The organism is Haloferax sp. ATCC BAA-644 (assembly GCF_000336975.1).
In the GTDB taxonomy this organism is placed as follows: domain Archaea; phylum Halobacteriota; class Halobacteria; order Halobacteriales; family Haloferacaceae; genus Haloferax; species Haloferax volcanii.
Genome location: NZ_AOLF01000002.1, coordinates 230687 through 287966, shown reverse-complemented (window position 1 = coordinate 287966; position 57280 = coordinate 230687). Strand labels below are relative to the sequence as shown.

At 66.5% G+C, this 57280-nt stretch carries 49 protein-coding genes (2 of these 49 cut by a window edge); 23 read left to right on the top strand and 26 right to left on the bottom strand.

Features of this window, described 5'->3' with window-relative positions:
* The 10 genes from C458_RS02735 to C458_RS02690 form a co-directional block, all read right to left on the bottom strand.
* Window positions 1-577, bottom strand: partial view of a molybdenum ABC transporter permease gene (locus tag C458_RS02735; RefSeq protein WP_008572995.1) — the 5' portion only. It extends 233 nt beyond the left edge of the window; 577 of the gene's 810 nt are visible here — the first part of the coding sequence; the start codon lies at window positions 575-577; its stop codon lies off the left edge, out of view.
* Entirely contained in the window at window positions 558-1475 is a 918-nt protein-coding gene (locus C458_RS02730; protein WP_008572994.1) for an extracellular solute-binding protein, read from the bottom strand. Before C458_RS02730 ends, C458_RS02735 begins: the two co-directional genes overlap by 20 nt.
* A 16-nt stretch (window positions 1476-1491) precedes the next feature.
* Window positions 1492-2244 carry a molybdenum cofactor guanylyltransferase gene (locus C458_RS02725; RefSeq protein WP_008572993.1) on the bottom strand — a complete coding sequence of 251 codons (753 nt, stop codon included), beginning with the start codon at window positions 2242-2244 and terminating at the stop codon, window positions 1492-1494.
* Window positions 2245-2248: 4 nt separating this feature from the next.
* Window positions 2249-2722, bottom strand: a complete 474-nt coding sequence (locus tag C458_RS02720) for a molybdopterin-dependent oxidoreductase (protein WP_008572992.1) — start codon at window positions 2720-2722, stop codon at window positions 2249-2251.
* A gap of 151 nt (window positions 2723-2873) precedes the next feature.
* Window positions 2874-3467, bottom strand: coding sequence for a molecular chaperone (locus C458_RS02715; RefSeq protein WP_008572991.1), 594 nt, complete (start codon window positions 3465-3467; stop codon window positions 2874-2876).
* Window positions 3464-4777, bottom strand: coding sequence for an NrfD/PsrC family molybdoenzyme membrane anchor subunit (gene nrfD, locus C458_RS02710; RefSeq protein WP_008572990.1), 1314 nt, complete (start codon window positions 4775-4777; stop codon window positions 3464-3466). The genes C458_RS02715 and nrfD overlap by 4 nt, the downstream gene beginning before the upstream one ends.
* Entirely contained in the window at window positions 4777-5598 is an 822-nt protein-coding gene (gene dsrO / locus C458_RS02705; protein WP_008572989.1) for a sulfate reduction electron transfer complex DsrMKJOP subunit DsrO, read from the bottom strand. The genes nrfD and dsrO overlap by 1 nt, the downstream gene beginning before the upstream one ends.
* Before the next feature lie 2 nt (window positions 5599-5600).
* Window positions 5601-8132 carry a molybdopterin-dependent oxidoreductase gene (locus C458_RS02700; RefSeq protein WP_008572988.1) on the bottom strand — a complete coding sequence of 844 codons (2532 nt, stop codon included), beginning with the start codon at window positions 8130-8132 and terminating at the stop codon, window positions 5601-5603.
* Window positions 8125-8364: a 4Fe-4S ferredoxin N-terminal domain-containing protein gene (locus tag C458_RS02695; protein ID WP_004041173.1), complete on the bottom strand. Its 240-nt coding sequence runs from the start codon at window positions 8362-8364 to the stop codon at window positions 8125-8127. Before C458_RS02695 ends, C458_RS02700 begins: the two co-directional genes overlap by 8 nt.
* A 132-nt stretch (window positions 8365-8496) precedes the next feature.
* Window positions 8497-9138 (bottom strand): helix-turn-helix domain-containing protein, encoded by a 642-nt coding sequence (locus C458_RS02690; protein WP_008572987.1) that lies wholly within the window; start codon window positions 9136-9138, stop codon window positions 8497-8499.
* Window positions 9139-9296: 158 nt separating this feature from the next.
* Between C458_RS02690 and C458_RS02685 the strand changes: the two genes are divergently transcribed.
* The 7 genes from C458_RS02685 to C458_RS02655 all read left to right on the top strand — a co-directional run bounded on the left by C458_RS02685 (window position 9297) and on the right by C458_RS02655 (window position 18857).
* Window positions 9297-10559 (top strand): glycosyltransferase family 2 protein, encoded by a 1263-nt coding sequence (locus tag C458_RS02685; RefSeq protein WP_008572986.1) that lies wholly within the window; start codon window positions 9297-9299, stop codon window positions 10557-10559.
* A 259-nt stretch (window positions 10560-10818) separates the two neighbouring features.
* Entirely contained in the window at window positions 10819-11985 is a 1167-nt protein-coding gene (locus C458_RS02680; RefSeq protein WP_008572985.1) for a hypothetical protein, read from the top strand.
* A gap of 164 nt (window positions 11986-12149) precedes the next feature.
* Complete coding sequence (locus C458_RS02675; protein WP_008572984.1) at window positions 12150-12875, top strand: hypothetical protein; 726 nt, start codon at window positions 12150-12152, stop codon at window positions 12873-12875.
* 69 nt (window positions 12876-12944) lie between these two features.
* Window positions 12945-14771 carry a spermidine synthase gene (locus C458_RS02670; RefSeq protein WP_008572983.1) on the top strand — a complete coding sequence of 609 codons (1827 nt, stop codon included), beginning with the start codon at window positions 12945-12947 and terminating at the stop codon, window positions 14769-14771.
* A 6-nt stretch (window positions 14772-14777) separates the two neighbouring features.
* Window positions 14778-15302 carry a hypothetical protein gene (locus C458_RS02665; protein ID WP_008572982.1) on the top strand — a complete coding sequence of 175 codons (525 nt, stop codon included), beginning with the start codon at window positions 14778-14780 and terminating at the stop codon, window positions 15300-15302.
* A gap of 42 nt (window positions 15303-15344) precedes the next feature.
* Window positions 15345-16316 carry a hypothetical protein gene (locus C458_RS02660; protein ID WP_008572981.1) on the top strand — a complete coding sequence of 324 codons (972 nt, stop codon included), beginning with the start codon at window positions 15345-15347 and terminating at the stop codon, window positions 16314-16316.
* Window positions 16317-16553: 237 nt separating this feature from the next.
* Window positions 16554-18857, top strand: coding sequence for a pentapeptide repeat-containing protein (locus tag C458_RS02655; RefSeq protein WP_008572979.1), 2304 nt, complete (start codon window positions 16554-16556; stop codon window positions 18855-18857).
* Window positions 18858-18878: 21 nt separating this feature from the next.
* Here C458_RS02655 and C458_RS02650 read toward each other — a convergent pair whose 3' ends face one another.
* Complete coding sequence (locus tag C458_RS02650) at window positions 18879-19703, bottom strand: carbon-nitrogen hydrolase family protein (RefSeq protein ID WP_008572977.1); 825 nt, start codon at window positions 19701-19703, stop codon at window positions 18879-18881.
* A gap of 36 nt (window positions 19704-19739) precedes the next feature.
* The gene (locus C458_RS02645) at window positions 19740-20099 is read right to left on the bottom strand and encodes a hypothetical protein (RefSeq protein WP_008572976.1); all 360 of its coding nucleotides are present in this window, start codon (window positions 20097-20099) and stop codon (window positions 19740-19742) included.
* A gap of 251 nt (window positions 20100-20350) precedes the next feature.
* Here C458_RS02645 and C458_RS02640 point away from each other — a divergent pair, with 251 nt between their 5' ends.
* Window positions 20351-20776, top strand: a complete 426-nt coding sequence (locus tag C458_RS02640) for a DUF5518 domain-containing protein (protein ID WP_008572973.1) — start codon at window positions 20351-20353, stop codon at window positions 20774-20776.
* 199 nt (window positions 20777-20975) lie between these two features.
* Here C458_RS02640 and C458_RS02635 read toward each other — a convergent pair whose 3' ends face one another.
* From C458_RS02635 to C458_RS02625, 3 genes are all read right to left on the bottom strand, one after another.
* Window positions 20976-21698, bottom strand: coding sequence for a ThuA domain-containing protein (locus C458_RS02635; protein WP_008572971.1), 723 nt, complete (start codon window positions 21696-21698; stop codon window positions 20976-20978).
* Window positions 21699-22191: 493 nt separating this feature from the next.
* On the bottom strand, window positions 22192-24141 hold the full coding sequence (locus tag C458_RS02630) for a hypothetical protein (protein ID WP_008572969.1): 1950 nt from the start codon (window positions 24139-24141) through the stop codon (window positions 22192-22194).
* 214 nt (window positions 24142-24355) lie between these two features.
* Window positions 24356-25294, bottom strand: coding sequence for a dihydrodipicolinate synthase family protein (locus C458_RS02625; protein ID WP_049897145.1), 939 nt, complete (start codon window positions 25292-25294; stop codon window positions 24356-24358).
* Window positions 25295-25408: 114 nt separating this feature from the next.
* On the opposite strand from C458_RS02625, the gene C458_RS02620 reads away from it, so the two are divergent.
* The 5 genes from C458_RS02620 to C458_RS02600 all read left to right on the top strand — a co-directional run bounded on the left by C458_RS02620 (window position 25409) and on the right by C458_RS02600 (window position 31101).
* Window positions 25409-26461, top strand: a complete 1053-nt coding sequence (locus C458_RS02620; protein ID WP_008572966.1) for a Gfo/Idh/MocA family protein — start codon at window positions 25409-25411, stop codon at window positions 26459-26461.
* Between the two features lie 93 nt (window positions 26462-26554).
* Window positions 26555-27796, top strand: coding sequence for a mandelate racemase/muconate lactonizing enzyme family protein (locus C458_RS02615; RefSeq protein ID WP_008572964.1), 1242 nt, complete (start codon window positions 26555-26557; stop codon window positions 27794-27796).
* Between the two features lie 98 nt (window positions 27797-27894).
* Window positions 27895-29031 (top strand): mandelate racemase/muconate lactonizing enzyme family protein, encoded by a 1137-nt coding sequence (locus tag C458_RS02610; RefSeq protein WP_008572962.1) that lies wholly within the window; start codon window positions 27895-27897, stop codon window positions 29029-29031.
* A 123-nt stretch (window positions 29032-29154) separates the two neighbouring features.
* Window positions 29155-29604 carry a universal stress protein gene (locus C458_RS02605; protein WP_004041197.1) on the top strand — a complete coding sequence of 150 codons (450 nt, stop codon included), beginning with the start codon at window positions 29155-29157 and terminating at the stop codon, window positions 29602-29604.
* 63 nt (window positions 29605-29667) lie between these two features.
* Entirely contained in the window at window positions 29668-31101 is a 1434-nt protein-coding gene (locus tag C458_RS02600; protein WP_008572959.1) for a hydrolytic enzyme lplD, read from the top strand.
* A gap of 111 nt (window positions 31102-31212) precedes the next feature.
* On the opposite strand, the gene C458_RS02595 is transcribed toward C458_RS02600, so the two are convergent.
* The 3 genes from C458_RS02595 to C458_RS02585 all read right to left on the bottom strand — a co-directional run bounded on the left by C458_RS02595 (window position 31213) and on the right by C458_RS02585 (window position 32957).
* On the bottom strand, window positions 31213-31458 hold the full coding sequence (locus tag C458_RS02595; RefSeq protein WP_008572958.1) for a hypothetical protein: 246 nt from the start codon (window positions 31456-31458) through the stop codon (window positions 31213-31215).
* A gap of 70 nt (window positions 31459-31528) precedes the next feature.
* Window positions 31529-32182, bottom strand: coding sequence for a ThuA domain-containing protein (locus C458_RS02590; RefSeq protein WP_008572956.1), 654 nt, complete (start codon window positions 32180-32182; stop codon window positions 31529-31531).
* A 91-nt stretch (window positions 32183-32273) separates the two neighbouring features.
* Window positions 32274-32957, bottom strand: coding sequence for a carbohydrate-binding family 9-like protein (locus C458_RS02585; RefSeq protein WP_008572953.1), 684 nt, complete (start codon window positions 32955-32957; stop codon window positions 32274-32276).
* 154 nt (window positions 32958-33111) lie between these two features.
* Here C458_RS02585 and C458_RS02580 point away from each other — a divergent pair, with 154 nt between their 5' ends.
* The 3 genes from C458_RS02580 to C458_RS02570 all read left to right on the top strand — a co-directional run bounded on the left by C458_RS02580 (window position 33112) and on the right by C458_RS02570 (window position 36669).
* On the top strand, window positions 33112-34296 hold the full coding sequence (locus C458_RS02580) for an MFS transporter (RefSeq protein ID WP_333782704.1): 1185 nt from the start codon (window positions 33112-33114) through the stop codon (window positions 34294-34296).
* 138 nt (window positions 34297-34434) lie between these two features.
* Window positions 34435-35469 carry a Gfo/Idh/MocA family protein gene (locus C458_RS02575; RefSeq protein ID WP_008572949.1) on the top strand — a complete coding sequence of 345 codons (1035 nt, stop codon included), beginning with the start codon at window positions 34435-34437 and terminating at the stop codon, window positions 35467-35469.
* A 78-nt stretch (window positions 35470-35547) separates the two neighbouring features.
* Complete coding sequence (locus C458_RS02570) at window positions 35548-36669, top strand: Gfo/Idh/MocA family protein (RefSeq protein WP_008572947.1); 1122 nt, start codon at window positions 35548-35550, stop codon at window positions 36667-36669.
* A 132-nt stretch (window positions 36670-36801) separates the two neighbouring features.
* Here the strand turns inward: C458_RS02570 and C458_RS02565 are convergent, their stop codons facing one another.
* Window positions 36802-37917: an ABC transporter ATP-binding protein gene (locus C458_RS02565; RefSeq protein ID WP_008572946.1), complete on the bottom strand. Its 1116-nt coding sequence runs from the start codon at window positions 37915-37917 to the stop codon at window positions 36802-36804.
* Window positions 37914-38975, bottom strand: a complete 1062-nt coding sequence (locus C458_RS02560; protein ID WP_008572944.1) for an ABC transporter ATP-binding protein — start codon at window positions 38973-38975, stop codon at window positions 37914-37916. Before C458_RS02560 ends, C458_RS02565 begins: the two co-directional genes overlap by 4 nt.
* A gap of 215 nt (window positions 38976-39190) precedes the next feature.
* Here C458_RS02560 and C458_RS02555 point away from each other — a divergent pair, with 215 nt between their 5' ends.
* Window positions 39191-39409 (top strand): hypothetical protein, encoded by a 219-nt coding sequence (locus C458_RS02555; protein ID WP_008572942.1) that lies wholly within the window; start codon window positions 39191-39193, stop codon window positions 39407-39409.
* A gap of 233 nt (window positions 39410-39642) precedes the next feature.
* On the opposite strand, the gene C458_RS02550 is transcribed toward C458_RS02555, so the two are convergent.
* Both C458_RS02550 and C458_RS02545 read right to left on the bottom strand, forming a co-directional pair.
* On the bottom strand, window positions 39643-41781 hold the full coding sequence (locus C458_RS02550; protein ID WP_008572940.1) for an ABC transporter permease subunit: 2139 nt from the start codon (window positions 41779-41781) through the stop codon (window positions 39643-39645).
* A gap of 206 nt (window positions 41782-41987) precedes the next feature.
* The gene (locus C458_RS02545; RefSeq protein ID WP_008572938.1) at window positions 41988-44081 is read right to left on the bottom strand and encodes an ABC transporter substrate-binding protein; all 2094 of its coding nucleotides are present in this window, start codon (window positions 44079-44081) and stop codon (window positions 41988-41990) included.
* Window positions 44082-44243: 162 nt separating this feature from the next.
* Between C458_RS02545 and C458_RS02540 the strand changes: the two genes are divergently transcribed.
* The 3 genes from C458_RS02540 to C458_RS02530 all read left to right on the top strand — a co-directional run bounded on the left by C458_RS02540 (window position 44244) and on the right by C458_RS02530 (window position 47765).
* The gene (locus C458_RS02540) at window positions 44244-44486 is read left to right on the top strand and encodes a hypothetical protein (protein WP_239638812.1); all 243 of its coding nucleotides are present in this window, start codon (window positions 44244-44246) and stop codon (window positions 44484-44486) included.
* A 567-nt stretch (window positions 44487-45053) separates the two neighbouring features.
* On the top strand, window positions 45054-46118 hold the full coding sequence (locus C458_RS02535; protein ID WP_008572934.1) for a S9 family peptidase: 1065 nt from the start codon (window positions 45054-45056) through the stop codon (window positions 46116-46118).
* A gap of 96 nt (window positions 46119-46214) precedes the next feature.
* Window positions 46215-47765 carry a glycoside hydrolase family 28 protein gene (locus C458_RS02530; protein WP_008572932.1) on the top strand — a complete coding sequence of 517 codons (1551 nt, stop codon included), beginning with the start codon at window positions 46215-46217 and terminating at the stop codon, window positions 47763-47765.
* Between the two features lie 46 nt (window positions 47766-47811).
* Here the strand turns inward: C458_RS02530 and C458_RS02525 are convergent, their stop codons facing one another.
* Window positions 47812-49188, bottom strand: coding sequence for a DUF362 domain-containing protein (locus tag C458_RS02525; protein ID WP_008572929.1), 1377 nt, complete (start codon window positions 49186-49188; stop codon window positions 47812-47814).
* Window positions 49189-49211: 23 nt separating this feature from the next.
* Window positions 49212-50360 carry a Gfo/Idh/MocA family protein gene (locus C458_RS02520; protein ID WP_008572927.1) on the bottom strand — a complete coding sequence of 383 codons (1149 nt, stop codon included), beginning with the start codon at window positions 50358-50360 and terminating at the stop codon, window positions 49212-49214.
* Window positions 50361-50737: 377 nt separating this feature from the next.
* On the opposite strand from C458_RS02520, the gene C458_RS02515 reads away from it, so the two are divergent.
* From C458_RS02515 to C458_RS02505, 3 genes are all read left to right on the top strand, one after another.
* On the top strand, window positions 50738-52852 hold the full coding sequence (locus tag C458_RS02515; protein ID WP_192815223.1) for a pectate lyase: 2115 nt from the start codon (window positions 50738-50740) through the stop codon (window positions 52850-52852).
* 84 nt (window positions 52853-52936) lie between these two features.
* A complete protein-coding gene (locus C458_RS02510; RefSeq protein ID WP_008572923.1) occupies window positions 52937-54043 on the top strand; it encodes a Gfo/Idh/MocA family protein in 1107 nt (368 codons plus the stop codon).
* 109 nt (window positions 54044-54152) lie between these two features.
* Window positions 54153-54920 carry an IclR family transcriptional regulator gene (locus tag C458_RS02505; RefSeq protein ID WP_004041222.1) on the top strand — a complete coding sequence of 256 codons (768 nt, stop codon included), beginning with the start codon at window positions 54153-54155 and terminating at the stop codon, window positions 54918-54920.
* Window positions 54921-55296: 376 nt separating this feature from the next.
* On the opposite strand, the gene C458_RS02500 is transcribed toward C458_RS02505, so the two are convergent.
* Both C458_RS02500 and C458_RS02495 read right to left on the bottom strand, forming a co-directional pair.
* Window positions 55297-56091 carry an IclR family transcriptional regulator gene (locus C458_RS02500; RefSeq protein ID WP_008572921.1) on the bottom strand — a complete coding sequence of 265 codons (795 nt, stop codon included), beginning with the start codon at window positions 56089-56091 and terminating at the stop codon, window positions 55297-55299.
* Between the two features lie 321 nt (window positions 56092-56412).
* Window positions 56413-57280, bottom strand: the 3' portion of a protein-coding gene (locus C458_RS02495) for a BMP family ABC transporter substrate-binding protein (protein ID WP_008572919.1). It continues 299 nt past the right edge of the window; the window shows 868 of its 1167 coding nt (coding positions 300-1167); the start codon falls outside the window, past its right edge; its stop codon occupies window positions 56413-56415.

The window sequence follows — 57280 nt, the reverse complement described above, 5'->3', positions numbered from 1 at the left end:
GCGGGAGCGTCACGCGCCGGACGCTCCCGACGCGGTCCTCACCGAGCGAGCGGGCCGCCGCTTCGAGTTGCCTGTCCACGCCGTCGAAGGCCGTCTTCGCGGTCACGACGAGAAACGGCGAGGCGACGTAGGTCTGGGCGAGGACGACGCCGAAAAGCGAGCGCGTCAGCGGGACGCTCGTCAGTTGGCCGAGGCCGGCGGGGCCGACGAGTCTGAGCAGTAACATCCCGCTGACGACCGGCGGGAGGACGAGCGGGAGCATCACCAGCGCCAGAATCACGTCGCGGCCGCGGAACGACGTGCGCGAGAGCCAGTAGGCCAAGGGGACGCCGAAGGCGACGGCGACCAGCGTGCTGAGCGTCGCCGCGACGACGGAGTTGGTGGCGGCGGTCAGGACGACCTCGTTCGTCACGTCGGTGGCCAGCGACGCCGGCGATTGCGCGAGGACGAGCGCGCCGATTGGAAGCAGGTAGTAGAGGAGAAGCACCCCCGCGAGAAGCAGCGTCAGGCCTCGCCACGTCTCGGGCAGGAGTCGCGTGACGCCGCGCTCGCGGCGGTTAGGCTGTCGGTGGGACATCTCCGAAGTAGTGTGGGTGGCTCGCGCGCACGGTGAACCCGGAGGGTTCGAGGAAGTCGCCGGCGGTCCCAACGAGCGCCTCGAACACTGACTTCGCCGCCGCCGTGTCGGTGCGGCGCGTCGCGGCGTACCGAATCGGGCCGCCGCGGACGGTGACGCCGTCCGGGAGCGTGTAGGTGACTGTCGCGTACGCCGACGCGTGGTCGGGGTCGCTCAGGTTGATTGCCGCCGGGAGTTCGAGGGACGGGTAGTCGCGCTCGACGGCCATGCTCCGGTAGACGAACGCCGCGTCCACGCCGCCGGCGTCGAACTGCGCGAGCAGTTGCGTCTCGGGGTATATCTGGTCGCGGCGGAGCAGGTCCTCCGTGAGCGCCGGCCGGTCGTAGTAGTCGGCGGCGAGCGCGAGCGCGAACCGCGTCCGGTAGCCCAGCGGGTCGAGGTCGGGGTCGGTCCGGCCGATGCTGACCGCGTCGTCGAGGAGGGCGTCGGGCCACGACGCGGCCTCGGCGACCCGCGCCCCGCCGTCGGTCTGCGGGTTGTACGCGACGACGAGCGCGTTGTTGGCGAACGTCGCGTACCACGGGACCGAAAGCGGCGCGTCGAACAGCGACGGGTCCGCGAGCGCGACGATGTCGGGGTCGCGCTGGCCGTCGGCGACCATCCGGGCCACGCGCGCGGAGCCGTGTGCCTCGACCTCGACGCGGGTTCCCTCCGGCGGTTCGAACTCGGTGGTGAGCGCCCGCTGGAGGCTTCCGGCGGCGAGAATCGACACGGTCGGTGTTGCCCCCGCCCGACCGAGACAGCCCGCTGTCGCGGTGAGGCCGCCGGCCGCGACTCCGCCGACGGCCGCGAGGAACGCCCGCCTGCTCGACCGGTCCGTGGATACGTCGCGACTCATCGCCGCACCTCGCATCTCATCGTCGCACCTCGTCCCCGGCGGCGACCCGCGCCAACTCCGTGCGCGTGTTCACGTTCGTCACCGACCGGTCGACGCTCTCGGGAAGCGCGTCGAATCCGACGTACTCGACGCCGTCGAGTCGGTCCAAAAGCGCCCCGAGGCCGTCGTCGGGAGCGAGTTCGGAGACGTGGTCTCGGACCGCAGACCGACGGTACAGGGCGTGAAGCGGTTCGTGGCCGCGCTCGGAGACGGGGACGATGGCCGGCGGACCGGGGCGGTCGCGGTCGCCGCCCGAGGGTCCGGGACGTTCGCCGTCGCCGTCTCGCCGCGCGACGCACTCGAACAGCGCCGCCACCGCGTGCGGTTCGAGAAGCGGCATATCACAGCCGGCGACGAACAACCACGAAGTGGTGACTGTGTCGGCGGCCGCGGCGACGCCCGCGAGCGGTCCCGACAGACCCGGGTCGTCGCGGACGAACCGCACGTCCCAGTCCCTCGGGAGCGCCGCGGCGAGGCGCTCGCGCTGGTCTGCGGTCCGAACCGCGACTATCGGGGGTCGGCCCGCCACGGCTCGGAGCGTCCCGACGACGCGCCGAATCAGCGGCTCCCCGTCGAGCGTCGCGAGAGCCTTGTGTCCGGGCCCGAAGCGGGTGCTCTCGCCGCCGGCGAGGACGACGGCTGTCGCGTCCGGCGCGGGCCGTGGACTCGGCGCGGCCGCCGCTGTCGGCGCGTCCGTCCGGCCCGGTCGGTTCTGTCTCTCTCTCGTCATCTGGTCAGGGCTTCTTGAAGATGTCTTCGAGCGATTCGGGGTCGGTGGCGGGGTCGAGCGCGAGCGCCTCGACGGCGCGGACGTCTTTCACCGTCCGCGACCCGTCGACGTCGGGCGCGATAAAGCGCGTCTCGTAGCCGTGTTCTTCGCCTATCGGTGTCCCGTCGCGGGCGTAGGCGACGACCGCGTCGAGGGCGGCGTACACGTCGATGCAGACCCGATAGCCGTCGGCGCTCTCGACTAGGAGGTGCGTCGTCTCGTCGTCGAGGCCGGCGTCGGCAAAGAGGTCGAGGACCGGAACCCCGGTCCACGTCGCGGTGTGTCGCGTCCCCGACGCGCACGCGACCGTCACCGTTCGGTCCTCGGCGGGCAACCTGCGTAGCTCTGGCCCGGTCAGCGACGCTCGACTGTCGCCGCAGACGAGAATCGACTCGGAGAGGGGGGTCACCGGCCGCGACCGGTCGTGTTGTGCGTGCATGCGTACTCACTAGTCCGATATTGGTTGACTCTAACGGTGTATGTAACCGCTGATAATTAAGGCCTTTTAAAGAGTCCGAAAACCGAGTCGGCTCGGTACGAGAGCGAACTGGTGGTTCTATTCGGTTCGGTGGTTCAAACGCGGCTGAGTGTCAGTTCTTGACCACCTCCCGCGTCGTCCGGGCGAGCGCCGCGTAGAACGGCGACCGCGTCTCGGTTTCGACCCGGTCACAGAGGTCGTCGACCCACTGCGTGAGGTGTTCGTCGCGGAACTGGTCGAGGCGGTCGTCGCGGCCGTGTTCGGCGAGGTGCGCGCAGAACTCCAGTTCCGTCGCGACGTGGTCCGGCAGGTCGCGCTGCTCGGGTCGGTGCTCGACGCCGAACGCCTGATACCAGCGCTCGACGGCCGTCGTCGCCGGTCCCAGGACCTCTCCGAACTCGTCGTCGTCCGTCTTGTCGCGGTAGACGCTCTCGTAGGGCGGACACGGCGGGCCGGCCGGGCCGATGAACAGCCGGGCGTACTCGCTTCGCAGCGCGTGGAGTTCGAGCGACTCCAGCGGGCCGAAAAGCGCCGACAGTTCGCCGTCGTTTGCGACTTCGACCAGCCGCTCAGTCGGTTCGCGCCAGCAGGCCGCGAGGACCGCGTACGTCGCCGTCCGAGCCGATTCGAAGGCGTCGCCGGCCGCCGCGTGCTCCTCGTGCTTCTTGCCCCCCTCGCTCGGGCTTTGGGCGGCGGGTTCGCTCATCGGTCTTCCCTCCGCGTCTCGCCGCCGTCGGTCGCGACGGCGGTCGATTCGGGCTCCGCCTGAATCGGGACGTACCGGAGTCCGAAGGTGACGATGAGCGCGCCGATGGCGATGACGCCCGCGGTGACCGCAATCTCGACGAGCGTGGGCGTGTACGACCCCGCACTCGCCCAGATGTCGGTCGTCACGCCGGCGTACTCGCCGCCGACGGAGATGCCGGGCGCGGCGTCGATGTTGGCCGCGTCGTAGCCGGTGAAGACCAGTCGAACCCCCTCGAACGTCGTCCCGAACACCGCGAGGGCGCTGGCGGTGAAGATGACCGACACGCGCTTGCGGAACGACGGGAGCGCGAGCATGACAAGCGGGACCGCCCCGCCGACGACCGTCCAGAGCCAGAAGTACGCCGACTCACCGATGAGGAAGCTTTCGGTGATGGCCCAGAACCCGAAGTGGTCGGCCCACGCGTGCGGGAGGCGCTCGGCCGCGAGCAGGTAGACGACGTGGAACGCGAGGAAGATGCCGAGCACCTTCCCGAGACTCGTCAGCTCCTCGCGGTCGACGCTGAAGCGGGTGAACCGCGAGACGAGGATGGACACGACCAACAGCAGACCGAGCCCGGAGACGAGCGCCTTGGCGATGAACACCGGCGCGACGAGCGGGCTGAACCAGTCGCCGCGGCCGATTTGCGTCGCGAAAATCCACCCGGTGACCGAGTGGAGCGCGACCGCGGTCGGCAGTGCGACGGCGGCGGTCCAGAACATGAGCGTCCGGTCGCGCTCGCGGCCGGCGTCCGTGTCCTCGACGCCGAGCGCCAGCCTCGACCCGCGGGCCGCGAGGTCGCGGCGGGTCAGGAGCCAGAGATACCAGAGGTTCAGCGCGCCGTAGAGGATGACGATGCCGAAGTCCCACACCATCGGTGACCGGAAGTCCGGCGAGGTGAAAAACTGGTAGAGACGCTCGGGGCGGCCGATGTCGGGCAGGATGAGCAGCCCGGCGACGGTGATGCACGCGAGGCTCACCAGCACCCCGAGGCGCGCGAACCCCTCGTAGCGGTGCGAGTGGAAGAACTTCGGCGCGCTGGAGATGATGAGCCCGCCGGCCGATAGCCCGACGAACAGGACGAACATCATGATGTACAGCCCCCACGAGAACACGTTGCGCATCCCCGTGACGACGAGGCCGGTGGTGAGCTGGTAGGCCCACGCCGCGACGCCCACTAAGACGACGGCGGCGAGAAAGCCCACCCAGAGCTTCCCGGCGCTTCCGAACTCGGGGACGACGAACCGCGAGGTGGCGGTCTCTCTCGACATCAGTCGTCACCTCCCTCGAACGCGGGGACGTGCGGAAGCGCGTCGTTCGACAGCGAGCCGTGCGACCCGCCGCCGCCGCTTCCGCCGCTTTCCTCGACCGGACCGTTGTCCTTCGGCTCCGACCAGACCGACACGTCGTCGAGTTCGCTCTCCATCTTGTCGGAGGTCTGCGGGCGACCCGGACTCATCTCGCCGCGGATGTAGTACGTCTTCGGGTCGGTGCCGCGGTCTTCGAGCAGTCGCGTCGTCTGGTACTTCTTGATGTACTTCGAGACGGTGCTTTCCTCGTTGTCGAGGTCACCGAAGATGCGGGCGTCCGCCGGACAGTTCACGACGCAGGCGGGGTCGAGCCCCTCCTCGACGCGGTGTGAACAGAACGTACATTTCTCGACGACGCCCTGCGGCCGGGCCGGCACGTCGCCGGTCCCGTCTTCGGGGACCGTCTGCGGTTCGTCCCAGTTGAACACGCGGGCGTTGTACGGGCAGGCGGCCATGCAGTAGCGACAGCCGATACACTTGTCGTAGTCGATTTCGACGATGCCGTCCTCGCGGGTGTAGGTCGCGTTGACCGGACACACCTTCACGCACGGCGCGTTGTCGCAGTGCTGGCAGGCCGTCGGCTGGTAGGACATCTCCAGCGTGCCGTCCTCGCCGTTCTCCGGGTACGTCCCGGCCGGCGTGTCCATCTTGTCGCCGCCCTCGGTGAGCACGCGGTTCCAGTACTGGCCGAGGCCGACGTTGTTCTCCTGTTTACACGTCACGGCGCAGGCGTGACAGCCGATACACCGCTCTTGGTCGATTACTAAGCCGTAGTTAGTCATGTTCAGTCACCTCCTGCCCCGGCGCTGGTCGCGCCCGAACCGGTCGGCTGGTCGCTCGTGTACTTGCTCGTGTCGACGTCGCTCGGTGCCGGTTCGACCTCGACTCTGGTGTCGTAGAACGCGAAGTTCCCCGTCACCTCACACACGTCCGTGTGGGTCAGGTCGTTGTGGTGGCCGCGGACGTAGTCGCTTCCCCACCAGCCCTGGTCGGTGTTCACCAGCCCGGGTTGCATGCCGTCGTTCACTTTCGCCTTTACGACCATCTCGCCGCGCTCGTTGTGGACGCGGACGTAGTCGCCGTCTTCGATGCCGCGGGCCGCGGCGTCCTTCGGGTTGATGTCCAACTGCGGCTCGTTGTTTATCTCCCGCAGCCAGTTCTGGTACTCGTACTGCGAGTGGATGCGCCACTTCGAGTGTTTCTGGATGAACATCAGCGGGTAGTCCTCCGCCGTGTCCCAGTCGTCGGCCGTCCGGCTTTCGATGTGCTTCGGCAGTTCCAGCGTGACGCCGCCTTCGGTCGGCGCGTCCTCGTCGTACAGTTCCAGCCGGCCCGACGGGGTGTTGAACTCCCCGGTGAACTTGACGACCGGCGTGCTCACCTTCACCGTTCCCTGTTCTTTCAGCGTCTCGTAGTCCACCTCGTCGTCGTTGGCGAGCAGTTCTCGGAGCGTCGCCGACTTGTCGCGGTTGAAGTAGTCGCCGAAGCCGAGGCGCTCGGCCAGCCTGACCAGCATCCAGTGGTCGGACTTCGACTCCCACAGCGGGTCGTGGGCCGGCTGGCGGTACATGATGTGCGGGTGGCCGCCCCACGTGTCGACGACGTCCTCGCGTTCGAACCAGTGGGACGCGGGCAGGATGATGTCCGCGTGCTGGACCGACGGCGTGTGGTGCATGTCGGCGACGGCGATGAGGTCGAGGTTCTTCGACGCCTCCAGCCACCGCTGTCTGTCCGGCATCTGGTTGGCGATGAAGTTCGACTCCTGTGAGTACATCACCTTCAGCTGGTAGGGGTCGCCGGACTCTATCGCGGTGAGGATGTCCGTCTGCGGGAGCGATGTGGTTCCGGGCCCGTCCTCGGGGGCGTCGTACCCGCCGTTGTCGTACGACCCGCCGAGCGGGTGGCTCCCCTGAATGCTCCCGTGGCGACCGAAGTCGCCGGTCAGCCCGAGGAGGATGGCGTACGCCTGCCCGAAGGTGTGGCCGTACTTGTAGCGGTCGACGCCGTAGCCGGAGGCGATGCCGCCGGGGCCGCGCGTTGCGAGCCAGCGCACCGCGGTCCGGATGTTGTCGGCGTTGATGCCGACCTCGGCGGCGACGGCGTCGGGGTCGTAGTCGGAGACGTGTTCTTCGAGGAGCGAAAGCGCCGTGTGGCAGTCGACGCCGGCGACGGTGTACTCACCGAACAGCGCGTACTCGCCGTACGTCTCGGGTTCGAGCGCGACCGGTTCGCCCGTCGATTCGTCCACCGCGACGGGCAGGTCCTCGGTCACGTCGTCGAACACGTCGCTCGCGTCGAGCAGTTCGCCCGTGTCGTCGCGGACGAGCGCCGGCCCGAGCGTCCGCTTCCGGAGGAACTCGGTGTCGTAGGTCTCGTCGTCGAGGACCGTCTTAATCATCGACAGGGTCAGGAGCGTGTCCTTCCCCGGCTTGATGGGGAGCCAGAGGTCGGCCTTCGCCGCGGTGTTCGTGAACACCGGGTCGACGCAGACGAGCTTCGCGCCGTTTTCGACCGCGTCGAGGAGCTTCGAGGCGTCCTGTTGGAGGTTGCTGGCGAAGATGTCGGACCCCCAGACGATGACCGTGTTCGCGTTCCGCCAGTCGACGACCTCGTTGGTCGGTACGTTGAAGAAGCCGGCCCCGGCGAGCCGGCTGAATCCGAGGCCGACGTTGATGTCGATGGACCACGATTTTTGGGTCCCGCCGAACAGCGACGACAGCCGGCTCTGGATGGTGCCGCTGATGCCGTTGTTCCCCGACCCCGTCTCGAAGTAGACGCTCTCGGGGCCGTAGTCGTCGCGGACGCGCTCCATCTCCGCGGCGATGTAGTCGAGCGCCTCGTCCCACGCGACGCGCTCGAACTCGGCGTCGTCGCCGCGGCCCTCGGGGTTCGGACTCCCCGGCTCCCAGCCGACGCGCTTCATCGGGTACTTGAGCCGCGTGGCGTTGTAGATGCGCTGGGTGTGCGACAGCCCGAGGGTACAGGCGCGTTTGTACCGCTCGTCTTCGGGAATCTGCGGCTCGATTTTCCTGACGCGCCCGTCGCGGACGTGCGCTTCGAGCGGACATTTCCCGCGGCAGTTCGGCGCGCACGCCGTCCTGATAATCTCGTCCTGTCCGACGTAGCTCTCGATGCCGGGGTTCTGTCTCGACGCCGCCTCGTCGCCGGCCTCGGTCAGCGCGGAGGCGTAGCCGCCGCCCCCGAGTCCGAGCGCGACGGCCGCGGCCCCGCTGGCTTTCAGCACGTCGCGTCTGAACACGCCGTCGCCGTTGCCGTCGCCACCACCTCCCGTCGAGCCGCGTCCGTCGTCACTCATCGAACCCCTCCGGTTCGGTCGGGCGGGCGTCCTCACCGAACTCCGCGACGACCGCCTCGTGGTACTTCTCGTGGAACGCCTCGTCTGAGAGTTCGCCGTTCGAGACCCGAATCGCGTCGCGGGCCATCCGCAGTCCCAACTCGGCGTCGTAATCGCCCCCGTCGAGGATGTTCGCCGCTTCCGTCTCCCACTCGTCGAGCGGAGTCAGTCGCGGCTGTTGTGGGTCGTTCATGGTTACACACGTACCGAGGGTGGCAGCCTCGGTAGGCCACCCGCTGGATAATGAAGCGATTTATATACTCGACGTCGCACCGAGCCGTCTCGAACGTCAGCTGTCTGCCGTTTTTTCGGGGTGGTCGTGGGATTACTCGGAGTCGAACACCGCCGTCGCGAGCTTGGCTTCCACGGCGTTCAACCGCTGGGAGAGCGCCGACTTCGAGATGCCGAGCGCCTCGGCGAGCGTCGCCAACTCCGTCCGTCGCGGCGTCTCGTAGTAGCCGTGGTGGACGGCGATGAGCGCCGCCTCGCGCTGTTTCGCCGTGAGCGACGAGAGGTCGATAGTCGCCGTCTTCGACTCGGCCGAATCGCCGCGTCCGTCGGAGGTGAGTCGCCTGAGACAGACGCGCTCGGTCAGCTCGTCGAGCCGCTCCACGAGGTCGGTGATGACCGCGCGGTCCGAGAGATACGTCTCGACGACGATACACTCGCTGTCGGCGCGGCGGATTCGCGGTACGCACTCGAACTCGGCGAACGCCCGGCAGAGACAGTCGTCGCCGACGCTCGTCGTCGCGTGGACCACTTTCGAGGCGTCTCCGTCGCCAACGGTCACCTCGGCGTGGCAGACGTCGCCGTCGAGCTGCGTGTGGACGTCTTCGACCGCCGAGTCGGGGCCGGCTAACGGGCACGAACAGCGCTTTGCGGGCTCGATTTCCAGCAGGAGCTGGAGGTGTTGTTCCCGCAGTGTGTCGGCTTTCGCCTCCGCGACGCCGCTCGTGGAATCAGCCATCGGTAGTCAGTCGGTCAACACGGGGGAAGTGGGTTGTGCTGGTTCTCAGATTCCGGCACTGCTCCGTCTCGTCGCGGGCGACGGCTCTCGGCCCGCACCGGGTCGGCCGATTCCGTAGTCCGTACATTCATTACTCCAAAAATGTATATCTAATCTACATGTTCGAAGTCCAGTCCGAGCTGGCGATATTCGTCCTCCTGATGCTCGTCTGGACCGTCTTCGCGCTCTACTCGGCGTCGGTCTTCACGTGGTTCGTCGAGGTGCTCGTCCTCGCGTGGCGACAGACTATCGCCGCCGACGACGTCGCCTACGGCTACGACGACATCCAAGTCCGTGTCATCACCATCGACGCGGCGGGCATCGTCCAATCGACGGTCGACGCGGTCCCCGACGACCTCGCGGACGTTCGGGTCGTCGCTGAGAAGCCGATTTCGGTGGACGGTGCGTCGGTCCACGTCGTCCCCGAGGAGTTCACCTGTACGGCGACCCACAAGGGCCGGGCGCTCGAATGGGCGCGCCGCGAGATTCCCTGCGACAAGGAGTTCGTCCTTTACCTCGACGAGGACACGCTGATGGCGAACTTCGAGGGGTTGCCGGAGGGCGACATCGTCCAGATTACGGAACTCCCGCTGTACACCGGGTCGTGGGTGACGTATCTCTCGGAGGTGTTCCGCATCGGCTACCAGCGCGAGCAGCGGGCGTTCGGCCGGTTCAGATTCCCGCTGTACGCGTGGGGCGGCGGCATCGCGATTCGGACGCGCCTCGAAAACGACATCACGTGGGACTCGAAGACCATCACCGAGGACACGGACTTCGCGTGGCGCGCCGCCAGCGCGACGAACCTCGAGTTCAACGTGCTGGACTGCAAGTTCCGCAATCAGGCCCCGCCGTCGGTGACGACGATGCTCAAACAGCGCCGTCGGTGGTTCTCGGGGACGCGACAGGATTCTGACCTTCTGCCGCTACATTATCAGGTGTTCCTCCAGTTCCGCCTCGTCGCGTGGGGCTTTTCGCCGCTCATCCCGCTGATAACGCTCCTCACGTTTCTCGTCCCCGGCGCGCTCCCCGACCTGATGCTCTACCGAGTCGGCTCGCTCGTCGAGTTCGCCACGCTGTTCGTCGTGACGGGCGTCGGCGTCGCGAGCTACTGGTCCGAGTCGAAACTCACGCTCCTCGCGGTTCCGTGGACGCCGATTCTCGTCGTCCTGAACACCGCGGGCGCGCTCTGGGGGTTCGTCTCGCCGGTCGAACAGTTCACCGTCACGACCAAGGTACCACTGGAGACGGTCGAAAAGCGCAACCCCGCGTTCGAACCCGGTTCGCTCACGGGACACGACGGCCGGAACGACCTGCCGGAGCGTCTGACCGTGGACCGGTTCGCGAGCGAACTCCGCGAATCATTTCACATAGATGATAATTGACGTTCTCCCGTCCGTGCCGCGTCGCTCCCGGAGTCGCGCCCGATAAGACCCCGACAAATACAGCGTGTTTCGCGGTATCGTACAGCGATTCTCGGTCGTCACCAGCCCGTGGGAATCGAATCAAGCCTTATCCGCCGTATCTGCGAACTTTCACGTGTATGTCACCGATAAGTCAAGTATGTCAGTACCCGTCACGCCGTTCGGCCGGGGGCGGCCCGACAACCCGCGTGTCCCGTCTCGGTACCGGTGGTGATGGCTCGTGGCGGTAGTCGAGTCGCTCGTCGGTAACGGGCTGTTCGTCCTGTTCCTCGCGGTGCTCGTCGGGATGGGACTCGGGAAGATTAGCTTCCGCGGCGTCAAGTTCGGCGTCGCGGGCCCGCTGTTCGCGGGGCTGGTGCTCGGCCACTTCGGCTTCACCGTCCCCGACGCGTACAGCGGCCTCACGCTGGCGCTGTTCGTCGCCGCGGTCGGCCTCATCGCGGCCCACGAAATCGAAGGAACCGTCAAGGCGTACGGGCTCAACTTCGTCGCCGTCGCGGTGCTGATGCCGACCGTCGCGCTGGCGCTCACCTACGTCTGGACGCAATTCGTCTTCCCCAACGCGTCGACGCCCCTCATCATGGGGTCGTTCTCGGGCGCGCTGACGAGCAGCCCGGGTCTGGGGTCGGCTATCGAGGCCCTCCCCGCGGCCGCCCGGCAGGACTACCAAATCGGCCACTCGGTCGGCTACGTCGTCGGCGTGCTCGTCATCGTCGTGTTCCAGCAGTTGTACCCCGTCATCGCCCGCCTCGACCTCGACGAGGAGAAGCGCGGCTTCGACGAGGCTATCGGCGGCACCGACGACGAGGACTCGGGGTCGTCGGTCACCGAGGTGACGTTCAGCGTGATGGGCTACGCGCTCGTCATCGTCGCCGGCGCGGTCGTCGGGTCGATTCCGATTCCGATGGGACCGTTCGGCACGCCCTCGCTCGGGACGACCGGCGGCGTCCTCGTCGCCGCGCTCGTCTTCGGCTACTTCGGCCGGGTCGGGCCGGTGCCGACGCGGATGGACACCGGCATCCTCTCGGAGATTCGGGCGTTCACGCTCGCGATGTTCCTCGCGGTCGTCGGCATCGGCGCCGGCGGCGGCTTCCTCGCCACCATCTCCGAGTACGGCCTCCAAATCGTGGCGGCCTCGGCGCTGACGAGCTTTATCGCCATCCTCGCCGGGCTCGCGCTCACTCGCTACGTCTGGGGCATGGACTGGATTAGCGCCGCCGGCGGTATCACGGGCGGCCACACCGACACGAAGGGGCTCGCGGCCGCCGTCGACGCCACCGGAGCCGACGAGGTCGCGGCGGGCTACGGTAACACCTACCCCTTCGCGCTCCTGTTCATGGTCGTCTACGCGAAGCTCCTCGTTATCATCATCCCGCTGGCCGCGTAGCCGCTCGTGTGCGTTCGCCGCGACACGAGGCGGTCGGCGCGGTCGCGGGCCCACCGCGGCCCCGTTCCGAGACACGCAGCGACCGGCGCGATTTTCTCACGCCGAACGTATCGAACCACAAGACTGTTATCCTAGTTTTCTGATTGACAGAGACGAGAGTCCCCATGAAGCGCCGCACGTTCCTCCAACTGACCGGTCTCGGGGCCGCCGGCGGACTCGCCGGCTGTCTCGGCTCGAACTCCCCTCCCCCGCGAAAGTCCAGCGTCGTCTCCGACTTCGAGGTGTCCGACGGCTCGCTCGTCGTCGACCTCGCCGACCAGACGTGGGTGATGTCCCGCTACGAAGCCGCCGACCAGTCGTCGCTGTCGGGGTTCGACCCGCAGTCGCTCGCCGCGCTCAGCCCCGTCGGGGTCGCGAGCGCGAAAGGAAAGGGTGGCGGCGGTGGCGGCCGCGGTGCGACCGGTCGCGGCACGGGCGGCTACGCCTCCGCTCCGCGGACCGTCCACGGCCACGCGTGGTACCACGGCGGCGACTACGCCGACGACTGGTACGAGAACAACGCCGGCAAAGTGAGCCGGTTCCCGGTCGGCGTCGCCGCGCTCGGCATCGCCTACCTCGGGTCGACCGCGGCGATGCGCGACGACGCGCCCGACGCCGGCCCGGTGCCGTGGGACCGCGAGATACAGGACCCGAGCGGCACCGCCGAGTACGACATGTCCGACGGGAGCCAACTGGGTCGCGACGGCTGGTACCGCGTCGGCGCGAACATCGTTGGCGACGACGTGAACCACGACTTCCGCTGGGAGTGTTACGACCTCGAAGTCACCGACGGCATCGGTGACGCGGGGTACTCCATCGAGGAAGAGTGGAAAGTATCTCCGCGCATCTGAGCGGGACGACCCACGACGACCGCCGCGGCGACATCGTCGCGTCCGCCGCGACCGACTCGCCTTCCATCGATGTCTAACACACGAACCGACACGGCGACGCTCCTGACGCTCACCTTCGTGGTGTCCTTTTGTAGCTTCGCCTACGAGTTCGTCTACTCGGAGCTGCTGACGGTGATGTACGGCGGAACGGTCACTCAGTACGTCATCACGGTCGGGCTGTACTTCTTCAGCCTCGGCATCGGCGCGGCGCTTTCGGACGACCTCGACGGCGAGACCCTCGGCGGGAACTTCTTCCGCACCGAGGTGCTCTTGGCCGCGGCCGCACCCGCGGGCTTCCTGCTCATCGTCGGCCTCAACAGCGTCCGCATCCCGCAGGCGGTGCCCGCGGAATTCGTCTGGACCGTCGCCCGCCTGCCGGTCGTCGTCGTCGGGTTCCTCTCCGGGTTCGAACTCCCGCTTTTGACCCGCATGTTCGACGACCTCGACGACGACGGGTCAGCGACGCCCTCGTGGCTCCGAACTGCGGGCACGCGAATCCACGACCTCGTCGTGGCCGCCGTCGGCACTCTCTGGACCGTCGAGCGGACCGAGGGCCGAAGAAGCGGCCTCTCTGTCATCCTCGCGATGGACTACGTCGGCGGCCTCGCCGGTGCCGTCGTCTACGCCCGCGTCCTCTACCCGGGTCTCGGCCTCATCCCGACGATATTCGTGCTGGCGCTCCTCAACGGGGTCGCCGCGCTCGTCTTCGTCGCCCACTTCGGCGCGTGGTCGTGGTGGCCCCTCGGCGGCGACGAGGCGTCCGCCAGCGCCGGCACCGGCGGGAACGCGGCCGCCAGCGCCAGAACGGACGGCTCCGACGGCTCGCTTTCGGCCGCCCGCGTCTCGAAGACGCTCCTCGTCGTCTGCCTCCTCTTGACCGCGACCTACGCGGGCGTCGTCGCCAAACACGACGCCGCCGACGAGCGCCTCTCGCAGCTCTACCTCGAACAGCAGATAGAAAACGAGTACCCGCCGGGCGCGATGCGCGCGACGGTCACCTCACAGGAGACGACCGCCTACCAGCACGTCATCCGGTACGACCGAACCTGGACCGGCACCGGCCCGAACCCGCACTTCGACGGGCGGACAGAACGGTGCCTCCGCCTCGGCGCGGCCGTCCAACTCTGCGAGAGTTGGGCCGACAGCTACCACGAGGGGCTGGTCGACGTGCCGATGTCGCTGGTCGACCCCGGCCCCGACACCAAGGTGCTCGTCGTCGGCGGCGGCGACTGGATTGCCGTTGACCACCTGCGGGAGTACGGCGTCACCGTCGACCACGTCGACCTCGACGGCGAGTTCATGCGCGACGCGAAGACGGACCCGTTTTTCGCCCGCTGGCACGACGACGCCTACGAGTACGACCGACTGAACACGACGGTCTCAGACGGCTACCGCTATCTCCAAAAGACGAACGAGACGTACGACCTCGTGTTGCTCGACATCCCCGGCGCGACCGACGACGACCTGCTCACCCTCTACTCGACGGAGTTCTACCGCTCCGTCCGAACCCACCTCTCCGAGGACGGCGTCGCGGTGACGTGGGGCTACTCGCCCGACGCCTACCCCGAACACCACAAGGCGTTCGTCAACACCGTCGGGGCCGCGGGCTTCTCCCAAGAGCTTTCCTACTGGGTGCGCGAGGACCTCGACGACGACGGCGAGACCGAGCGCGTCGAGCAGTTCTACGTGCTCGCCCCCGGCGACCGCCCCCGACTCACCGGCGACGGCGCGACGCGGTACGTCCGCGCCCGCGAGGAGCACTACGGCGCAGTCGAGTGGCGCGCGGTCCCGCACTACCGCGGCGTCCGCGAGAACTCCATCTTCCACCCGAACTACGACATCCTCGTCGACACCTGACTCCCCATGCCCTCCCACCCACCTTCCACGACCGAATCGCCTTCCCCCGCCGACCCGTCGCCGCCGGCCGAGACACCGACGGAACTGTACTTCGGTTACAGCGCCGACGTCCCCGACCTGACGACCGTGGACGTGAAGACGGTCGCCCCGGCGACGCTCGCGGGCGAACCGGCGGTCCTCACCGTCATCGGCGAGTCCCACTACGTCGGCCTGCCGGCGCTCGACTTCCACGAACTGTGTTCGTGCAAGCCGCTACCGCACGAGCGGACGCATCGGACGCCGCTGTCCGCCGGCGCGGAACGCGAGTTCAGCTTCGAGAGCGACCGACTCGACGCCCGAACGGTCGTGGAGGGTCGGCCGCTCGACGCCTTCCCCGGCCCGGACGACGCGACGGTCGCCTACCGGTTCGACCCGGAGGCGTGGACCACCATCCGCATCGCGGACGGCGGTTACGAGACGTACCACACCTACCCGGAGTACGACCTCGCGCTGCACACGGAGACGACGATGAGGCCCAAAACTCAGCGATGACGTCCGAACGAGCAACTCAGCGATGACGCCCAACACCCACCGATGACCCGAAACGCTTCCACCTACGACGGCGACGTGACGCTCAACGGCTCCGAACGACCCCCGGTCGAACTCCGCGACCCCGCGGACGTGTTCGTCGGCGGCGCGAGCGTCGCCGGCGACCTCGCGGTGCAGAACGCCGAGTACGTGTTCACCCACGCGCCGGTGACCGACGACGCGGCCGTCGGCGATGGGACGGGCGGCGACGCGGCCGTCGAGACCGAAATCCGCGGCAGTCTCGAAGACGGCTACGTCCAGTCGGTCGCCGGCGACGTGCTTCTCGGCGACGCCGAAGACGTGTTCATCGCCGCGGACGCCGCCGACGGAGCGGTTTCGGCACCCGGCGCGGAGAACGTCTACGCGGGCGAGGCAACGCCCGCGGCCGCCCCCGACGACTACGACGTGTCCACCTTCGGCTGGAAGCAGTCGGGGAGCGCGACCGACCCGGACACGGGCGTCTACGCGGTCGGCATGGCCCACGATATCGACCTCACGAAAGTCACCTCCGACGTGGAGCTCTACCTCGTCGGCCACGGCCACGAGGTTCGAGTCGAGGGCCGGGGCGCGGCGGTTTCGATTCACTTCGTCGGCTACGACAACACCGTCAGCGTCGGCCCGTACCTCGCGTCGAGCGTCGAGACCGACACCGGCTTCGACAACGCGGTCGATTCCGATCCGTATCCTGCCGAGGACCTCGTCGAGATGTCCCGAAGCGAGGCGTACTCGAACGCCGGGTTCGGCCGCCGGAAGGTGACGTTCCAAGAGCCGGCCGACGGCGACGAGTGGTGTCCGAACTGCGGCAAGCCCGCGGAGGCCATCATCGAGCGCCACCAGATGGAGGCGTTCTTCCTCTTCGGGTGGCCGCTTTGGACCTTCGAGCAGAGCACTAATCCCGCCCGCGAGTGCGAACACTGCTCGCCCAACGCTATTCACGCCGAACTCTCGGCGTCCGAGCGCCGCGAGATATTCGACTGACGCCGGCGGCGGTCCGAAGATATATATCAACACGCCGGACAATGTTGCACATACGACCGTCCGCGCGGTCGAGCGTCGCCCCGACGCCCGAGCGCGCTCGCCGCACTCGGTTCGGCCGCCGGACTCGCGGCATTCGCCACGCCCGCCGTCCTCAGCGCGCCCACCGCAGCCATCCGCCCCTCCCCAGCCATCCGCCCCTTCCCAGCCATGTCGAGAAATGAGTCCACGCCGGCGCTGATGTCCTCCTCGTCGTGTCGGTACACGTTCGACCCGTCGGTGCAGACCGACGCCCACCTCCAGACGACGTGGGAGTGTCCGCACGAGGCCCACCCCGAAAGCGAGTTCTGCGTGTTCCACATGAGCCGCGACGAGCGCGCGTCGCTCGACGTGACCGGCGACGACATCGTCGACGAACTCCGGGCGAACCTCCAGTCGCCCGACACCCGCGTCAACGAGTACGTCGGCGCGGACCTCCCGCATCTCTCGCTCACCTATCAGGACATCAACGGCGCGACGAACCACGTCCTCAACTTCCAACACGCCGATATCGAGGGCTTGGACCTCACCCACGGCCGGCTCGACCAGGGGTTGATTCTCCGCGAGGCGACGGTCGACCGCCTCAAACTCGACGAGGCGGTCGTCACCGGCGACGTGGACGCCCGCGAGGTCACCGTGACCGGCGCGGTGACGACCGACGAGGCGACGTTCGAACAGGACGTTCGCTTCTCGGGGGCGACCTTCCACGGCGAGGTCCGGTGCGACGAGACGGTGTTTCAGGGCGACACGAGCTTCGCGGACGCCACGTTCCACGGCACGGCGCGCTTCCGCAACGTCGAGACCAGCGGGAGCAGTCACGTTCTGGAGGACCACATCACCTTCGCGGACGCGACGTTCCGCGACGACGCGAGCTTCAGACAGGCCATCTTCGACTACGTGACGTTCGAGGGCGCGCGGTTTACCGCCGGCTCGGACTTCGAACACGTCGAGTTCGAGGGCGACGCTCGGTTCGACGGCGTCCGCTTCGACGAGATGGCCGACTTCGACGAGGCGCGGTTCGACGACGACGCGAGCTTCGCAAACGCCCGATTCATGCAGTTGGCCGAGTTCCGCGGCGTCGAGTTCAACGGCGGCAGCCGGACGACCCACGACGACGTGACGTTCGAGGGCGCGACGTTCGAGGGCGAAGCCGACTACAAACTCGCTCGATTCCGCTATTCGGACTTCAAAGACGCCGTGTTCAAGGGCGCGGTCAGCTTCGACCGCGCGACGTTCACCGCCCGCACCGACTGCTATCGCCTCCGCGTCGACGGCGCGTTCGACCTCTCTTTGGCGTCGTTCGGCGGGCAAGCGAACTTCGACGACAGCGAGTTCCGCGACGCCGTCGTCGCCGAGGAGGCGACGTTCGGCTCCGATGCCTCGTTCGAGGCGGTCGAGTTCCAATCGAACGCCCGGTTCGGTGAGGCCCGATTCGAAGAGGACGTGAGATTCAACGCCGCCACGTTCCACGGCCTCGCGTCCTTCCGCGGGGCGTTCTTCCAGGGCGAACTGCAACATCTCGAAGCCAACGCCTCGTTCAACGAGGCGACCTTCGAGGCCGGCGCGGAGTTCGAGGCCGCGAACTTCACGAGCGCGTCGTTCTGGGAGACGACGTTCCACGACCGGGCGGACTTCCGGCAGTCGGACTTCGAGACGGCGCGCTTCCGCGTGCTCGTCGGCGACCGCGACACCTACCTCGACTTCACCGACGCGACGCTCTCCGGCGGCACGATTTCGCAGGGCGCCGGCGAGCCGACGCCGTACGACCTCACCCGCGCGACCATCGGCGACCTGACGCTGGAGGGCGACGGCAACGAACACCAGCTTTTGGACCACTTCCGCTTTTGCCTCACCGAGTTCGACCGCTTCGACTTCAGCGACCACCACGGCTATCTCGAACGCAACGACTGGACCATCCACGACTTCGTCGGCAACGGCGCGACCGGTCAGTTCGCCGTCGAGCTAACGCCCGATATCATCGAAGAAACGTACCGCAAAGCGCAGGACAGCGCCAACGCGGTCGGTGACACCCCCGCGAGCCGCGAGTTCGAGTTCAAGCGGTACTACTACAACCGACAGAAGAACTTCGACATCATCCTCAACGAGTACTCGCTGAACACGTGGGCCCGCGGCAAGAAGGTCGCCAGCGTGGGGCTGAACACGCTCATGCAGGTCACCTGCGGCTACGGCAACCGACTCCCGCGAATCGCGGCGTTCACGTTCCTCCTCCCGGCGCTGTTCGGGCTGTGTTACGCCCTCGGCGGGCCGTTCCTGACGCAGGCGGGGAGCGTCTTCGACCCCGCCGCCGTCGACAAAACGACGATAGAAGTGCTTTTCGACAACGTCTATTACAGCTACATCAGCTTCAGCACGGTCGGCTACGGAGATATCAACCCGCTCGGGCCGGCGGCGCGCGTGCTCGCGGCGAGTCAGGGGATGTTGAACGGGCTGTTCTTCACCCTGCTCACGTTCACGCTGTTCAAGCGCGTCCTCGGCGGGAGCTAATCGAGTCGGGCGTCGTTGTCGTCATCGGCGCTCGTACACGTCCGGTCGCGCGTGCTGGAGCGTCTGCATGTCGCGGCGAATCCCGTCTAGATGCGACAGGTCGATGGTCGCCGTGACGACTTCCTCGCGGTCCCGCGCCTTCGAAATCACGTTCCCCCACGGGTCGACGACGAGCGTGCGGCCGTAGGTCTCGACCCACGACGGCTTGTCCCCGATTTGGCCGGGCGCGATGACGTACGCCTGATTCTCGATGGCGCGGGCGCGAAGGAGCGGCTCCCAGTGGTCTTTTCCGGTGTGCATCGTGAACGCCGACGGGACGAGCAGGACGTTCGCGCCCGACTGCGCCATCGTCCGGTAGAGCCCCGGGAACCGGAGGTCGTAACAGATAGAGAGGCCGAACGTCGCGAGGTCGGTATCGACCGTCACCGGTCTATCGCCGGGGGCGACGTAGTCGGACTCGCGGTGTTCGACGCTGCCGTCGAGTTCGATGTCGAACAGGTGGACCTTCCGGTAGGTGTCGAGCACCTCGCCGCTCGGGCCGATGAGCGCCGACGTGTTGTAGACCCGGTCGCTGTCCGGAATCCGCTCGAAGAAACTGCCCGTGTGGACGAAGACGCCGTGCTCGAGGGCCTTCTCCGAGAACCGTTGTATCGTCGGGCCATCCAGCGCCTCCGCGACCTCTGCGAACCGCTCTTCCGGGCCGATGAAGGTCGTCATCTCCGGGAACGCCACGAAGTCAGCGCCGTCGGCCGCGGCCTCGTCAAGGAGGCCGAGCGCCCGCTCCACGTTCGCCGCCTTGTCGTCTCGCGAGTCTAGCTGGCACGCGGCCGCCACGAATCGGGACATCTCGTCGGGAGGCTACGCGGACCGGCGGTATGGTACTCACGGTTGCTCGCTCGGGTCGAACTCCAGATAGACGAGTCGCTCGTCTCCGACCGTCCAGCCGCGATGCCCCGGCGGGATGGTCGCGGCACAGCCGGCGGCAATCTCCGTCCGCGCCCCGTCGTCCAGTTCGAGACCGAGCGTCCCGGAGACGACGTAGATGTCGTGGGCGTTCTGACAGTAGTCGGGTTCCGTTCCGTCGCGGTCGGCTTCCGCTCCCCACACCGGTTCCAGCGTCGCTCGCGTGACCGACACGCTGCGTAGTTCGACCGACTCCGTACGACCGGCTCCGAGTGCTGTCGAGGTTGCCTCGGAAAGCTTCGTGACGACCAGTTCGTCGACTGTTGTACTGTCTGCCATGGAACACGTTCTGCGGGCATCGTAGTAGCTCTTACGTCGGAACCGAACCCCCGATTACAATATATCAAAATACTTTGTGGATTCTATTCATATACTACTTATGATATTTATTGCTCCGGGGTACTGTCGTCATCGCCGGCCCCACAGTCTGCGAACAGTACCACGTACGGCCCAGACGCCGAGTACAGTTCGAACCCCGCGGTCAAACCCCGCCAACTATATGACTTCTTAGCCGTCTTACATACGTGCGTATGGTCTCGATTCCCCGCTTCAGTGCCCTCTCTCCGGAATGGAACGCCGCGCTCGTCGGGGCGATAGTCTCGCTCCCCATCAGTGCCGTGGTGAACTGGTTCCCGAACTCGGAGGCGACCGTCGGTGCTGGGATGATGATATTCGGGTCGGTCATCGCGGGAGCCGTCGCCGCGGTCCGCTCGGTGGATTCGGACGCCGCCGGACTCTACGCCGGTTTTCTTGGCGGCGTTCTAGAACTGGTCATATTCGCGGTGACGACGGGAACGACGGTGGCGTGGCCGCTGTCCAGAGTCGCGTTCTTCGTATTCGCCGGCGGAGCCGTCCTCTGTCTCGCCTCCATGTTCGGTCTGGGGTGCGGTCGAATCGGCGGATGGCTGATGCGGACTGTCGGCTCACGGTGGAACCCCACCGCGAGCACGCCGTAGCCCTCTGTTGATGCTCTACGTTGAATTACCAATTCACAAATATATATCTAAATATGGTATGTGTGGCCGCCCCGCTGCTCGATTCGAGGTCGAACATCCTCCCAGTTCTCCCAGTGACGAAAGAGCGAATTCGTTCCAGCAGTTGTGGTCGTCGTTCTTCAGTGGGGAACAGTCACCGCGCCGACGCGCGCCGCTCCGCTCACTCCCCGACGTGCTCGAGCGGGTCGGTCTTCCCCCACCGCGCCGACGCGCCCTCGGTCGGTGTCGCCCACTCGACGGCGTTGTCGATGACGCGTTTGACTTCGTCTTGGTGGAAGATGGGGTACTCCTCGTGGCCCGGTCGGAAGGCGAAGATTCGCCCGCGGCCGCGGCGGTAGCAGACGCCCGAGCGGAACACGTCGCCGCCTTCGAACCACGAGATGAAGACGGTTCTATCGGGTTCAGGGATGTCGTAGGGTTCGCCGTACGTCTCCGTCGCCGGGATGACGAACTGCTCGTCGAGGCCGTCGGCGATGGGGTGGCCGGGGTCCGCGACCCACACCCGCTCGCGCTCGCCGCCGTGGCGGTATTTGATGTTGCAGGTCGTCCCCATCAGTCGCGTGAACGGCTTTGAGTTCTTCCCCGAGTGCAGCGGGATGAAGCCCATCCCCTCGTGAACGCGGTCGACGACGCGCTCCGCGACGGCGTCTGTCACCTCGTCGTTGGCGCAGTGGGACCACCAGACCAACACGTCCGTCGCGTCCAGCGTCGCCTCGTCTAAGCCGTGTTCGGGTTCCTGTAACGTCGCCGTTCGTACCTCGCGGTCCGGTCCCTCCAGATGCGCCGCGATGGTTCCGTGGATTCCCGTCGGATACCGCTCCGCAACGGCCGGTTCCTCCCGTTCGTGGACGTTCTCGTTCCAGACGGTGACTCGTGTGAGCATGCGCCATAGTGTTCGCCCCCGGTGATAAATTCTCTCACCACTCGTGACTGCGGTCCTCGCTCACGCGCAAAAATCCGTTCCCCCGAAGGGAACAATATGGACCATCGAAGAAGAACGGCTATCAGCGACGAATCAGCCACTTCTGCGTTCGGTGCCGACGAACTACGAGATGCTGGCCCGATTTCCCGACCCATTTTCGTTACAGACATATGGGTGTAATCTATGTCTGATAGCCCCTCCCACGGCCCTCACTCCGGACTCGTAGAATATACTTCGATCAATAATTCCCAACACGGGAACACCGTTCCTCTCGATGTTTCCGTCGTAGAACGACCTGATAGCTAATAATCGGTTTCGGGACTTCTCCGTCGCTCCCTCGAATACTGAGATGCCACGCGACGAATACTGTCGTTCCCGTGACGGGAACGAATCGGCGCTTTTCGAGTCCTCGTACGCACCTCCCGAACCCGGCTCGGCGCGGTCGGCGTGTCGCTTACGGCTCCGTCTCCGACCACGGGTGGTCGTAACTCGGGTCGTCGACGAAGCGGTCGAGGCCGGCGCGAATCGACATCCGGCTTCCGGCGGGGAGTCGGGCTCGGAGCGCGTCCGCGCTGTTGTCCTCCCCGTCGCTCGTGCTGCCGGAGTCGTCCGCGCCGTCGTCGACACCGCGCTCCGCGCCGTCGGTCTCGACCGCGGTGAACCGGTGCTCGCCGTACGCGCCGGCTTGAACGACGACTTCCTCCCGCCTCGCGCCGGTGTTGACGAGCGTCAGTTCGAGTCCGTCGCTCGTCACCGACTCGACGAGCGCGGCGACGCCGGACGGGAGTCCCGGCCGCTCCCTGCGGGCGTCGAAGTGGCGCACCTGCGCCATCACGAGGCCGCCGTAGTAGACGGGCTGTGGCGCGCCCATCGTGAGTTGGAGGAGCCCCTTGTGGAACGCCGGGTTCCGGTCCCTGAGGTAGTCTTCGTCCGCGGCCGTCGGTTCGTTCCCCTCAGCGTCGAACAGCCGCAGTCGCTCGTCGACGTGCTCGCGCGTCGCGTCGAGGATTCGGTCCGGGTAGTCCGGGAACTCCCCGTCCAGGTAGGCGAGCCACGCGTACTCGTGGCCGTCGCCGTGTTTCGTCTTCGCCCGCGGGTCGACGCGTCGCCAGTCCTGCTTTCCCCAGTCGCGGAGCCGACGAATCCGGTCTCGGTCCTCGTCGCGCATGGACATATACCAGAGGTGGACCGCGTAGGGGTCGTCCGTGTGCGGCTGGAACTCGTACCAGCCGTCCCGCCACAGTACCTCCCCGTCGTCCTCCGTGAGGACGCCCGACGCGTCGTAGTGGTAGTCGCCCTCGCCGCCGTACTTGTGCGGGATGTAGAGCGTGCTGTGTACGTCGTCTTCGGCCACCTCGATGCCGTTCTCCACGAGAACGTCGAGTTGCGACCGCGGGAAGTCGAGATACTCCCGGTCGCCTTCGAGCAGGACCGCGTTCTCGGCGGCGACCGTCGGCCCGATGCCGACGTAGTGCCACCCGCCCCACGACCAACCGTAGTAGCCGCCGTACCACGAGCCGTCGGTGTACTCACCGATTTCGCCGGAGCGCCCGACGTTGTCGGGGATGATGCCGCCGTTCTCGGCCGTCCGCTCCCGCCACGCGCCGAGGTAGTCGGTCACCCACTCGCGGTAGCGTTCCTCTCCGGTGTGGAGGTAGGCGTTCGTCATCAGGCTCGTGATGTTGAGGTTCAGCGGGATGTCGCCCTTCGCGCAGCGCTCGTTCAACACCTCGAACAGGCGCTCTTCGTTCGCCGGGTCGAGGAGGTCCGCGGCCTCGTCGAACTCCAAGTCTCGCCACGGGAGGCCGTGTCTGGCCCAGCGGTAGTCCGCGCCGTAGGGGTGGTGTTCGTAGGCGGAGAAGTCGCAGAACTCCGGGCCCATGCTCCCGTTCATCGGCCCGCGAACCACCCGCTCGTCGGCGTCGTAGTTTCCCGTCTCCGAGTCGGCGGTGTAGAGCTCCGCGAACTTCTTCGCCCGGTCGACGACCGCCTCGTCGTCGGGCGCGGCGAGGCCCATGTTGTACGTGTAGAGATTGCCCTCCCCGAGGTGGAACCAGTCGCGGCACTGTTCGAACTCGTCGACGACCATCGGATGGCCGAACGGCGTCTCCGTCGCCGCGCCGCGTTCGAGCGCGGCTTCGTACACGCGGCGGGCGTGGTCGAGCAGGCTTTCCTCGCCGCCCATCGCGTACAACAGCGGCCAGTTGGAGAACCCTTCGACCACGTCGTCGAAGCCGTCGACGCCCACGTGGTCGGCCGGCGGCCAGAACGGCTCCCCGTCGGGTCCGGTGTAGTCGTCGACGAAGCGGTCGACCGCGTCGGCCGTCAGGTCGAACAGCGCTCTTTGTTTGTGCGCCCACGTCGGCGGCTGAGTCGCCTCGGCGGTCGCTTCGAACTCGCGCATGCCAACATACCCCGCGTCTCGGGTGATGAATATTTGGGTCGCGCGAGATACTGGTAGCTGTCCGGTCCGGCCCGCGGTGCGCAGGCCGGCCGTCTCGTCGCTGAACCGTCGGTTCAGTCGTCACTCCCCGCGACGACACCACGACGCGACTCGACCTCGTCCGTGGCCGTCGCTCTCGCCGCTGTCGGTCGTCGGCGTCTTCTGTCGTCCCCACTCAGTCGATGAGACGTTCGATGTCGTCGTCGAGTTGGTCGTACAGTTCCTCGGCGCGGCGCTCGTCGTCGGCCGACAGCGACCGAATCGGCTCGCGGACTTCCCCGCCGCGCAGGCCGGCCAGTTCGAGCCCCTTCTTCACCGCTGGGACGCTGATAGCGCCGTCGAGGCTGTTGTTCTGCCCGGTCTGGTCGCGGAAGTTCTGGTAGGGAAGACAGATGTTTCGAAGCTCGCGGGCGCGCCCCCAGTTCTCCTCGGTGAGCGCATCGAACAGCGCGAGGCCGACTTCCGGGCGGAAGTTGCTCACGCCCGCCGAGAACCCCTCGATGCCCTCGTTCCAAAACGAGACGGCGAAGGGCTCCGCGAGGCCGTCCACCCAGACCACGTCGTCGCCGGTGGTGCTGGCGGCCGCGCCGAGTTTTACGGCGTCTTCGATGGCGTACTTGATGCCGACCACGCCGTCGAGTCCCGCGAGGTCGCGGAGGTAGCCGATAGAGGGGTCGAACCCCTTCACGTACGGCACCAGCGGGGCCGTCGAGACCTCGGCTAGTTTCTCGTAGTAGCGAAGCAGGCCGCGCTCGTGGACGTAGGTGTGGTCCGGCGGCATTATCATCATCCCGTCGACGCCGATGCGGTCGTAGGCGTCGATGAGTTCGCGCGCGCTCGCCGTGCTCCCGCCGACGCCGGCGAGGACGCACACGTCTGACGGGAGCGCATCGACCGCCGTCTCCGTCACACCGACGCGTTCCTGCCGGGTCAGCGAGTGGTACTCGCTGATGTTCGCCGACGCGAGGAACGTGCGGATTCCCTCGTCGTAGAGCGTCGTCGCGTTCGCTGCCAGTTCGTCGTGTTCGATGTCGAGGTCGTCGTCGAACGGGGTGAGGAGCCCGGCGGCGACGCCGCGCAGGTGCTCGCGCACACCGCTCTCTGCGAGTGGCATACCCGAACCACCGGGCACTCGCGCATAAAATCTTCGGACAGGGGGGTCGCGCGCGGCGTCGAGCGCCTGATGACCGTCACAACAGTTATCTGCCCTATCTCTGTAATCGCATCCATGCCGCGTCAGACAGACCCGTCTCCAATCGCCGTCGGCGTCGTCGGCCTCGGTAGCCTCGGTCGTCGGCTCTGCCAACAGTTCGTCGAACTCCCCCGGTCGGACCTCGTCGCCATCTCCGACGTGGACCCCGACGGCCTCACCGAGGTCGGTGACTCCTTCGACGTTCTCGAGGCGCACCGCTACCGGTCGTTCGAGGCGTTCCTCGACTCGGCCCCGATGGACGCCGTCGCCGTCGCGACGCCCAACGGCCTCCACTACGAACAGACCTCGGCCGTGTTGGACCGCGGCCTGCACGTCCTCTGCGAGAAGCCGCTCGCGACCGACGCCGAGGAGGCCTACGAACTCACGACCCGCGCCGAGGCGAGCGACCAAACCGTGATGGTCGGCTACCAGCGACACTTCAATCCGGCCTACAAGCGCGCCCGCGACGAGTGGGCCGACGGCGACCGCGTCCCGCGCTTTATCACCGGCGAGGTGACCCACGACTGGCAGTCCTACTACGAGACGGAAGACGACTGGCGGATGAGCCCCGAGTTGAGCGGCGGCGGCCACCTCCTGAACGTCGGCACGCACGTCATCGACGCCATCCTCTGGACGACCGGCCTCACGCCCACGCACGTCAACGCCTACGTCGATTTCCACGACGACGAGCAGGTGTTCGATCGCCAGTCCTCCATCATCATCGAGTTCGCGGAGGGCGCGGTGGCGAACGTCTCCGACACGGGCGTCGTCGCGCGGACCCGCGAGCACGTCCACATCTGGGACGACGAGGGCGCGATATATCTCGAAGGCCACGAGTGGGACGACCGCACCGGCTACGTCATCGACGACGAGGGGACCGAACACCACCCCTACGACGGCTACGAGCGGTGGCTGAGCAAGGGCACCGCGTTCCTCGACGCCATCGAGACCGGCGAGACGCCGCCCGCGACCGCCCGCGACGGCCTCAAGGCGGTGCTCATCACCATGGCGGCCTACGAGTCGGGCCGGCGCAACGAGCGCGTCGCCCTCGACGACCGCTACCCGTTCGCCGCCGACGTCTTCCAGTAGCGCGCCGCCTTTCTCTCCCGGTTGTCTCCTTTCTCTCCTCGACTTTTCGATTGTGGGGCGGAGTTTTATCGTGATGGCCGAGTCTGTTGAGATATGCGAATCGCGACTATCAGCGGCTACGCTCTCTCGTCACCCATCGAACCGCCGCAGGACCGCCCCTTCCACGGCGGCACCCGTCGCCTGCTCAAACGCGACGTGGTGCTCGTCGTCGTCGAGTCGGCCGACGGCACTCGCGGCATCGCCACCGCGGGCGCGAGCAGTTCCGCGATGCGGGAGTACTTCGAGGGCGACTCGCAGGGGACCTTCGCGGACGTGGTGAACGGCGCGGTCGCAGACGCGCTCGAAGGCGAGTCAATCGAGGAAGTCGAAGACGCCCACGCGATGCTCCGCGACACCGACCTCCCCGACCGACTCCGCCACGAGGCCACCTCGGCGCTCGACGTGGCGCTGTACGACATCCGCGGGAAGGAGGTCGGCGCGCCCATCTACGAACTCCTCGCCGACGACTACGGCACCGACCCGACGACGGAGATGCCCCTGTACGCCAGCGCCGGGATGTACATGGAACCCGAGGGCTACGCCGAACAGGCGGCGACCATCCGCGACCTCGGCTTCTTCGGCTACAAATACCGACCGGGCATCGGCCCCGACGGGGACCGCCGGACCATCGAACTGCTCTCCGATGTCGCGGGCGAGATGGAAGTGATGCTCGACGTGCACACGTGGTGGAAGATACGCGACGGCTACGACCGCGAGACGGTCGAGGACCTCGTCACCTTCGCCGCCGAGCGGGACTGCTACTGGGTCGAAGAGCCGGTCTCGCCGGACGACCACGCGGGCTACGTCGACCTCGCTGCGACGGGCGCGCCGCTGGCCGGCGGCGAGAGCGAACCGACGCCAGACGGACTCGTCGCGCTCGGTGAGACGGGTGCGGTGGACTTCCTCCAGGGCGACGTTCGCCACCACTGCGGCTACACCGGTTGTCGCCCCGCGGTCGAGTCCTGCGTCGGCCGCGACGTGGAGTTCGTCCCGCACAACTTCGGGACGTGGGTCGGCCTGCTCGCCAACGCGCACCTCGTCGCGGCCGCGCCCGAGGTGTCGCTCCTCGAATATCCGGTGTTCGAGGACGACCCGCTCCTCGACGCCGAGACCGACCCCGGGATGTACCCCTTCGACCTCGCGTTCGACATCATCGAGGGCCAACCCGCCATCGAGGACGGCGTCCTCTCGCTGTCCGACGAGCCGGGACTGGGCGTCGAGGCGAACCTCGACGCGCTCGACGACTACCCCTTCGAGGAGGGGCCGTGGACCGAGTTCCACTACGACGACGACTGAGTCGGCGGTTCGGAACGCCTCGCCCTCTTCGTTCCGTCCGTCTCGCCGCGTTCGCCGTCTGCACAAGCTATAATGCGTCTCTCCGTGGTACATTTTTCATGCACGTAACCGACATCGAAGTCATCCCGATATCGCACCGCCTGCCCGACGGGCAGGGTCTCGGTGACGCGCGCGGGTTTGGCCACGACCGAGCGACGACGCTCATCCGCGTCGACACCGACACCGGCGAGGTCGGCTGGGGCGAGGCGTTCGCGCCGGGGAGCGTCGTCGTGCCCGTCGTCGACGAGTTCTTCCGCGACGACGTGGTCGGCATGGACCCCTTCGACGTGCGACGACTCGCGGAGGAGTCGTACACGGACCCGTACCACTTCGGCGGGAGCGTCTTCGTCCAGAGCGCCCTCAGCGGCATCGACGTGGCGCTGTGGGACCTCGTCGGCAAGGCGACCGGCAAACCCGTCCACCGCCTCCTCGGCGGGACGCCCCGCGAGACGCTCACGGCCTACGCCTCGACGATGTACTTCACCGAGGCGAACCGCGATATCGCCGCGCCGATTCGAGACGCCGTCGACGAGGGCTTCTCGGCGGCCAAGATAAAAATCGGCACCGGCACGGACTCCGACGTGGAGCGGGTGCGGACCGCCCGCCAACTCCTCGGCGACGACGCGCGGCTGATGGTCGACATCAACGGAAACTACCGGCCGCGACAGGCGATTCGCACCGCGAAGGCCATCGAGGAGTTCGACATCACGTGGATGGAAGAGCCGGTCCCGCCGGAGAACCTCTCGGGCTACCGCGAGGTCAAACGCGGCGTCGACGTACCCCTCGCGGCCGGCGAGGCGCACTACGGCCGCTTCGAGTTCAAGCGCCTCGTGGACGACCGGACGGTCGACGTGGTCCAGCCCAATCTCGGTCGATGCGGCGGGCTCTCGGAGGCGAGTCGCATCGCCGACCTCGCCAGCACGGAGAACGTGGCGGTCCGGCCGCACGTCTGGAACAGCGCTGTCGGCCTCGCCGCGGCGGTCCAGTTCGCGGCCTCGGTCTCGGACTACCCGCACACGCGGCACGTCCCGGACCCGATGATGGTCGAGTTCGACCGGAGCGAGAACCCGCTCCGCGACGAGATTCTCAAGTCGCCGTTCGACCCGACCGGCGGCGAAGTGGACGTGCCACAGGGCCCCGGACTGGGCGTCGACATCGACGAAGACGCGCTTGAGCGGTACCGCGCCGACAACTGAGTCGGGCCGTTCGCCCGCTCGTCTCCTTCCTCACCGCGCCGCCGAACCGACCCCGCGCTGTTCCGACTCGCGGGATAGTTTTATGCGTCAAAGCACCGTGGCACCGGTATGCAGTCATCGCTAGTGGTAGTCGACAGTACGGACTCCAACGAACGCCTCCTCGCCGAGGCGGGGCAAATCGCGGCCGGCACGGACACGCCGCTCGTACTCCTCACGCGGATCACCGAGGACGAAATCGTCGAGAACGCCGAGACGTTGCAGGCGATGAGCGACGCCGCCAACACGCCGCTGGAGTCGAACTCCGCGCGGGAGGTCGCCACCCGATTCGCGTCGCAGGCGGCGGACGAGGCGTTCGAGTCGGTGGACGGAACCGTCGAGTACGACGCCGTCACCGTCGTGGCCGAGGAAGGCGAGTTCGCGGACGAGGTGATTCGCGTCGCCGCCGAGCGCGGCTGTGACCACGTCTATGTCGCCGGCCGACAGCGCTCGCCGACCGGAAAGGCGCTGTTCGGGGACACCGCACAGCGCGTCGTCCTCAACTTCGACGGGCCGGTCACCATCCTGACCGAGTGACGGAGCATCCGGACCCCCCGAAACGACAGCTATTTGCGACCCTGTCTCGTCATATGTTATCACATGTATCAGCTGTCGGAGCAAGCGGAGCCTGTACCGTCGGGTTCGTCCCGAACCATCGACATCGGCTACATCGGCGGCGGGAGTCAGGGGTGGGCCCACACGCTCATCAACGACCTCGCGCAGTGTCCCGACCTCGCGGGGAGCGTCACGCTGTACGACGTGAACTACGAGATGGCGTCGAAGAACGCTCTCCTCGGCAACCGCGTGATGGACCGCGAGGAGGCGGTCGGCGACTGGTCGTTCGAGGCGACCCGGAGCATGGACAAGGCGCTCGACGGGGCCGACTTCGTCATCTGTTCGATTCAGGACCCGCCGGGCGAGACGTTCGTCCACGACATCGACGTGCCACAGGAGTACGGCATCTATCAGACGGTCGCCGACACCGTCGGTCCCGGCGGGGCGATTCGGGCGCTGCGCGCGATTCCGCAGTACCGCGACATCGCCGCGACGGTCCGCGAGCGCTGTCCCGAGGCGTGGGTCATCAACTACACCAACCCGATGACGGTCTGCACGCGGGCGCTCTACGAGGAGTTCCCCGACATCAACGCCATCGGACTCTGCCACGAGGTGTTCAAGACGCAGGAGCTGTTTGCCGACATGGCGGAGCGCTACATCGACGAGGCCGAGGACGTCGCCCGCGACGAGATTCGAGTGAACGTCAAGGGCGTCAACCACTTCACGTGGGTCGACGAGGCGCGGTGGCGCGACCGCGACGTGTTCCAGTATCTCGACGAGGAACTCGACCGCCGGAAGCCGCTTTTCGACCGCGAACCGGGCGACCTCGACGGCGAGTCCTACTGGGTGAACCACGAGGCGGTCGCCTTCGACCTCTACGACCGCTTCGGCGCCCTCGGCGCGGCCGGCGACCGCCACCTCGTGGAGTTCGTTCCGTGGTATCTGAGCATCGACGACCCCGCGGAAATCCAGCGGTACGGCATCCGACTCACGCCGAGTTCGGCCCGCGTCTCCGACGACGAGGGCCCCGACGAGATGGAGCGCTACCTCGAAGGCGACGCGGCGTTCGAGTTCCGCGAGTCCGGTGAGGAGGCGGTCGACATCATGCGGGCGCTCGCCGGCGAGGGGACGTTCGTCACGCACCTCAACTACCCCAACGAGGGGCAGGTCGACGGCCTCCCCGAGGGCGCGGTCGTGGAGACGAACGCGCTCCTCTCCGGCGACGACGTGACGCCCCTCTGTGCGGGCGGCCTGCCCGACGAGGTCGAGAGCATGGTCCAAACCCACGTCACGAATCAGGAGACGCTCGTCCGCGCGGGCTTCGAGGGCGACCTCGACCTCGCGTTTCAGGCGTTCCTCAACGAACCGCTCGTCACCGTCTCGCGCGACGAGGCACAGGAGTTGTTCGCGAAACTCGTCGAACTGGAACGGGAGTACTTCACCGCCTACGACTTCGACGCGTCGGTCCTGCGGGCGTAATCGGAGGTCTCGAACGCGGCAAAACTCTACTACGGTCACCTTCCAGTGAGTGGTCGCGGGGCGGTGCGAGCCGGAGAAATTGGCGGTCTGCGGTGCGATTCGGCCAGTCGGTCACTCCCCCGTGCCGTCGCCGACACCGGCCTCCTGTCGGTCGGTCTCGTCGTCTCTTCTGCTCGCTTCGATTCGCGGCTCCACGCCGAACCGGTAGTACGCCGTCCAGACGGCCGCTACGACGGCGACGATGGCGAACAGCGTCGGCGACCACTCCATGCCGAACTGCTGGGCCAGCCACATTCCCGAGAGCAGGACGCCGAGGACGAACACGAACACGGTCAGGTCGGCGGCTCGAAGGTTCATGCCCCGACGTTCGGAATCGACCGGGATAAACGTTCACACGGTGACGCCGGCGACGCCGCGGCCAACCCGCTCAGTCGCGGACCAGCCAGCCGACGGCGTTGCGGAGCAGTCGGCGGTAGTCCTCGTTCTCGAAGGCCTCGGCGGTGTGGCCGAGCGACGCGTAACAGACTCGCCCCGCGCCGTACTCGCGGACCCACGCGACCGGGTAGTCGGTGAGGTCGGGGTGGGCCATACGCGCGAGCACGGTCACGTCGTCGTCCACGTCGACCTGATACGGTTCGTCGAACACCTCGAAGCCGCCGACGCCGTCTGTCACGGCGTGGTCGGAGACGATTTCGACGCCGAACGTCGAGCGCTCGGGATGGGTGAGGAAGTGGCCGCCGAGGAGGTCGCGGAGGTCGGGAAACGGCTCGTCGCGCGTGTCGAGGCCGCCGTCGCCGTCGTGGACGTTGATGAGGTCGGCGGCGCAGTGGAGACCGAGATACGCCCCGCCGTCGCGGACGAACCCGAGGAGGCCGTCCAACTGCTCGTCTGTCAGGGTCGCGTCGGTCAGGTAGTCCACGACGAGGTCGTAGTCCCCGAGGGCGGCGAGGGCGTCCTTGTCGGTCGTCGCGGTCACCGCGGCGGCGTCGCCGATGGCGGACTCGATGTGCGGTCGCATCTCCTCGAAGTCGTGGAACGAGAAGGTCGTCTCTCCGATGACTAGCGCTGACGGCTGTCGCATAGGCTGCCGTTCGCGACCCGCGCGAAAAGCCGTTTCGGTGACGGTGGCGTCCACCCGTGGTCAGTCTGTCGTCGCCTGCGGGGGCGATCGCTCACTCGAACTCGATGCGCCCGAAGAACGCAGGGGAGTGGTACGTCGGCTCCGGCAGCTCGATGCGGTTCCACGTCCCCTTCTGCGCGTCGGGAAGGCCGCTCCGGTAGAAGTTCCCGCGCCAGACCGCCCCCGAGTCGAGTTCGAGCGGGAGGCCGGTCAGCGACCGGAGCGTCGAAACCGGGAGCCGCGCCGCGAGCCACCACGAGTCGTCGTCCGGGGCCGCGGTCTTCGTCGGGCGGGGAACTGATGTCTCGACCTCGACGGCCGCCGCGTCGGTCGGTGCGACGAGGTCGCGGCCGATGTCGCGCTCGCGCCAGCTCGGCTCCTGCCACGCGAGTTTGAACGCGCCGCAGCAGTTCGCCTCGAAGTTGACGTACCGCCCCGGCGAGCCGTCGCCGGGCGGTTCTGGCGTGGCGAACAGTTCGACCGAACTGTCCTCGAACGTCGGCCCGTTCAACTCCGTCACGTCGGCGGTTATCTCGCCGTCCTCGACGTGGAACTGGAGGTAGAGCGCCGCCGGGTCGAACAGCGCCCTGACCGTCGTCTCCGGACCGGGTTCGTCGCCCCACGCGTACTCGTCCAGTCGGGCGACGCTCGCCCGCTCCCACACCGTCCCGTCGACCGCGCCGGTCAGCGGGACCGCTCTGTCCGCGTCGATACGGCTGACCTCGTAGGTTCGCATACGACTCACTCACTCGACCCGCCCCAAGAGCGTTCCGCCCGCCGCCTTCCGCCTCGCCAATCTTTATTGGGTGGTAGTGTCACACCCGGTCGTAGTGGGAGTCAATCAGCAGGCTCGACCAGCGAGTCGAGGGCAGCGGAGCGCACTCGCGCTCATCGGCGTCTCGCGCGTCGCGTGCGGGTCGCTTTTCGGCACGGCGATGGCGCTCTACATCGGCGGACAGGGGTCGCCGTTCGCGGTGAGCCTCGCGTACGCGGCGTTCTCCTTCGGACTGTTCGTGTTCGCCCCTGTCTGGGGCGCAATCGCCGACATCACGGGCCGCCGGCGGGCGATACTCGTCGGGACCGCGTTCCTCTCGACGCTCGCGGTCGCCCCGTTGACCGTCACCGCGTCGGTCCCGCTCCAAATCGCCTGTCGCGGGCTGTTCGCGGTGTTCACCGCCGGCTTCCAGTCGGTGATTCTGACCATCGTGAGCGAGTCGGGCGGCGAGTCCGGCCGCGGCCGCTCCATCGGCTTCTACAGCAGCGCCCGCTCCTCGGGAGCCATCAGCGGTCGGCTGTTCGTCGGCTATCTCGTCGGCGTGCTCGTCCCGACAGACCTCTATCTCGTCGTCGTCGGCCTCGGACTCGTGGCGACCCTCCTCACGCTCCGCATCAGCGACCCGACGCCGCCGTCGGAGGCGACGCTGACCGCGGGGCGACTCCTGCGGGAGGTCCGCGGCCGACTCCTCCCCGGCGGCGCGCGGCGAGAACTGTTCGAGCGGACCGGACTCGGCTGGCTGTACGTCGGTATCGTCCTCCGGAACATGACCGAGAAGGGGTTCATCTCGGTCGTTCCGGTGTTCCTCGTCGCCGACGTGGGCCTCTCGAACGTCGTCATGGGTGCCGTCCTCGCGGTCAGCCCCGCGGTCCGAGTGGTCTCGATGTACGGCTTCGGCCGCCTGAGCGACAGTATCGGGCGGAAGAAGCTCATCGTCGGCGGTCTCGCCGGCAGCGGCGTGCAGGCGCTCGTCGTGGTGCTCGCGCTCGTTCCCGACGGACAGTTGGCCCGCATCGGTATCAGCAGCACCGCCTTCTTCGTCCACGCGGTGACGTTCTCCATGCTCACCGTGGGCACCATCGCCTTCGTCGCCGACGTGGCCCCCGTCGACCGCGAGTCCGAACTGATGGGCCTTCGCTCGACCGCTCGCGGCCTCGGCGGCGTGCTCGGCCCGCTCGTCGTCGGCGTGCTCGCCACCCGGTTCGACTACGCCACGGCGTTCGTCTGCACCAGCGTCCTCGCGTTCGTCGCCGCCGGACTCGTCGGGCGGACGCTCACCGAGAGCTTCTCGCCCGAGTGAGGCCGCGCGACCGCACGACTGCGCGACCCCGACCCCCGCTCGTAAACGCTTATCACGCCGCCCGCTGACGTTCGAATCGATGACGCCCACAGTCACAGTCACAGTCTCAGTCACTCTCTCGTCCGACGGTGAGCGCCGATGACCGAGACGCCGGTTCGGGTCGGTATCGTCGGCTGTTCGAGCATGGGCCGGTCCCACGCCGAAGCGCTCGCCGCCGTCGACGGCGCGGACCTCGTCGGCTGCGCCGACCACACCGCGGAGACCGCTCGCTCGTTCGGTGAGACATACGGCTGTCCGTCGTACACCGACCACGCCGCCCTGTTAGCCGACGCCGACCTCGACGCCGTCTGCGTCTGCACGCCCAACGGTGCCCACCGCGACATCGTCGTCGACGCCGCGGCAGACGGCATCGACGTGCTCTGCGAGAAGCCGCTGGAAATCACGCCCGACCGTGTCGACGACATGGTCGCCGCCTGCCGCGATGCGGGCGTCACCCTCGCCTGTATCCTCCAGCGGCGGCTGTTCCCCACGATGCAGTTCGCCCGCGAGGTCGTCCGCGACGGTCGGCTCGGCCGACTCGTATTCGCCGACGTGCGGGTGAAGTGGCACCGCGACCCGTCGTACTACGACGAGTCTTCGTGGCACGGGAGCGCGGACCTCGACGGCGGCGTCTTGTTCACGCAGGCGCTCCACGGCATCGACCTGCTCCAGTGGGTTGCGGGCGACGTGTCACGGGTCGCGGGCACTGGCGACGCCCTGTACCACGACATCGACGCGCCCGACACGGCGGCGCTCTCGCTCCGGTTCGAAGACGGCGCGCTCGGGCAGGTGTCGGCGACGACGGCGACGCGGCCCCAACAGGCCATCAGCCTCGAATTCAACGGGACGGAGGGGACGCTCCGCGTCACCGAGACTGGCGTCGAACTGTTCGAAGTGAACGGGGAGCAACAGCCCGCTGAACTCCCCGAACCTCGCCCCGACGGCCCGCACGTCGCCCAGATACGCGACTTCGTCGCGGCCGTCTCCGAGGGGCGACCGCCGATGGTCTCTCCCGCTGAGGCCAGAAAAGGACTGGACATCGTCTTCGCCGCCGAGGCATCGGACAGCCGCGGCGAGTGGGTGTCGGTGTCGTCTGTCGGCGGCCTCGGCAACCTCGAAGACGCGGACGACTGAGCGCGCTGCCCTGACCGACGATCCCTTCGCGCCCGCGCCCGGCAACAGCTATTTGAGCCTCTCCCGCGTCGCCCCGGTATGGAGCGCGTGACTCTCGGTATCATCGGTTGCGGAGCCATCAGCGACGTCTACTTCGAGGCGGGGAACCGCTTCGACGCCCTCGACGTCATCGCCTGCGCCGACCTCGACGCGGACCGTGCGGAATCGAAAGCAGAAGAGTACGGCGTGCCTCGCGTCCTCCCGACGGAGGACCTGCTCACCGACCCCGAAATCGACGTGGCGGTCGTGCTCACGCCGGCGGGAACCCACGGCGACCTCGTGTCTGCGGCCCTTCAGGCGGGCACGCACGCCTACACGGAAAAACCGCTCGCGGCGACGAAGGCCGAAGGCGAGACGATTCTGGAGACCGCCGCCGAGCGCGGACTGACCGTCGGCGTCGCGCCCGACACCGTCCTCGGAACCGGCATCCAGACCTGCCGCGACCTCATCGACGAGGGCCGCATCGGCGACCCAGTCGGCGCGACGGCGCTCTGGTCGAACCACGGTCACGAGCACTGGCACCCGGACCCCGACGGATTTTACAAGGACGGCGGCGGCCCGCTTTTCGACATGGGGCCGTACTACCTCGCGTCGCTCGTGACGCTCCTCGGCCCGATTCGGTCGGTCGCCGGGACCGCGAACACCCCGTTCGAAGAGCGCGAGATAACGAGCGAACCGCGCCGCGGCGAGCGGATTCCGGTGTCGGTGCCGACCCACGAGACGGCCGTCGTGACCTTCGAAAACGGCGCGACGGGGACGCTCCTCACGAGTTTCGACGTGTGGGAGTCGGAACTGCCGGGGTTCGAGATTTACGGTACCGAGGGGACGCTGAGCGTCACCGACCCCAACCGGTTCGACGGGACCCCCCGCGTCCACCTCAGCGACGACGCCGACGGCGAGTGGCGCGAGGTTCCCGTCGAGCGCGACCACCCCGGCCAACAGCGCGGTCTCGGCCTCGTCGACCTCGCGTACTCGCTTCGCTCCGACTGGGCCCACCGGACCAGCGGCGACCTCGGGTTTCACGTCCTCGAAGCGATGGATGGCATCCGCGAGTCCGCCGAGGAGGGCGCGTACGTCGAACTCTCGGCGCAGTGCGAGCGTCCGCCGTCGGTCCCCGACGGCTTCCCGACTGATGTCGGTCCGGCGGGCGACGCGGAGTGAACTCGGGAGTGAGCGCAGGCATCGGTGCGGGAGCGAAAACGGCAGTACGGGAGCGAAAACAGATGTCGATGCCGGCGGCGGTGTCGTCGTTGGTGCCGTCGTCCGAACGGCGGTTCCAATCGGGGTTTTTGCTCAGTCGGCCGGCTGTTCCGCGTCGTCTGCGACGTCGATGTCGAGGTCGTCGGTGAGCGGTTCGCTGTTCCGGTAGTCGATGCTGTCGTGGGCGTCGAAGCAGGCCGCCTCGTGGCGGTCCGACGGGCCGCTCATGCCGGCGAGGTCGGGCGTGTTCGACGTGCAGTACTCCCGCGCCTCGGGACAGCGGGTGTGGAACCGACAGCCGCTCGGCGGGTTCTCCGGGTCCGGGATGTCGATTTTCCTGACCGGCGGCGTCTCGATGGGGTCGTTTATCTCCGAGAGGCCGGAGGTCGCCCACAGGAGGCTCTTGGTGTACGGATGCTGGGGGTTCTTGATAATCTCGTCCGCCGGGCCGATTTCGACGATGCGGCCGAGGTACATGACGGCGATGCGGCCGTCGGCGCGGCCGGCGAGGTACCGGGCGTTCGCCATGTTGTGCGAGATGAAGACGAACGAGGTGCTGAACATCTCCTGGAGTTCGAGAAGCAGGTCCATCAGGTTCACCCGGAGGCTCACGTCGAGGGCGCTCACGGCCTCGTCGGCGAGGATGAGGTCCGGTTCGAGCAGCATCGACCGGACGATGACGGTCCGCTGGGCCTCCCCGCCGCTCAGTTGGTGGGGATACCGAGACGCGTAGTCGTCCGCGGGGGTGAGCCCGACCGTATCGAGCATCTGGTGGACGAGTTCCCGCCGTTCGACGAGGTTGAGTTCCGGCCGCCACTTCTTCAGCGCCGGGTTGAGGTTCTTGAATATCGTCCGGTTGGGGTCCAGCGAGTTGCCGGCGTCCTGGTGGACCATCTGGAGCGACTTCCGAATCTCCTTGTACGGGATGTCGCCGGGTTCGAGGTCGGACTTCCAGATGTCCTGTCCGCGGAAGCGGACCGTTCCCGAGGTGGGCCGTTGGAGGCCGATCATGGCCTTTCCGAGCGTCGTCTTGCCGCAGCCGGACTCGCCGACGAGCGCGACCACGTCGTTCTCGCCGATGTCGAGCGAGACGTTGTCGACGGCGCGGACGACGCCCTTGTCGTCACCGAGGAAGCGGTCGAGGATGCCCTCGTTGCCGCCGAAGTGGACACTCAGGTCGTCGACACGGAGCAGGGGGTCGGCGCTCATTTCGAGACCTCCTTCTTAAGGGGAATCGTCTCGCGGGCCTCGTCCGTGTAGAAGCACGCGGCCCCGTGGTCGTCGGACACTTCCATGAGGCCCGGGTTCGTCGCCCGGCACTGCTCGTCGGCGAGCGGGCATCGGGTGTGGTACGAACAGCCCTTCGGGACGTTCAACGGGTCCGGACTCGTCCCCTCGATGGACGCCATCTCGTCGAGGTCGGCGTCGATGTCGGGTATCGAGTTGAGTAGCTCCCGCGTGTAGGGATGGGCGGGGTCCATGACGATATCCTGCACCGGGCCGAGTTCCAGCAGTTCGAAGGCGTACATCACCGCGAGGCGGTCGGAGATGCGCGCGACGTGGCTCAGGTCGTGCGTCACGATGACGATGGTGAGGTCGTACTCGGCTTTCAGCTCCGAGAGGAGCTTCAGAATCGACTGCTGCATCAGCAGGTCGAGCGCGGCGGTCGGCTCGTCCATCACGAGCACGTCGGGGTCGAGGATGAGGCTCAGCGCGATGAGCGCGCGCTGTTTCATCCCGCCCGAAAGCTCGTGGGGGTAGGCGTCGAGGACGCGGTCGGGTTCGAGGTGTACGTCGGAGATGAGCTGTCGGGCGCGCTCCATCCCCTCCTGAATGTCGTAGTCGTGCGCTCGGAGCGTCTCGACGAAGTGGTCGCCGATGCTGAGCGTCGGGTTAAACGAATCGAGCGCTCCCTGTACGACCATCGAGACCCGTTCCCAGCGGAACCGACGAAGCTCCTCTTTGCTCAGCTCGTTGACCTTGATTGGCTCGCCGCCCTCCGGCGGGTTGAACACCACGTCGCCGGTGAGCGTCCCCGGCGAGTCGATGGCGTCGAGCATGGAGTCCGCCAGCATCGACTTGCCGGAGCCGGACTCGCCGACGACGCCGAGCACCTCGCCGCGGCGGACGTTTATCGACACGTCGTCGAGGACCCGCGCGTCCCCGCGCTCCATCGCGAACGCGACGCTCGCGTTCGTTATCTCTAAGACGTTGTGCTCGGCCGACGGCTCGTCCCGCGTCTTCCGTTTGGTGTGTTGTGTCGCCATGGTCAGTCCCTCTCGTCGGTTCGTACGGCGGGCGAGCGACCCCGCCCGTTACGCGTGCCTATCGTCAACATATGACCGTCGTGGGAATCTATCACGTTCAATCCTACTTAACACTTTCCGCCGGCGCAGTCGTCGCGTGCCGATTCCGCGGTCTTCGGGCAGTTCGACCGGCGATACCGGCAAACTATAAGTTCGTCCGCGATGTCCGTGCTGACATGGCGCAAGCGCAGACGCGACAGAACGTCCTGTGGACAGTTCGCTCCAAATTCGGCGGTATCACCTCGGCGGTGGTTCTCTTCGGCGCGCTGCTGATTCTCTTGGGTGCCGCCCTTCAGACCGGCGTCTGGGCGGGGATGTTCGGAATAATCGGCGGATTGCTGGTGTTCGTGGCCGTCGCGTTCCGGGTCCTTATCTGGGTGTACCGGCTGCTCTGATCACATCATGGTGAACCCGTAGTACACCCCGACGAGCAGGAGTACGAGTATCACGAGGCCGAGCAGGTACCGCGTCGTATTTCCTTCTTTCTCCACTTTCATGGTTGAAACCCGTTTGATAGGTCGATAGCGCGTGTGTTAACCTTTTCCCTGCTATCGGGTGGCACGGGTGCGCTCGGCGCGAAACGACCGAAAAAACAGCGACGCGAAACCGACCGACTGGGGCGTGCTCGTCAGTCCGCAGCGGACGCGGCACCGTCGCCGCCTTCCGAGCCGCCGCGACCGCCTTCCATGTCGTCGGTCGAGACGGTGGCCGCGTGGCGGGCGCGTAGACGGGGGTTGAACAGTCGGTCCGTCCCCTGCGCGAACAGTTGGAGGCCGTACGTCATCGTGACGATGAACAGTATCGGCGCGAGCAGCCAGTGGAAGCGGTCCATGCCGGACAGCGCGCCGCCGTTGCGGGCGATGTTGAGAATGACGCCCCAGTTGCTCGTCGTGAACGGCAGCACGCCGATGAAGTACAGGCCGACGGACTCCATCAGGATGTTCCGCATCGACCCGACCGTTCCCATCGTCAGCATCGGCATGAGCCGGGACATGACGTTCTTCGAGAGGATGCTCGACGTGGGCAGTCCGAGCACCCGCGAGGCCTCGACGTGGGACTCACCGCGGATGGTGAGCACCTGCGACCGGAGCTGTCGGGCCAACCGCGGCCAGTTGTCGATTGCCAGCACGAACCCGACGAACACCGGACTCTTCGGTTCGAGAATCACCGCGAGGACGATGACGAGCGCCAGTCCGGGGATGTTCATCATCACGTCCGTCACCGTCATGAGCACCTTGTCGATGACGCCGCCGAGGTAGCCGGACGTGACGCCGAAGAAGATGGCGAGCCCCAGCGTGAACATGGCTCCCGACAGCATCATGATGAGCATCGGGCGGGTCGCGAGCACCTGCTGTGCGAGGAGGTCGCGGCCGATGTCGTCGGTGCCGAGCGGGTAGCGCATGTTCTCCAGCGGTTGCAGGAGAATCGGCCCCTGCATCGGCCTGACCTCGGGGACGATGTACGGCCCGAACAGCCCGAGGAACCCGAAGACGCCGAGGATTATCGCGCCGACCCGCGCCCGCGGCGAGGTCCAGATGATGCGGAACGGGGTCAGGAGGCTCTGGTCGATTCGCTCTCTGATGTACTCGCCGCGCGAGAAGTCGGAGCTATCGACGTCGAAGCTCATCGCGCCGCTCGCCGAGATGCGGTTTCCTTCGATGCGGTCGTCGATGGTCTCGGTCTCGGTCTCGGTCTCGTCCGCGCCGCCGCCCCGCAGGCGGTTGAGGAAGCGCTGGAGGCGCTCGCGGTACGACCGCGAGAAGGACTCGCGCTGGGTGTGGCCGGCGCGCGGGTCGATGAAGCCGTAGGTGAAGTCGGCGATGAGCAGGCCGACGACGGTGACGATGGTAAAGAGGATGACCGCTGCCATGACCGTCGTGTAGTCCCGCGCCATCGTGGCCTCGTAGAAGTAAAAGCCCATGCCGCGGTAGCGGAATATCTGCTCCATGATGACCGACCCGCCGAACAGGCTGGCGAGGCCGGCCATGAGGCCCGTGTACATCGGTAGCATCGAGTTCCAGCCGATGTAGCGCAGTTGAATCCTGCTGTCGGGCAGTCCCCTGAGTTCCGCCACGTCGACGTAGTCCTCGCCGATGATGCGGGTACAGTGCGCCCGGAATTCGAGGCCGCCCCACGAGGTCAGCGCGAACGACATGATGGGGAGCGCCGCGTGTCGCAGCACGCTGGCCATGAACTCGACGTTGAAGCCGGGCGTGAGCGCGTTATCGTACCGGCCGCCGTTGGGGAAGAACTCGGTGCCGAACCCGAGCATGAACAGCAGCACGAGGCCGACGATGTAGTACGGGACGGCGTCGGAGAAGATGACGAAGTAGCTCCCCACGATGTCCCAGGCGTCTCCCTCGTGGACGGCGAGGAAGCCGCCGATGAGAAACACCATGATAGTGCCGATGACGAGGGCGAAAAGCGAGACGAACATCGTCCACGGGATTGCCGGCCCGAGCACGTCCCAGACCGGTTGCGCGTAGAAGATAGACCGTCCGAAGTCAAACTGTGCGACCGATACGATGTATTCGACGTACGCTTGCAGCATCGGCTTGTCCGGGTTGACGTTCGAGTACATCTCGACCATCTGGTTGAGACGAGTCGACGAAACCGCCCCTCCGGACCGCTGTCTAATCTGCGCGGCGATGTAGTCCATCGGCCCGCCCGGTATGAGCCGAACCGTCGCGAACGAGAACGTGATCGCCGCCCAGACCGTTACCAGGGCCTGCGCTATCCGGCGCACGTAGTAATTTTTCTCGACCATCCTTGCTAGTTGTTAGCTCTCATGTGTGTACTTAATCATTATGAACGGGGCTACTTTCGACCGCACTCGACCGAACCGACCTCGCCGTCGTCGCGCCCGGAGGCGAATATCTCGGCCGCCGGACGGGGAGTTCACCGCATGGCTGATACGAGTGACTGTTTCGGTGAGACGACGGGTTCTGGTTCAGGTGGCGGCGCTCGGCGCGGTCACTGCCCTCCCGCCGGGTGGAAGTACTCGGTTCCCATCTTGGCCATGTACTGGCAGTAGGAGTACTGGCCGATTTCGACGATTTCGTAGCGGTACGCCGGGTTCAGATTGTCGTTCGGCGGCTTCGTCGCCCAGTTGTCGTGGTTCAGCCAGTAGCCACCGGTGCCGCCCTCCTCGTTGATGAGCATCATCGGCAACGACTGGTTGAATATCCACGAGACTTCGGCGACTTTCTGTCTGCGCTCGTCGTCCGACATCTGCGTCCGAAGCTCGTTGAGTTTGTCGATGACGTCGACCTCTTGGAGGTCGCCGCTCGGGTCACCGATGGGGTACGGCACCTCGACCACGCGGTCCATCGCCCAGTTGTCGTTGGTCGGCAGCGGCTGTCCGGACAGCGACTCCTGTACCCTGAACGAGTTCGAGAAGCCGAGGAACGGCGGACCGGACTTCGCGCCGCCCCAGTTGTCGAACAGCAGCTCCCAGTCACCGGACTCCATCGTCTTGCCGGCGCGGATGGTCGCCTCCTGTGCGGTCACTTCGGTCTGGAGTCCGAAGTCGTCGAGGTAGGTCTTCGCGATTTGGGCGAACCGCAGGGCCATCGGCTCCTCGTCGGAGGTCGCGGTGTAGAACCGCAGGGTGACGTTCTCGCCGCTGGAGTCCTTCCAGCGGTTGCCCGGCTTCGTGAAGCCGGCGGCTTCGAGGAGTTCGGTCGCCCGCTGTTCGTCCACGTCGCTCTCCGTGTGTGCGTACCGTTCGAGCTCCGCGAGGTCCCCGCTCGGCCAGTTCGAGTTCCCGCCGAACCAGGGCACTTCCTTGTCCTGCCCGATGCCGGACGGAATGCGGTCTTCGACCCAGTAGGTGCCGTAGTCAGGGACCCACTCGACGAGCGGCTTCCGGGGGACGATGTGGTGAATAGCCTTCCGGACGCGCGGGTCGCCGGTGATGTCGCTCTGACAGTTGAGCAGGACGCCCATCGCCCCGCTGCGCATCTGCGGCGTAATCTGGTCCTCGGAGAGGCTGTCGGCCGGCCCCCAGCCGTTTTCCTTGAGTCGGTCCCGAGCGGACTGCGACTCCGGCGGGTAGCTCACGTCGATGACGCCCTCCTGCATCGCCTTGGTCCGCTGTTGTTGGTTCGGGTAGCGGTGCCAGTCGAGGTTGTAGTCTATCATGTCGCCCGTGATTTCGCCGCTCGACCACTCGGCGTCGCTGAAGGGGCTGACGTAGTCGTCGTAGGGTTCGAAGTGCGCGACGTTCTCCTCCCCGCTGACGAACTCCCAGACGGAGTTCCCCGGCACGTTCGCGTTGTCCCAAACGTCCTGCTGAATCGCCTGCATCATCTCCTGTTGGGCGGAGGTTCGCTCCGATTCGGTGGTGGCGTCGTCGAACATCTCGGCGTACTGCCCCCAGATGTCCCGGTGCGCCCAGAGCCACGCCCGGCGCTTCATGTGACCGAACTCGAATATCTCCCGGCTGATACCGGGCTCGACGAGGTCGAAGGTGAGTTCGTACTTCCCGGTCTGCTCTACGTTCTCGTACAGGGGCTGTGCGCCGTAGCCCTTGTGGACGGTCTGCATCAGCTGACCGATTTTGAGCTGTGTCGTCACGTCCTCCGCCGTCAGGTCGTCGCCGTTGTGCCACGTGTAGGTGTCGCGGATGTTCCACGTGACCTGCCCGTTGTCGGCGTACTCCCAGTCCTTGACGACCATCCCTTTCGTCTTGTTCGACACCTTGTCGTGGACGGCCAACTGGTCGAACATCGCCCAGTACCACCGGAACGAGAAGTTCGCGGCGTTGCCGTACGGGTTGAACCGGGCGTTCGTCGGTGCGAGCGAGATGATGTGGTTGAGCGTCCGCCCCGACGACTGGCCGCTCGACTCGCCGTCGGTCGTCGTGCTTCCACCGCCACCGCCCTCGTTTTCGAGGGGCGTCGGCGTGTCTTCGTTCCCGCCCTGACTACACCCGGCCAGCGCGGCGGCCCCGGCCGTGGCACCGAAGGCGTTTCGAAGCAGACGGCGGCGCGTCTGTGACGACGCGTCTTCCCATTCATCGTCGCTGATCCACTTGTCGGACTCAGCGCTGCTTTGCGAATCCATCACACAGTACTCATTACGACTATTCTATATATACCCATCGATAATGCTGATTATTTAATGACATTAAGTTTGACTGCGCGGACGCGCTTGCGACTCTGGACGGCCGAACCGCGAGATGGTGGCCCCAAAGGACTATTATCCCGTTTTGCGAAATCGCCGGTAATGGGAACCTCAGAACGGTCGTACTTCAAGTGTTGGATCTGCCGAAAGAAGATGCTGTGGACCAGCGTGCTCTCGTTCACGCTCCTCATCGTCGTGCTCGGACTCCTCGCGATGACGGGCATCGAGCGCGGGACCGCCTCGTACGTCGTCCTCATGATGGACTTCGCCCTCGCCGGCGTGCTTCTCGTGACCGTCGGCGTCGTCTTCTGGCGGTGCGGCTACCTGAGCGACGCACTCGACTGACCGACTGACTCTCGGCCCGGTCTCGTCCGGTCTGGCCCGTTCCGTTTCGGTCCGTCCCGGCCGGTCTCGGTTTCTTTCTCGCCCTCGCTCTCGACTCGCGTCGCCACCGTTCTTCAGACTACAATGCCCTGTTCTCCATACCACACTGACATTTCTGTCGCTATCCCTCCGCTGTCTGTTGATCTCGGCGTCGAGTTCACCTCCGAGACGGCCGTTTTTGTTCGCGTACGGGGAACTCAGACCCGTCGTCCGAGCGGGCGTCCTCCCCGAACCGACGCTCTGTCAGCGCCCCGTGTCCGAGAATCCCCGCTCTCAGGACTCTTATCGGCAGAACTACGTTCGGTGGGCGTCTGTCGCTTGCCGTGACGCCGCTACAACCGTAATGCTCGTTTCCCCGCGTTCTGCTCGTTCCGTTACCCGCCAGATATGACCGAATACGGGTCGTAGACGGCCTCAGATACGAGCTATCGCTTCTCTCTGCTCTGTTCGCCTACGGGGAACGATTCGCCCCGTTTACGGCGTCGACACGCACTTGTGAGCCCGTCGCGTTCGTCGGAACGACACCGAATGACCGGCTTCGACTACGACGACTGGTTCGACGGCGTCCTCCGAGCGAGCGACGGGAGCGACGGTTCGGTCGCGTCCGCGGGCGCCCCCGGCCGGGCGTTCGCGGCGTGGCAGGCGTCGTTCCGCGGCGAACTGCGCGATGTACTCGGATTCCCGGCGATGCGTGACCGCGCCGTCGAGGGCATCGACCCGAGGCGACGGGAGCGCTCGGGAGCGACGGTTCAACACCGGCGTTACGAGCGACAGACGTGGAGCGTCCGCACGGAACGGGGGTTCCGAGTCCCGTTCTATCTGCTCGTCCCCGACTCGGTGGACCCGCCGTATCCCGTCGTCGTCGCGCTTCACGGCCACACCGAATACGGCAAGGACCTCGCCGCCGGTGTCGCAGATGGCGAGGCGGCCCGCCGTCACATCACCGACGACCGCCGGGACATCGCGCGGCAGGCGGTTCGCCGTGGCTTCGCCGTCGTCGCCCCCGACATGCGCGCCTTCGGTGAGCTAGCCCCCGACGCGGCCGACGAATCGAACGCGTCCGACGCCGTCAGCGCGTGTACGTACTGGCAGAAGCGCGCCCAACTCGTCGGCCGGTCGCTCGTCGGCGAGCGCGTCTGGGACGTGTGCCGGCTGGTCGACTTCGTCGCGGACCACCCGCCCCTCGACGCGGAGCGATTGGCCGTCTGCGGCCACTCCGGCGGCGGAACCGTCGCGCTCCTCGCGGGCGCGCTCGACGAGCGACTCGGGTGCGTCGTCGCCTGCGCGTCGGTCTGTCCGTTCGAGGACTCCATCGTCCCCATCGACCACTGCCCGTGCAACTACGTCCCCGGCCTCCGACGCCTCGGCGAGGTGTGGGACATCGCCGGCCTCGTCGCTCCGCGGCCGCTCCGCGTCGTCGCTGGCGACGCCGACCCAATTTTCCCGATTGCCGGAACGAGACGCGCGTTCGACCGCATCCGCGAGCGGTACTGCGCCGCGGACGCCGACGGCGAGTGCAGTCTCTACGTCGGCGACGGCGGCCACCGCTTTTTCGAGGCCGGCGCGTGGCCCTTCCTGCGCGACCGGCTCTGAGGCGACCTGCCGTCTTCCTCCCATCGGGCGACCGGCCGTACTGCGCCGTGGTACACCGGCACAACGTTTATCAATTCGCTCGCGGATGCTTGAGGCGTGACCCTCGAACAGCGGAACGTGCGCGACTACGGTATCGACGACGACGGTTCGCTCGACACGGCGGCGATTCAGGCGGCGCTCGACGACTGCGCCGGAACGGGCGGCGAGGTGTATCTCCCGCCGGGGACGTACCGGAGCGCCCCGCTCCGCGTCGGCGACGACACGACGTTCAGGCTGGCCAACGGCGCGGAACTCCGGTTCGTCCAGGACTTCACTGAGTTCCCGACGGTCGAGAGCCGCTGGGAGGGGTGGAATCAGGACGGCTTCCACCCGTGTCTCCATGTGGCCGACGCCGCGAACGTCACCATCACCGGCGAGGGCGTCATCGACGGCGGCGGCTCCTACTGGTGGGAGTTCGTGTCGGTACCGCCCGAGCAGTACCCCTCCGAACTCACCGAGCGACTCGAAGCGATTCGGAGCGGCAACAAACAGGACGCGGTGAGCACGTTCACGGTGCGACCGCCGCTGCTCCAAATCGACGGCTGCGAGAACGTGACCGTCTCCGGCGTGACGCTCCGGAACTCCCCGTTTTGGAACACGCACGTGGTCTACTCCGACGACGTGACGATTCACGACGTGTCGATTCGGAACCCGCCGGACGCCCCGAACGGCGACGGCATCGACATCGACTCCTCGCGCTTCGTCAGGGTCAGCGACACCCACATCGACGCCGGCGACGACGCCATCTGCCTGAAGTCCGGCAAGGACGAGGAGGGCCGCGAGGTCGGTCGCCCGACGGAGAACGTCGTCGTGACCAACTGCACGGTCGAACACGGCCACGGCGGCGTCGTCATCGGGAGCGAGACGGCCGGCGACGTGCGGCACGTCACCGTCACGAACTGCACGTTCACCGACACCGACCGCGGCATCCGCATCAAATCCAAGCGCGGCCGCGGCGGGACGGTCGAGGACCTCCGGTTCGACACCATCGTCATGCGCCGCGTCGCCTGCCCGTTCGTCATCAACGGCTACTACCAGACGGACATCGACAGCGACCCCGAGCCAGTTACCGAGGCGACGCCGAACGTCCGCAACGTCGACTTCCACCACATCACCGCCGAAGAAGTCGAGTCGGCGGCGTTCCTCGCCGGCCTCCCCGAACAGCGGTTCGAGGGCATCTCCTTTACCGACGTGGACATCGACGCGACCCGCCCGTTCGACGCGTCGGACCTCTCGCCGGCGATGGCGAAGGGCTACGACCAGCGCCACGGCGTCTTCTGTAAGTCGCTCGGCAGCGTCTCGTTCCGAGACGTTCGCGTGACGGTCCCCGACGGGAGCGGGACGCCGCTGACCGCGGAAGTGAGTTCGACGGTCGTCCTCGACGGCTTCGAAGCCCAGTCCGACGAGGGGCCGGCGGTCGAGGCGGATGGCGTCGAACACCTCCGAATCGGCGGCTGCGTCGCCCCCGAGGACGGCGAACCGTTCGCGCACGTCCGCGACGGCGCGGCTGGCGCGAATGACGGGGAGTCCTCGGTGCTCCTCGCCGGCAACTACGGCGACATGGCCGAGGCCGTCGTCTCGGTGCAGCCGGAAACGGTCGAGCGGTAGGCGACGCCCGACGAACTCGTTTTTGCGAAAAACGCTCCTGCGCGCTTCAGTCCCGGAGCGACGGCGCGGCGAACTGGCCGTCGTCGAACGCAATCGGCGAGGGTTCTTCGACCACGCGCAGGTCGTCGCGGTCGCGGGCCTCCTCGACGAGCGCCGGCGAGGCGTACAGCCGGTGGAGGTGCATGGTGTCGGCGGCGCGGACGACCCGAACCGTGTCGAGGTCGACGACGCCGATAGTCGAGAGCGCGGCGACGACGCCCGCGCGGTCGGTCTCGACCACGGGCGGGAGCTTCACGCCGCGGATGGTGCTCGCGGTGAGCGCGTTGATGAGCGTCGTCCCCGCGTCCAACTCGGCGGCGATGTCCTCGTGGACCACGTCCGCCGACCCGACGCCCATCGCGTTGCCGTGGGTCTTCTCGGTCAGTCCGTGGGTGTAGATGCGCTTGATGTTCGGCTTCTCGGGGGCGGGCTCGTTGATGGAGAACGGCCGGCGGCCGATGACGTTCGTATCCATCCCCTGCCCGCTGATTTCCTTGCCTTGCCGGTCGAACACGACCAAATCCAGTTCCTCGAACGGGAGCTTCGGCATCAGTTCGTACGCGGTTTCGAGCAGTTCGCGCTCGCGGTCGAGGAAGCCCGACGGCGGGACGCCCTCGACCAGCGTGGTGTCGTCGTGCTGGTCTTCCACGACGGCGACGCCGCCCACGATGGGAAGCGAGTCCAAGAGCTGCTCGGTTATCTCGGGAATCATCCGCCGGAACGACCAGTCTACGGCCCACTTGTGGGCGATCTGCGCGCCGCGCTGTTTGCCCATCCCGATGACGAGCATCTTCGACAGCCCGCTTTCGACCTCGCCGTCGAAGTCGGTGTGGGGCTTGACGCGGTTGACGGGGACGATGGCGTCCGCGGCCGCGGCGTTGGCGTCGGCGACCACGGGCACGTCGCGGTCCGGCGTGCGCCCGACCTCCACGACCTCCATGCTGGACCGAATCTCGCAGCCGATTCGCGCCTCGGTGACGCCGAGTTCGTTCAGCATCTCCCGCTGTCCTTCGCCGGTCGCGCCGCCGTGGCTCCCCATCGCGGGGAAGACGAACGGCTCGTAGCCCGCCTCGGAGACGGCGTCGACGACGCCCGCGACGATGTCTGGTAGGTTCGCGATACCGCGGCTTCCGACGCCGAGTGCGACTTCGCCGCCGTCGGGAACGTCCGCGAACGACAGCGCGCCGACGGCCGTCGCGGCCGCCTCCGCCACCTCGTCTGTCGGAATCGGATTCGTCTCCCAGACCTGTTCGACGATACCTAACTCGGGGAGCGGGGGGTTGCCGCACGCTTCGAGGATAACGTCTTCCGGGACTGAGAGCCAGTCTACGGGGTTCTCGCCGTCATCTGTGTGCATGCGAAACTCGACGGCCGAGTTCGACATAAAACTGTTCGTCGGTGGCGTTCCTACACGCTGAGGTCGTCGAGGACGACACGGCGCCCCTCCTCGGAGGACCGATAGCTCGCCTCGGTGAGTTGGACGCCGCGCGCCCCGGCGGTGAAGTCCCACGGGAACGGCTCGTCGGCGACGACGTGGCGGACGAACTTCTCCCACTGGAGCTTGAACGCGTTCTCGAACACCCGGTTGTTCGGGACGCCCGTCCAGTCCTCGTAGAAGTCGTGTTCCTTCGGCGTGTCGGGGTTCCACTCCGGTTTCGGCGTGTTCGCGTGGCCCTGCGTCTTGCAGTCGCGCAGGCCGGCGACCGCGCTTCCCTCAGTCCCGTCGACCTGAATCTCGAGGAGGTCGTCGCGGTTGACGCGGACGGTCCACGAGGAGTTGAGTTGGGCGACGATGTCGTCTTCCAACTCCATGATGGCGTAGGCGGCGTCGTCGGCGGTCGCCTCGTACGGCTCGCCGTCCTCGTCGATTCGCTCGTCGATGTGGGTCTTCTGGAGACAGCGGACGGACTCCACCTCACCGAACAGGTTCTCCAGCACGTAGCTCCAATGAGAGAACATGTCGTCGACGATGCCGCCGCCGTCCTCGGCGCGGTAGTTCCACGAAGGGCGCTGTGCCTCCTGTCCGTGCCCGGTGAACACCCAGTAGCCGAACTCGACGCGCACCGAGAGGATGTCGCCGAAGAAGTCCTGTTCGATGAGCCGCTGGAGCTTCAACAGCCCCGGCAGCCAGAGTTTGTCTTGGACGATGCCGTGCTTCACGTCGCTCTCCTCGGCCATCCCGGCCACGTCGAGCGCGGCGCTGAGGTCGCTCGCCAGTGGTTTCTCGCAGTAGACGTGCTTTCCGGCATCGATAGCCTTCATCACGCTGTCAGGGCGGCGGGGGGTTATCTGCGAGTCGAAGTACACCTCGTCGTCGCCGTCGAGACACGTTTCGAGGTCGGGGTCGACGGTCCAGCGGTCGATGCCGTGTTCCTCGCTCAGTTCGCGGAGTTTGCGCTCGTTGCGGCCGACGAGAAGCGGGTCCGGCATGACTCGTTCCCCGCTGGAGAGTTCCACGCCGCCCTCCTCGCGTAGCGCGACGATAGAGCGGATGAGATGCTGATTCGTTCCCATCCGGCCGGTCACGCCGTTCATGATGATACCTAGCTCTTGCATGGGCTAACTCGTTGCACCAACCTGCTTGTCGGAGTGTAATAACCTTTTGCATGGTTCCGGGTTCCGCCGTGAACGATTCGCGCGTCTGACCGTCGCCAGCACCGTGAACAGCCGATTCGACGCCGAATGTGAGCGCGGAGCCGACGACGTGCGTGACTCGGGCGACTCCGATTCGAGTATGCCGAACGTTATATATACCACTCTATGTGTTACAAACATACGCTTGTAATATTTCGGGGTTCACCTCGTCATTTCGTCACAGACACCGTTTCATTCGTTCGCCACTCTCGAACTTTATCTACTGCCGTCGCCCCAGTTCGGGGCTACCATAAATTATAACAATCGTTGAATATGTTGTCTGGTCGAGTGATACGCTCATGAACCCTGACAGGAGAACGTTCCTCCGCGTGCTCGGAGCCGGGAGTATCGGTGCGACGACTGCTGGCCTCTTCGGTGGCGGCGCTGCGGCCGCGACCGTGATTTCAATGCGGGGCGGCGGCGACGACATCTGGGGCACGGCCGACGCGTTCCACTACCACTACACGGAACTGAGCGGCGACTTCGATGTCGCCGTCCAGAACGCCGGCATCGACAACGTCGAAAGCTGGACGAAGGCGGGTCCGATGGTCCGCGAGTCGCTCGCCCCCGACTCGAAGAACGTCATGGTCCGCCGGCGACCCAACGGCGAGGCGTCGATGCAGTACCGACCCGAAGACGGCGCTGAGACGGAGAGCGTCGGCGGCACGCCGGCCGACTGGCTCCGACTCAAGCGAAGCGGCGATACGATAGAGACCGCCCGCTCCACGGACGGAGAGACGTGGACCCCGATTAACACGCTCGGAGCCGACGATATCTCGCTGGGCGACAGCGTCTACGTCGGTCTGGCCGTCACGAGCCACCTCTCGGGGACGCTCGCGACGGCGACGTTCCAGAACCTCTCGGGGGTCGACCCCGACCGGAACCGAGACATCGGCGATGTCGATGTTGCGGGGAGCGTGGAGAGTACGGCGGGCGTCCCGCTCGTCTCGACCGGCGGCGTGACCGCCATCGCCTCCGACGCCGCGACCCTCACCGGCGAACTGAGCGACCTCGGCGGTGCCGGTTCCGCGGCGTGTTATTTCGAGTACCGGGAGGTCCCGACCGAGTCGTGGAACACCACGGCATCGACGGAACGCTCCTCGCCGGGCGCGTTCAGCGTCGAGGCCGACGACCTGACGGCACGCCGCTACTACGAGGTTCGCGCGGTGGCCGACACGGCCGACGGAGACACCGCGAGAGGCGCAGTCTCCACGTTCAGCACGCCGAATCCGTCGAACAGCAAGGCCCCGGACAGCGCCGGCTCGGACCGTGCCGGCCCGGACAGCGCGTCGCAGTTCGGACCGAGCGACGGGTTCGCCGAGGCCGCACCGTGGCTCGACGACGACACGCCGGTCATCGTGATAACCGAACCGACCCGCCGCCAACTCGAAAAGGCGGTCACCGTCGACGACGAGCGACTGGTCGTCTTCGAGACCAGCGGCACGGTCGACCTCGGCGTGCGCGACCTGCCGATTCCGTACGACAAGTGCTACATCGCCGGGCAGACCGCTCCCTCGCCGGGCGTCACGTTGGTCAGGGGCCGCGTGAACGTCGCGGCGAGCGACTGCGTCCTCCAGCACGTCCGGGTCCGACTCGGTGACGCGGGAATCGAGGAGCCGACCGAGGACTGGGCGCTCGACACGGTCAACACGGCCGACGAGACGGAGAACAACGTCATCGACCACGTCTCCGCCTCGTGGAGCGTCGACGAGTGTCTCTCGGTCGGCTACGAGACCGCGGACACGACCGTCTCGAACTGCCTCGTCGCCGAGGCGCTCGACGACTCGGTCCACCCGAAAGGCGAACACGGCTACGGGTCGCTCATCGGCAACGACGCGACGAACGTCGCCATGCTGGGGAACGTCTGGGCGTTCAACACCGACCGCCACCCCAGACTCAAGGAGGGAACCGAGAGCGTCGTCGTCAACAACGTGATGTACGACTTCGAGGACGGAACGTGGCTGGACCCCGACACCGAGGCGAGCATCGTCGGCAACGCCTACCGCAAGCCCAACTCGGACAAGGCGAACGTCTTCACCGAGGACGGTGTGGACACGGCCACCGCGTACCTCGAAGACAACGTCACCGACGACGACGTGCCGATGGTCGACGAGAACGTGACCGTCGTCGACGAGCGACCGCTGTGGCCCGACGGACTCGCGGCGATGCCGTCGGACCGGACGTTCGAACACAACCTCGAACACGTCGGCGCGCGCCCGGCCGACCGGACGGCGACCGACGAGCGCATCCTCGAACACGTCGAACTCGGCGCGAGCTATCTCGTCGACAGCCAAAAGCAGGTCGGCGGCTACCCGGACCTCCCGGTCAACAGCCACGAACTGAACGTCCCGAACGGCGGGACTCGACCGTGGCTTCGGTCGTGGTCTCGGCGGGTCGAATCGCCCGACGGCTGACTGCGCGGAGCCGACGCGCCGCCCGCGACCGGCTATATTGCTTGTACCCGCATCTTTTTACATCATTTTCGGTGAACTACGTGTATGAGTGCGAACATCGGATACATCGGTATCGACCACCACCACCGGGACCCCTACTTCGCCGTCGCGAGCGAGTTGGACGCGACGATTACCGCGGTCTGCGAACCCGGACGACGGGTCGACGTGGGGAACATCGCGGCGATGGACGACCGGCCCGACGAAATCACGACCGAGGGACAGGACATGGCGGACCTCGTCGGCGGCGCGGCGGTGTACGAGGACCCTCACGAACTCGTCTCCGACGCCGACATCGACGTGGTGTGGATAACCTACCGGAGCGACGAGACGCCGGCAATCATCGAGAGCGCCGTCGAGAACGGCGTTCACGTCGTCAGCGAGAAACCCATCGCACGGACCGCCGCCGACCTCGAAGATATCGCTGACCGCGCCAACGAGCTCGGCGTGACCGTCTCGCCGACGATGTACTACCGGCGCAACCCCGTCGCGATGACGCTCCGCGACCGGGTTTCGGAGGGCTTCTTCGGTGACGTGTGGACGCTCGACGGCCGCTTCAACGCCAGCCAACTCTCCTACCGGGACACCGACCACTACCTCTACGACCGCGAGACGAGCCGCGGCGGTGCGCTCCAGTGGATTGGACCGCACTGGGTCGACGTGATGCCGTGGGTTCTCGACGACCCCATCGCGCGGGTGAACGCCCGGTTCCACGACGCCGTCGAGGCGGACGTGGAAGCCGGTGCCGTCCTCCAGTTCGAGACCGAAAGCGGGACGCTCGGCACGTACCACACCGGCTACTACCTGAGCGACCGCGGCAAGGACACGCACCTCGGGCTCTACGGCACCGAGGGACAGGCGCTGACGCCGCTGCACCACGACTCGCTCCAGCACGAACCCACGGTCCCGCTCGATATCACCTCGGAGCACCCCGACTGGACCGCCGCGCCGAAGCGGACCGTCGAGTTCGAGTTCACGTACGACCGCTTCCCGGCGTGGGGCGACTTCGTGCAGGACTACTTCGAGGACTACTTCGCGGGCTACGAGACCGGCGACGTGCCCGCGACGGTCGACGACGCCGTGCAACTGCTGCGCGTCCTCGACGCGGCGTACGAGTCCGGCGAGCGCGGCGGGTGGGTCGAAGTCGAGGGGTGACGTCGGTCGACGCCGCCCAGACGCCGCCCAACACCGTCTCGCTGAGACCGCGTCCGCTTAGCCGTTCGACTATCCTGAACTTTAACTATGTAGCCGAAAATATTGGGGTATGCCAACGGATAACTCACCAAAGACGCTCCGGACGACCGCCACCTCGATAGCGATTCTGAAGCAACTCGAAGCGATAGACGGCGCGCGAGTCTCCGAAATCGCCGAGCGGATGGACAAGCCCAAGAGCACGATTCACGGTCACCTCGCGACGCTCAAGCAGGAGCAGTTCGTCATCAAGGAGGGCGATTTCTACTTCATCGGCCCGGAACTACTTCGGTTGGGGAACCAAGTCCGGACGCGGGAACCGGCGTTCGTCCTCGCGCGGCAGTTCACCGAGCGACTGTTCGAAGAGACCCGCCTCCGGTCGATTTTCACCGTCGAGATGGGTGGGAAGGCCGTCTTCCTGCACACCGCCTCGGGGAGCAAGATGGGGTGGTCCCACGAGCAACTCGGCAATCGGTTGTTCCTGCACAACACCGCCGTCGGGAAGGCGATTCTCGCGGAACTCCCCGAGCCGCGCATCGAACAGATACTCGACCGGTGGGGCCTGCCGCAGGAGACGGAAAACACCACCACCGACCGCGAGGCGCTGTTCGAGGAACTGGAGCGCGTCCGCGAGCAGGGCTACGCCGTCAACCGCGCCGAGAACTTCAACGAACTCTACGCCATCGGCGTCGCCGCGACGCGCCGTTCGGGCGACGTTATCGGCGGGTTCAGCGTCACGGGCCCGGCCCACTCGGTGACCGGCGAGGACCGGAAGGCCGAACTCGCACACACGGTCAAAGACATCGTCAGCGAGTTCGAACTGGAACTCGCGCTCGCGTGACTCGGGTTCGAGCGAGCCGAACCCGCGGTCTTCGCCCGCTCTCCTGGCTCGACCGACCGTTACGTTCGTTTCTGCCGAACTTTATGTACTCTCGAATCAGGACTATTTAATGACATAATTTCAACACTTCGTCGCAGCGGATTACGGTCGTAGCTGTGTAAAATCATCTGCCGTTCCCGCATCCGTGCCATCGCGTACGGTGTATTGTACGGTAATAACACATTCGTGCGGGTGTGATGAATCAACCCCAACAGAGCGTGCTGATGTCGGTGGTATTGGATATTCTCCAAGGCAATGCAAGATAAATATCGCGGAATCTCTACACGACTCCCGTTTGGAAGCGCGTTCGAGCATTACGAACGCCCCGTCCCATCGACTACGACTTCGTGTTCATGTTGATGTTGACCTCGATGACGTTCGCGGACTGCGTGACGAGTTTCGGGACGTGCTCTTGGAACTGCTCGCCTTGCAGGAGACTGGTCGGGCCCGACACGCTCACCGAACCGAGCACCCGCCCGCTCGGGTCTTCGATTGGCGCACCGATGGCGCGAAACCCTCTGATTTCCTCTTCGTCGTTGTACGCGTAGCCGCGCTCGCGAATCTGTTCGAGTTCGTCGAACAGCGCCTCGCGGTCGGTGATAGTGGCTTTCGTCTGCGCAGGGAGTCCGCGTTGCTCGATGATTTCTTCGACTCGCTCGTCGGGAAGGGCGGCCAAAATCGCCTTTCCGGAGGCGGTGTAGTGGAGGTGGTCTTGGCTCTGTACCTTCTCGGTCTGGTACTCTCCATCGACGCTCGTGTCCCCCTTCACCTGGTAGAGGTTGACCCCGTAGCCGTTCTCCTCGGTGACGATGTGCGTGTACTGGTCGGTCTCCGCCGCGAGTTTTTCGACCTCCGGCTTACCGTATCGGTACAGCGGGCTCTGATTCCGCGCGTACTCTCCGAGGACGGTGAATTTGAACGCGAATCGGTAGCGGTTCCCGCGCTGGACGAGCAAGCCGTTTTCCTCCAGCGTCCTGAGATGGATGTACGCCGTGCTCTTCGAGATGTCCAAATAGTCGGAGAGCTCCGAAACACCGATTCCATCGCAGTCTTTGACGGCGTCGAGAACCCGTGACGCCGTCGTGACCGTCTTCAGCGTCCGTGGCCCCCCTTTTTGCCCCGTCTGTTTCATAGTCTGGTTGTGTCACTCCTCCTGTATTAACGTTCGCCTATGTTAACTATACGATGCTACATGAATATGTATGTACGGTAAATGCACTATATTTGGCCTTATCCTCATATTTCGGTCTAAGGGTGGTCTGTCCGTTCTCGGACTCCGCGAAATTCGTTTACCATAGCCGAACGCAGTGACTCCGGGTCGCCGGCGGCGGGGGCGTGGCCCTCGTTGTCTGCGGTAGTTCGCGGCCGCAAAAAGTGCGCTGCGGGTTGGCATACTCCTCCGTCGGTCGGTCGTCGTCGTCGTGCTCCGCCGCGCATCCCCGGCAGACGCGGATTAGCTCGGTACTTCGCCTTCGACGCCCTCGACGAAACTGCTCATCTCTTGGAAGAGGAACTCGTCGCTTTCCCCCTCGAACGTGCTGCCTGCCCACACGTCGAGTTCGTCGTTCAGGATTTGCTCTTCCGTCGCGGCGACCTGGTCTTTGACCTCCTGTGAGACGTTCGGTCCCCACTCGTCGAGCATCGGAACGCCCGTCTCCATCCCGCCCCAGAACGCATCGGCTTCCCACGACCCCTCGTGGAGCGATTCGAGGGTCGGACCGTAGAACTCGGTCCAGTCCCAAATCGGTGAGATGAGGTAGTTCTCACCGCCGAACTGCCCCATCGGAGCGTTGTACCCTGATGTCCAGACGCCGGCGTCGCTGGCGGCCCTGACCGCCGCCGGCGAGTCCTGCTCTTGGGCGATGACGTCACAGCCCTCGTCGATGAGCGCGTTCGCGGCCTCTCTGGCCGTCGGCGGGTCGAACCAGGCGTTGACCCAGCGAACCTTGAACGTCGCCTCGGGGTTGACGGAGCGCGCGCCCAGCGCCATCGCGTTGATGGACCGAACGACCTCCGGAATCGGGAACGCGGCCACGTAACCGATGGTGTTGTTCTCGGTGACCATTCCGGTGGCCTGTCCGGCCAGATACCGCGGCTCGTAGATACGACCCATGTAGCGACCCATGTTCTCCCGCGTCCGGTAGCCCGTCGCGTGTTCGAACACGGTGTCGGGGTAGTCCTCCGCCACCGCGTACATCGGGTCTTGGTAGCCGAACGTGGTTCCGAATATCACGTCCACGTCCCCTTGGGCGTACTGCTCGAAGACGCGCTCGGAGTCCGAGGGCGCGACGGCCTCCGTGTACTCCGTCTCCAACCAGTCG

What these genes read in the sequence shown, in the direction of transcription:
- C458_RS02565 (WP_008572946.1), bottom strand. Translation starts at nt 37,917, where the DNA reads ATGAGCGCCGACCCCCTGCTCCGTGTCGACGACCTGAGTGTCCACTTC.
- C458_RS02725 (WP_008572993.1), bottom strand. Translation starts at nt 2,244, where the DNA reads ATGACGAGAGAGAGACAGAACCGACCGGGCCGGACGGACGCGCCGACA.
- C458_RS02595 (WP_008572958.1), bottom strand. Translation starts at nt 31,458, where the DNA reads ATGAACCTTCGAGCCGCCGACCTGACCGTGTTCGTGTTCGTCCTCGGC.
- C458_RS02635 (WP_008572971.1), bottom strand. Translation starts at nt 21,698, where the DNA reads ATGCTCACACGAGTCACCGTCTGGAACGAGAACGTCCACGAACGGGAG.
- C458_RS02545 (WP_008572938.1), bottom strand. Translation starts at nt 44,081, where the DNA reads ATGGATTCGCAAAGCAGCGCTGAGTCCGACAAGTGGATCAGCGACGAT.
- C458_RS02620 (WP_008572966.1), top strand. Translation starts at nt 25,409, where the DNA reads ATGCCGCGTCAGACAGACCCGTCTCCAATCGCCGTCGGCGTCGTCGGC.
- C458_RS02670 (WP_008572983.1), top strand. Translation starts at nt 12,945, where the DNA reads ATGTCTAACACACGAACCGACACGGCGACGCTCCTGACGCTCACCTTC.
- C458_RS02570 (WP_008572947.1), top strand. Translation starts at nt 35,548, where the DNA reads ATGGAGCGCGTGACTCTCGGTATCATCGGTTGCGGAGCCATCAGCGAC.
- C458_RS02655 (WP_008572979.1), top strand. Translation starts at nt 16,554, where the DNA reads ATGTCCTCCTCGTCGTGTCGGTACACGTTCGACCCGTCGGTGCAGACC.
- C458_RS02525 (WP_008572929.1), bottom strand. Translation starts at nt 49,188, where the DNA reads ATGTCGAACTCGGCCGTCGAGTTTCGCATGCACACAGATGACGGCGAG.
- C458_RS02520 (WP_008572927.1), bottom strand. Translation starts at nt 50,360, where the DNA reads ATGCAAGAGCTAGGTATCATCATGAACGGCGTGACCGGCCGGATGGGA.
- C458_RS02730 (WP_008572994.1), bottom strand. Translation starts at nt 1,475, where the DNA reads ATGAGTCGCGACGTATCCACGGACCGGTCGAGCAGGCGGGCGTTCCTC.
- C458_RS02660 (WP_008572981.1), top strand. Translation starts at nt 15,345, where the DNA reads ATGACCCGAAACGCTTCCACCTACGACGGCGACGTGACGCTCAACGGC.
- C458_RS02610 (WP_008572962.1), top strand. Translation starts at nt 27,895, where the DNA reads ATGCACGTAACCGACATCGAAGTCATCCCGATATCGCACCGCCTGCCC.
- C458_RS02690 (WP_008572987.1), bottom strand. Translation starts at nt 9,138, where the DNA reads ATGGCTGATTCCACGAGCGGCGTCGCGGAGGCGAAAGCCGACACACTG.
- C458_RS02505 (WP_004041222.1), top strand. Translation starts at nt 54,153, where the DNA reads ATGCCAACGGATAACTCACCAAAGACGCTCCGGACGACCGCCACCTCG.
- C458_RS02615 (WP_008572964.1), top strand. Translation starts at nt 26,555, where the DNA reads ATGCGAATCGCGACTATCAGCGGCTACGCTCTCTCGTCACCCATCGAA.
- C458_RS02540 (WP_239638812.1), top strand. Translation starts at nt 44,244, where the DNA reads ATGGGAACCTCAGAACGGTCGTACTTCAAGTGTTGGATCTGCCGAAAG.
- C458_RS02650 (WP_008572977.1), bottom strand. Translation starts at nt 19,703, where the DNA reads ATGTCCCGATTCGTGGCGGCCGCGTGCCAGCTAGACTCGCGAGACGAC.
- dsrO (WP_008572989.1), bottom strand. Translation starts at nt 5,598, where the DNA reads ATGACTAACTACGGCTTAGTAATCGACCAAGAGCGGTGTATCGGCTGT.
- C458_RS02720 (WP_008572992.1), bottom strand. Translation starts at nt 2,722, where the DNA reads ATGCACGCACAACACGACCGGTCGCGGCCGGTGACCCCCCTCTCCGAG.
- nrfD (WP_008572990.1), bottom strand. Translation starts at nt 4,777, where the DNA reads ATGTCGAGAGAGACCGCCACCTCGCGGTTCGTCGTCCCCGAGTTCGGA.
- C458_RS02630 (WP_008572969.1), bottom strand. Translation starts at nt 24,141, where the DNA reads ATGCGCGAGTTCGAAGCGACCGCCGAGGCGACTCAGCCGCCGACGTGG.
- C458_RS02585 (WP_008572953.1), bottom strand. Translation starts at nt 32,957, where the DNA reads ATGCGAACCTACGAGGTCAGCCGTATCGACGCGGACAGAGCGGTCCCG.
- C458_RS02715 (WP_008572991.1), bottom strand. Translation starts at nt 3,467, where the DNA reads ATGAGCGAACCCGCCGCCCAAAGCCCGAGCGAGGGGGGCAAGAAGCAC.
- C458_RS02590 (WP_008572956.1), bottom strand. Translation starts at nt 32,182, where the DNA reads ATGCGACAGCCGTCAGCGCTAGTCATCGGAGAGACGACCTTCTCGTTC.
- C458_RS02645 (WP_008572976.1), bottom strand. Translation starts at nt 20,099, where the DNA reads ATGGCAGACAGTACAACAGTCGACGAACTGGTCGTCACGAAGCTTTCC.
- C458_RS02600 (WP_008572959.1), top strand. Translation starts at nt 29,668, where the DNA reads ATGTATCAGCTGTCGGAGCAAGCGGAGCCTGTACCGTCGGGTTCGTCC.
- C458_RS02510 (WP_008572923.1), top strand. Translation starts at nt 52,937, where the DNA reads ATGAGTGCGAACATCGGATACATCGGTATCGACCACCACCACCGGGAC.
- C458_RS02640 (WP_008572973.1), top strand. Translation starts at nt 20,351, where the DNA reads ATGGTCTCGATTCCCCGCTTCAGTGCCCTCTCTCCGGAATGGAACGCC.
- C458_RS02695 (WP_004041173.1), bottom strand. Translation starts at nt 8,364, where the DNA reads ATGAACGACCCACAACAGCCGCGACTGACTCCGCTCGACGAGTGGGAG.
- C458_RS02515 (WP_192815223.1), top strand. Translation starts at nt 50,738, where the DNA reads ATGAACCCTGACAGGAGAACGTTCCTCCGCGTGCTCGGAGCCGGGAGT.
- C458_RS02560 (WP_008572944.1), bottom strand. Translation starts at nt 38,975, where the DNA reads ATGGCGACACAACACACCAAACGGAAGACGCGGGACGAGCCGTCGGCC.
- C458_RS02675 (WP_008572984.1), top strand. Translation starts at nt 12,150, where the DNA reads ATGAAGCGCCGCACGTTCCTCCAACTGACCGGTCTCGGGGCCGCCGGC.
- C458_RS02550 (WP_008572940.1), bottom strand. Translation starts at nt 41,781, where the DNA reads ATGGTCGAGAAAAATTACTACGTGCGCCGGATAGCGCAGGCCCTGGTA.
- C458_RS02555 (WP_008572942.1), top strand. Translation starts at nt 39,191, where the DNA reads ATGGCGCAAGCGCAGACGCGACAGAACGTCCTGTGGACAGTTCGCTCC.
- C458_RS02625 (WP_049897145.1), bottom strand. Translation starts at nt 25,294, where the DNA reads ATGCCACTCGCAGAGAGCGGTGTGCGCGAGCACCTGCGCGGCGTCGCC.
- C458_RS02575 (WP_008572949.1), top strand. Translation starts at nt 34,435, where the DNA reads ATGACCGAGACGCCGGTTCGGGTCGGTATCGTCGGCTGTTCGAGCATG.
- C458_RS02535 (WP_008572934.1), top strand. Translation starts at nt 45,054, where the DNA reads ATGACCGGCTTCGACTACGACGACTGGTTCGACGGCGTCCTCCGAGCG.
- C458_RS02685 (WP_008572986.1), top strand. Translation starts at nt 9,297, where the DNA reads ATGTTCGAAGTCCAGTCCGAGCTGGCGATATTCGTCCTCCTGATGCTC.
- C458_RS02700 (WP_008572988.1), bottom strand. Translation starts at nt 8,132, where the DNA reads ATGAGTGACGACGGACGCGGCTCGACGGGAGGTGGTGGCGACGGCAAC.
- C458_RS02500 (WP_008572921.1), bottom strand. Translation starts at nt 56,091, where the DNA reads ATGAAACAGACGGGGCAAAAAGGGGGGCCACGGACGCTGAAGACGGTC.
- C458_RS02665 (WP_008572982.1), top strand. Translation starts at nt 14,778, where the DNA reads ATGCCCTCCCACCCACCTTCCACGACCGAATCGCCTTCCCCCGCCGAC.